Annotated in this window: 54 protein-coding genes and 1 pseudogene (1 of these 55 running past the window's edge); 29 read left to right on the top strand and 26 right to left on the bottom strand. The window is 63.1% G+C overall.

Annotation, left to right across the window (positions count from 1 at the left end):
- Both ACS5Q1_RS09635 and ACS5Q1_RS09630 read left to right on the top strand, forming a co-directional pair.
- A protein-coding gene (locus ACS5Q1_RS09635) for a pyridoxamine 5'-phosphate oxidase family protein (RefSeq protein ID WP_473097941.1) crosses the window boundary here: on the top strand, positions 1–319 show its 3' portion. It extends 296 nt beyond the left edge of the window; 319 of the gene's 615 nt are visible here — the last part of the coding sequence; its start codon lies off the left edge, out of view; it ends in the stop codon at positions 317–319.
- An 81-nt stretch (positions 320–400) separates the two neighbouring features.
- Complete coding sequence (locus ACS5Q1_RS09630; protein ID WP_473097940.1) at positions 401–751, top strand: RidA family protein; 351 nt, start codon at positions 401–403, stop codon at positions 749–751.
- 78 nt (positions 752–829) lie between these two features.
- On the opposite strand, the gene ACS5Q1_RS09625 is transcribed toward ACS5Q1_RS09630, so the two are convergent.
- The 3 genes from ACS5Q1_RS09625 to hslV form a co-directional block, all read right to left on the bottom strand.
- Positions 830–1,297: a BA14K family protein gene (locus ACS5Q1_RS09625; RefSeq protein ID WP_473097973.1), complete on the bottom strand. Its 468-nt coding sequence runs from the start codon at positions 1,295–1,297 to the stop codon at positions 830–832.
- A 409-nt stretch (positions 1,298–1,706) separates the two neighbouring features.
- Entirely contained in the window at positions 1,707–3,020 is a 1,314-nt protein-coding gene (hslU, locus tag ACS5Q1_RS09620; protein ID WP_473097939.1) for an ATP-dependent protease ATPase subunit HslU, read from the bottom strand.
- Between the two features lie 137 nt (positions 3,021–3,157).
- On the bottom strand, positions 3,158–3,688 hold the full coding sequence (gene hslV, locus ACS5Q1_RS09615; protein ID WP_473097970.1) for an ATP-dependent protease subunit HslV: 531 nt from the start codon (positions 3,686–3,688) through the stop codon (positions 3,158–3,160).
- Between the two features lie 182 nt (positions 3,689–3,870).
- Between hslV and hisB the strand changes: the two genes are divergently transcribed.
- From hisB to coaA, 9 genes are all read left to right on the top strand, one after another.
- On the top strand, positions 3,871–4,458 hold the full coding sequence (gene hisB / locus ACS5Q1_RS09610; protein ID WP_473097969.1) for an imidazoleglycerol-phosphate dehydratase HisB: 588 nt from the start codon (positions 3,871–3,873) through the stop codon (positions 4,456–4,458).
- A 73-nt stretch (positions 4,459–4,531) separates the two neighbouring features.
- Positions 4,532–5,023, top strand: coding sequence for a DUF2628 domain-containing protein (locus ACS5Q1_RS09605; protein WP_473097938.1), 492 nt, complete (start codon positions 4,532–4,534; stop codon positions 5,021–5,023).
- The gene (hisH, locus tag ACS5Q1_RS09600) at positions 5,020–5,670 is read left to right on the top strand and encodes an imidazole glycerol phosphate synthase subunit HisH (protein WP_473097937.1); all 651 of its coding nucleotides are present in this window, start codon (positions 5,020–5,022) and stop codon (positions 5,668–5,670) included. Before ACS5Q1_RS09605 ends, hisH begins: the two co-directional genes overlap by 4 nt.
- Entirely contained in the window at positions 5,658–6,401 is a 744-nt protein-coding gene (gene hisA, locus ACS5Q1_RS09595) for a 1-(5-phosphoribosyl)-5-[(5-phosphoribosylamino)methylideneamino]imidazole-4-carboxamide isomerase (protein ID WP_473097936.1), read from the top strand. Before hisH ends, hisA begins: the two co-directional genes overlap by 13 nt.
- A gap of 111 nt (positions 6,402–6,512) precedes the next feature.
- Positions 6,513–6,974 carry a hypothetical protein gene (locus ACS5Q1_RS09590; RefSeq protein WP_473097935.1) on the top strand — a complete coding sequence of 154 codons (462 nt, stop codon included), beginning with the start codon at positions 6,513–6,515 and terminating at the stop codon, positions 6,972–6,974.
- Between the two features lie 111 nt (positions 6,975–7,085).
- Positions 7,086–9,479 (top strand): cadherin repeat domain-containing protein, encoded by a 2,394-nt coding sequence (locus tag ACS5Q1_RS09585; protein WP_473097934.1) that lies wholly within the window; start codon positions 7,086–7,088, stop codon positions 9,477–9,479.
- A gap of 100 nt (positions 9,480–9,579) precedes the next feature.
- Positions 9,580–10,374, top strand: coding sequence for an imidazole glycerol phosphate synthase subunit HisF (hisF, locus tag ACS5Q1_RS09580; RefSeq protein ID WP_473097933.1), 795 nt, complete (start codon positions 9,580–9,582; stop codon positions 10,372–10,374).
- A 15-nt stretch (positions 10,375–10,389) separates the two neighbouring features.
- A complete protein-coding gene (locus ACS5Q1_RS09575; RefSeq protein WP_203441853.1) occupies positions 10,390–10,710 on the top strand; it encodes a phosphoribosyl-ATP diphosphatase in 321 nt (106 codons plus the stop codon).
- 23 nt (positions 10,711–10,733) lie between these two features.
- Complete coding sequence (gene coaA / locus ACS5Q1_RS09570) at positions 10,734–11,711, top strand: type I pantothenate kinase (protein ID WP_203441854.1); 978 nt, start codon at positions 10,734–10,736, stop codon at positions 11,709–11,711.
- A 30-nt stretch (positions 11,712–11,741) separates the two neighbouring features.
- Here the strand turns inward: coaA and ACS5Q1_RS09565 are convergent, their stop codons facing one another.
- Positions 11,742–12,704 (bottom strand): DUF2279 domain-containing protein, encoded by a 963-nt coding sequence (locus ACS5Q1_RS09565; protein WP_473097932.1) that lies wholly within the window; start codon positions 12,702–12,704, stop codon positions 11,742–11,744.
- A gap of 278 nt (positions 12,705–12,982) precedes the next feature.
- Between ACS5Q1_RS09565 and ACS5Q1_RS09560 the strand changes: the two genes are divergently transcribed.
- A complete protein-coding gene (locus ACS5Q1_RS09560; RefSeq protein ID WP_473097931.1) occupies positions 12,983–13,504 on the top strand; it encodes a YidH family protein in 522 nt (173 codons plus the stop codon).
- Positions 13,505–13,586: 82 nt separating this feature from the next.
- A complete protein-coding gene (locus tag ACS5Q1_RS09555) occupies positions 13,587–14,282 on the top strand; it encodes a gamma-glutamylcyclotransferase (RefSeq protein ID WP_473097930.1) in 696 nt (231 codons plus the stop codon).
- 42 nt (positions 14,283–14,324) lie between these two features.
- Here the strand turns inward: ACS5Q1_RS09555 and ACS5Q1_RS09550 are convergent, their stop codons facing one another.
- From ACS5Q1_RS09550 to ACS5Q1_RS09530, 5 genes are all read right to left on the bottom strand, one after another.
- The gene (locus tag ACS5Q1_RS09550; protein ID WP_203441858.1) at positions 14,325–15,326 is read right to left on the bottom strand and encodes an adenosine kinase; all 1,002 of its coding nucleotides are present in this window, start codon (positions 15,324–15,326) and stop codon (positions 14,325–14,327) included.
- Positions 15,327–15,507: 181 nt separating this feature from the next.
- Complete coding sequence (locus tag ACS5Q1_RS09545; RefSeq protein ID WP_473097929.1) at positions 15,508–15,915, bottom strand: helix-turn-helix domain-containing protein; 408 nt, start codon at positions 15,913–15,915, stop codon at positions 15,508–15,510.
- A 4-nt stretch (positions 15,916–15,919) separates the two neighbouring features.
- Complete coding sequence (locus tag ACS5Q1_RS09540; RefSeq protein ID WP_473097928.1) at positions 15,920–16,489, bottom strand: Smr/MutS family protein; 570 nt, start codon at positions 16,487–16,489, stop codon at positions 15,920–15,922.
- A complete protein-coding gene (gene mltA, locus ACS5Q1_RS09535) occupies positions 16,486–17,601 on the bottom strand; it encodes a murein transglycosylase A (protein ID WP_473097927.1) in 1,116 nt (371 codons plus the stop codon). Before mltA ends, ACS5Q1_RS09540 begins: the two co-directional genes overlap by 4 nt.
- 50 nt (positions 17,602–17,651) lie before the next feature.
- Positions 17,652–18,374, bottom strand: a complete 723-nt coding sequence (locus tag ACS5Q1_RS09530; protein ID WP_473097968.1) for a Tim44/TimA family putative adaptor protein — start codon at positions 18,372–18,374, stop codon at positions 17,652–17,654.
- Positions 18,375–18,653: 279 nt separating this feature from the next.
- On the opposite strand from ACS5Q1_RS09530, the gene secB reads away from it, so the two are divergent.
- Together secB and ACS5Q1_RS09520 are read left to right on the top strand one after the other, a co-directional pair.
- On the top strand, positions 18,654–19,133 hold the full coding sequence (gene secB, locus ACS5Q1_RS09525) for a protein-export chaperone SecB (RefSeq protein WP_473097926.1): 480 nt from the start codon (positions 18,654–18,656) through the stop codon (positions 19,131–19,133).
- A 263-nt stretch (positions 19,134–19,396) separates the two neighbouring features.
- Positions 19,397–22,870 (top strand): autotransporter outer membrane beta-barrel domain-containing protein, encoded by a 3,474-nt coding sequence (locus ACS5Q1_RS09520; RefSeq protein WP_473097925.1) that lies wholly within the window; start codon positions 19,397–19,399, stop codon positions 22,868–22,870.
- A gap of 27 nt (positions 22,871–22,897) precedes the next feature.
- Here ACS5Q1_RS09520 and dnaQ read toward each other — a convergent pair whose 3' ends face one another.
- The 5 genes from dnaQ to ACS5Q1_RS09495 are packed head-to-tail and all read right to left on the bottom strand — an operon-like array spanning position 22,898 to position 26,555.
- Positions 22,898–23,620, bottom strand: coding sequence for a DNA polymerase III subunit epsilon (dnaQ, locus tag ACS5Q1_RS09515; protein ID WP_473097924.1), 723 nt, complete (start codon positions 23,618–23,620; stop codon positions 22,898–22,900).
- Between the two features lie 6 nt (positions 23,621–23,626).
- Positions 23,627–24,244 (bottom strand): dephospho-CoA kinase, encoded by a 618-nt coding sequence (gene coaE, locus ACS5Q1_RS09510; RefSeq protein WP_473097923.1) that lies wholly within the window; start codon positions 24,242–24,244, stop codon positions 23,627–23,629.
- Positions 24,241–25,089, bottom strand: coding sequence for a shikimate dehydrogenase (locus ACS5Q1_RS09505; protein WP_473097922.1), 849 nt, complete (start codon positions 25,087–25,089; stop codon positions 24,241–24,243). Before ACS5Q1_RS09505 ends, coaE begins: the two co-directional genes overlap by 4 nt.
- A gap of 13 nt (positions 25,090–25,102) precedes the next feature.
- Complete coding sequence (locus ACS5Q1_RS09500; RefSeq protein WP_473097921.1) at positions 25,103–25,720, bottom strand: Maf family protein; 618 nt, start codon at positions 25,718–25,720, stop codon at positions 25,103–25,105.
- Between the two features lie 4 nt (positions 25,721–25,724).
- Entirely contained in the window at positions 25,725–26,555 is an 831-nt protein-coding gene (locus tag ACS5Q1_RS09495; protein ID WP_203441868.1) for a pyruvate, water dikinase regulatory protein, read from the bottom strand.
- Positions 26,556–26,934: 379 nt separating this feature from the next.
- Between ACS5Q1_RS09495 and hemE the strand changes: the two genes are divergently transcribed.
- From hemE to rho, 3 genes are all read left to right on the top strand, one after another.
- Positions 26,935–27,972 (top strand): uroporphyrinogen decarboxylase, encoded by a 1,038-nt coding sequence (gene hemE / locus ACS5Q1_RS09490; RefSeq protein ID WP_473097920.1) that lies wholly within the window; start codon positions 26,935–26,937, stop codon positions 27,970–27,972.
- Between the two features lies 1 nt (position 27,973).
- Positions 27,974–28,399, top strand: a complete 426-nt coding sequence (gene hemJ / locus ACS5Q1_RS09485) for a protoporphyrinogen oxidase HemJ (RefSeq protein ID WP_473097919.1) — start codon at positions 27,974–27,976, stop codon at positions 28,397–28,399.
- A gap of 463 nt (positions 28,400–28,862) precedes the next feature.
- Positions 28,863–30,128 (top strand): transcription termination factor Rho, encoded by a 1,266-nt coding sequence (gene rho, locus ACS5Q1_RS09480; RefSeq protein WP_036354999.1) that lies wholly within the window; start codon positions 28,863–28,865, stop codon positions 30,126–30,128.
- A 207-nt stretch (positions 30,129–30,335) separates the two neighbouring features.
- Here rho and ACS5Q1_RS09475 read toward each other — a convergent pair whose 3' ends face one another.
- Positions 30,336–31,256: a DMT family transporter gene (locus tag ACS5Q1_RS09475; RefSeq protein WP_473097918.1), complete on the bottom strand. Its 921-nt coding sequence runs from the start codon at positions 31,254–31,256 to the stop codon at positions 30,336–30,338.
- A 101-nt stretch (positions 31,257–31,357) separates the two neighbouring features.
- On the opposite strand from ACS5Q1_RS09475, the gene ACS5Q1_RS09470 reads away from it, so the two are divergent.
- Positions 31,358–31,885, top strand: a complete 528-nt coding sequence (locus ACS5Q1_RS09470) for an Lrp/AsnC family transcriptional regulator (protein WP_473097917.1) — start codon at positions 31,358–31,360, stop codon at positions 31,883–31,885.
- A gap of 164 nt (positions 31,886–32,049) precedes the next feature.
- Here ACS5Q1_RS09470 and ACS5Q1_RS09465 read toward each other — a convergent pair whose 3' ends face one another.
- Positions 32,050–34,068: a thioredoxin domain-containing protein gene (locus ACS5Q1_RS09465; protein WP_473097916.1), complete on the bottom strand. Its 2,019-nt coding sequence runs from the start codon at positions 34,066–34,068 to the stop codon at positions 32,050–32,052.
- A gap of 117 nt (positions 34,069–34,185) precedes the next feature.
- Here ACS5Q1_RS09465 and mnmE point away from each other — a divergent pair, with 117 nt between their 5' ends.
- From mnmE to ACS5Q1_RS09440, 5 genes are all read left to right on the top strand, one after another.
- The gene (mnmE, locus tag ACS5Q1_RS09460; RefSeq protein ID WP_473097915.1) at positions 34,186–35,496 is read left to right on the top strand and encodes a tRNA uridine-5-carboxymethylaminomethyl(34) synthesis GTPase MnmE; all 1,311 of its coding nucleotides are present in this window, start codon (positions 34,186–34,188) and stop codon (positions 35,494–35,496) included.
- 317 nt (positions 35,497–35,813) lie between these two features.
- Entirely contained in the window at positions 35,814–37,697 is a 1,884-nt protein-coding gene (mnmG, locus tag ACS5Q1_RS09455; protein ID WP_473097914.1) for a tRNA uridine-5-carboxymethylaminomethyl(34) synthesis enzyme MnmG, read from the top strand.
- Positions 37,698–37,708: 11 nt separating this feature from the next.
- Positions 37,709–38,323: a 16S rRNA (guanine(527)-N(7))-methyltransferase RsmG gene (gene rsmG, locus ACS5Q1_RS09450; protein ID WP_473097967.1), complete on the top strand. Its 615-nt coding sequence runs from the start codon at positions 37,709–37,711 to the stop codon at positions 38,321–38,323.
- Positions 38,320–39,159, top strand: coding sequence for a ParA family protein (locus tag ACS5Q1_RS09445; protein WP_203441876.1), 840 nt, complete (start codon positions 38,320–38,322; stop codon positions 39,157–39,159). Before rsmG ends, ACS5Q1_RS09445 begins: the two co-directional genes overlap by 4 nt.
- 19 nt (positions 39,160–39,178) lie before the next feature.
- The gene (locus tag ACS5Q1_RS09440) at positions 39,179–40,060 is read left to right on the top strand and encodes a ParB/RepB/Spo0J family partition protein (protein WP_473097913.1); all 882 of its coding nucleotides are present in this window, start codon (positions 39,179–39,181) and stop codon (positions 40,058–40,060) included.
- A 298-nt stretch (positions 40,061–40,358) separates the two neighbouring features.
- Here ACS5Q1_RS09440 and holA read toward each other — a convergent pair whose 3' ends face one another.
- From holA to leuS, 3 genes are read right to left on the bottom strand one after another with little or no spacing between them, the layout of a single operon-like run.
- Positions 40,359–41,378, bottom strand: coding sequence for a DNA polymerase III subunit delta (gene holA / locus ACS5Q1_RS09435; RefSeq protein ID WP_473097912.1), 1,020 nt, complete (start codon positions 41,376–41,378; stop codon positions 40,359–40,361).
- Positions 41,379–41,382: 4 nt separating this feature from the next.
- Positions 41,383–41,919, bottom strand: a complete 537-nt coding sequence (gene lptE, locus ACS5Q1_RS09430) for an LPS assembly lipoprotein LptE (protein ID WP_473097911.1) — start codon at positions 41,917–41,919, stop codon at positions 41,383–41,385.
- Positions 41,906–44,527, bottom strand: coding sequence for a leucine--tRNA ligase (gene leuS / locus ACS5Q1_RS09425; RefSeq protein WP_473097910.1), 2,622 nt, complete (start codon positions 44,525–44,527; stop codon positions 41,906–41,908). The genes lptE and leuS overlap by 14 nt, the downstream gene beginning before the upstream one ends.
- 256 nt (positions 44,528–44,783) lie before the next feature.
- Between leuS and ACS5Q1_RS09420 the strand changes: the two genes are divergently transcribed.
- Positions 44,784–45,461 (top strand): YggS family pyridoxal phosphate-dependent enzyme, encoded by a 678-nt coding sequence (locus ACS5Q1_RS09420; protein ID WP_473097909.1) that lies wholly within the window; start codon positions 44,784–44,786, stop codon positions 45,459–45,461.
- 4 nt (positions 45,462–45,465) lie between these two features.
- On the opposite strand, the gene ACS5Q1_RS09415 is transcribed toward ACS5Q1_RS09420, so the two are convergent.
- Positions 45,466–45,966: a hypothetical protein gene (locus ACS5Q1_RS09415; RefSeq protein WP_473097908.1), complete on the bottom strand. Its 501-nt coding sequence runs from the start codon at positions 45,964–45,966 to the stop codon at positions 45,466–45,468.
- Between the two features lie 230 nt (positions 45,967–46,196).
- Positions 46,197–47,192, bottom strand: a complete 996-nt coding sequence (locus ACS5Q1_RS09410; RefSeq protein ID WP_473097907.1) for an aldo/keto reductase — start codon at positions 47,190–47,192, stop codon at positions 46,197–46,199.
- A gap of 117 nt (positions 47,193–47,309) precedes the next feature.
- Here ACS5Q1_RS09410 and ACS5Q1_RS09405 point away from each other — a divergent pair, with 117 nt between their 5' ends.
- A complete protein-coding gene (locus ACS5Q1_RS09405; RefSeq protein WP_473097906.1) occupies positions 47,310–48,197 on the top strand; it encodes a LysR family transcriptional regulator in 888 nt (295 codons plus the stop codon).
- A 330-nt stretch (positions 48,198–48,527) separates the two neighbouring features.
- Positions 48,528–50,042, top strand: a complete 1,515-nt coding sequence (locus ACS5Q1_RS09400) for an ABC-F family ATP-binding cassette domain-containing protein (protein ID WP_473097905.1) — start codon at positions 48,528–48,530, stop codon at positions 50,040–50,042.
- 154 nt (positions 50,043–50,196) lie between these two features.
- On the opposite strand, the gene ACS5Q1_RS09395 is transcribed toward ACS5Q1_RS09400, so the two are convergent.
- Both ACS5Q1_RS09395 and ACS5Q1_RS09390 read right to left on the bottom strand, forming a co-directional pair.
- A complete protein-coding gene (locus tag ACS5Q1_RS09395) occupies positions 50,197–51,054 on the bottom strand; it encodes an ATP-grasp domain-containing protein (RefSeq protein WP_473097904.1) in 858 nt (285 codons plus the stop codon).
- Positions 51,054–51,587, bottom strand: coding sequence for a L,D-transpeptidase family protein (locus ACS5Q1_RS09390; protein ID WP_473097903.1), 534 nt, complete (start codon positions 51,585–51,587; stop codon positions 51,054–51,056). Before ACS5Q1_RS09390 ends, ACS5Q1_RS09395 begins: the two co-directional genes overlap by 1 nt.
- Before the next feature lie 236 nt (positions 51,588–51,823).
- Between ACS5Q1_RS09390 and ACS5Q1_RS09385 the strand changes: the two genes are divergently transcribed.
- Positions 51,824–52,510: a response regulator transcription factor gene (locus tag ACS5Q1_RS09385; RefSeq protein WP_203441888.1), complete on the top strand. Its 687-nt coding sequence runs from the start codon at positions 51,824–51,826 to the stop codon at positions 52,508–52,510.
- Positions 52,511–52,516: 6 nt separating this feature from the next.
- Positions 52,517–53,023 carry a cyclic nucleotide-binding domain-containing protein gene (locus ACS5Q1_RS09380; RefSeq protein ID WP_473097902.1) on the top strand — a complete coding sequence of 169 codons (507 nt, stop codon included), beginning with the start codon at positions 52,517–52,519 and terminating at the stop codon, positions 53,021–53,023.
- A 294-nt stretch (positions 53,024–53,317) separates the two neighbouring features.
- Here ACS5Q1_RS09380 and xth read toward each other — a convergent pair whose 3' ends face one another.
- The 3 genes and pseudogenes from xth to ACS5Q1_RS09365 form a co-directional block, all read right to left on the bottom strand.
- Entirely contained in the window at positions 53,318–54,133 is an 816-nt protein-coding gene (gene xth / locus ACS5Q1_RS09375) for an exodeoxyribonuclease III (RefSeq protein WP_473097901.1), read from the bottom strand.
- A gap of 77 nt (positions 54,134–54,210) precedes the next feature.
- Positions 54,211–55,137, bottom strand: coding sequence for an outer-membrane lipoprotein carrier protein LolA (locus ACS5Q1_RS09370; protein WP_473097900.1), 927 nt, complete (start codon positions 55,135–55,137; stop codon positions 54,211–54,213).
- A gap of 101 nt (positions 55,138–55,238) precedes the next feature.
- Positions 55,239–55,802: pseudogene (locus ACS5Q1_RS09365) on the bottom strand (DNA translocase FtsK); the annotation flags it as partial.
- Positions 55,803–55,874 lie beyond the last annotated feature (72 nt).

Genomic DNA, 55,874 nt, shown 5'->3' with positions numbered 1-55,874 from the left:
GCTGTTCCTGATTCCCGGCATCGGCGAGACTCTGCGCGTCAACGGTCGAGCGGTGATTTCGGTCGATCCTTCTCTGCTCGAAAGCTTCGCCATCGACGGCAAGGCGCCGAAATCCGTCATCGCCGTCACGGTCGAGGCCGTCTATTTCCAATGTGCCCGCGCGATCATGCGCTCGGAGTTATGGAACCCGAGAAAGCACGTGGCGCGCGGCTCATTACCGAGCGCGGGCCAGATCCTCGCGGCCCTGTCGAACAACGAGGTGGGCGGCGAAGCTTATGACGAGGAACTGCCGGAAAGGCAGCGTACAACCCTTTATTGACGCAGGATGCGCTTGACCTGAAGTCCCCTGCCCCCGAAAAGGCAGATCCCACTTGTTCTGGATAAGGCACAAGGACATTCCATGACGATCCAACGCATCAAGCCCGGCCCGCGCATGAGCGGCGCCGTCGTTCACGGCAACACGGTCTATCTCGCCGGCCAGGTCGCCAATCAGAGCGCCGGGCAAAGCGTCACCGAGCAGACGAAGGAAATCCTCTCGATCATCGACGGCCTGCTGACGGAGGCCGGCACCGACAAGTCGAAGCTCCTGATGGTCAATATCTGGCTCACCGACATGGGCACGTTCCAGGAAATGAACGCGGTGTGGGATGCCTGGGTTTCCGCCGGCAACACCCCGGCCCGTGCCACCGTCGAGGCGAAGCTTGCAGCGCCCGCCTTCAAGGTCGAGATCGCCGTCATCGCGGCCAAGTAAGCTTTGCTGCCAAGTTAAGTTTTTCAGCAAAAAGAAGCGGGCCGTACGGCCCGCTTCTTCATTCACCCTTCGATTTCGTTATGGGCAGGGATGGCGCCGGCCATCGTAGCCGAGATAGGTGCCCGAGGCCGGGTCATAGGACCGGTAGCGCTGAGCGCAATAGGCATTGCCGCCATAGACCGGCGCAGCCTGCGACTGGGCAATGGCGCCGCCGATGATGGCGCCAGTCGCAAGGCCGATAGCGCCTGCTGCGGCAGCTGAGCCGTAATCACGGCGGTAGTAACGTGGGCCGTAATAGCCATAACGGGAGCCATAGTAGCCGCGGCGCGCACCGTAGTAACGGCGGTCCACATAGCGCGGGCCACCACCGCGATAAGCACGCCGAACGGCGCGTCCACGATAGTAATCCTGCACGTACGCAGTCTTCACGTTGCCGTTCTGCACCGCGGCGACGAGTTCATTCATTGGTGTGGTCTGAGCCTCGGCGGCAAAAGCCGGAACGGCGAGGCCAAAGGTGCCGAGCGCAGCCGTGGCCGCGACAGCCATGAAGAATTTACGCATGGGACAACTCCTCCAATCTCGGGAGGCGAACGCAAAAAACCTCGGGTCGTTCCCCTTTTGAGGAATTTCGGTCTATCTCTCGCGGGAACGTGAGGATCGAGAGGCGGTTTCGTGCACTTGGGGGTGCCTCGCCTCTTCGAGACGGTCGCGGCGTAACCTCCTAGCGCATCGTGCGGAAAAGTGGACCCGGTTTTCCGCGCCGAACGATGCGCTCTTCAAAGAGTGGAGCATCGGATTGAATCCCAAAAGTGGGTCCACTTTTGGGTCCGATGCTCTAGGTAAGAGCTTGAAGAAGGGCCGAATTGTAGGCCAGCCTCTCAGGATGAGGATTGTGAGGCCGAAAACGACAATGGCCGGATCAAGCCCGGCCATGACGATTGCGTAATTCTTCGGCTCACAGAATGAACCGGCTCAGATCCGTGTTCTTCGCCAGCGTCTCCACCTCGCCGCGCACGTAAGCCGCGTTGATGGTCACCGTTTCACCCGAGCGGTCGGGGGCCGTGAAGGAGACGTCGTCGAGCACGCGCTCCAGCACCGTCTGCAGACGGCGGGCGCCGATATTCTCGACCGAGTTGTTCACATCGACGGCCACCTGAGCGAGCGCATCGATGGCATCGTCGGTGAAGACGAGATTCACGCCCTCGGTATGCATCAACGCAACCGATTGCTTGATCAGGCTCGCTTCCGTCTCGGTGAGGATGCGCTTGAAATCCTCCACCGTCAGCGGTGCGAGCTCGACACGAATCGGCAGACGACCCTGCAGCTCGGGCAGCAGATCCGACGGCTTCGAGACATGGAACGCGCCGGAGGCGATGAAGAGGATATGGTCGGTCTTCACCGGCCCGTATTTCGTCGACACCGTCGTGCCTTCGATCAGCGGCAGCAGATCGCGCTGCACGCCCTCGCGGGAGACATCGGCACCGGTGCGGCCTTCGCGGCCGGCGATCTTGTCGATCTCGTCGAGGAACACGATGCCGTTATTCTCCACCTGACGCAGCGCTTCCTGCACGATGGCGTCCTGGTCGATCAGCTTGTCGGCTTCTTCCGTCACCAGCGGCTCATAGGCTTCGCGCACGGTGGTGCGGCGGGTTTTCGAGCGACCACCGCCGAACGCCTTGCCGAACATGTCGGAAAGATTGATCGCACCGACCGACGCGCCGGGCATGCCGGGGATCTCGAACATCGGCATCCCCTGCCCTCCACCCGATTGCAGCTCGACCTCGATCTCCTTCTCGTCGAGCTCGTTGGCGCGCAGCTTGCGGCGGAAGGCATCGCGGGTGGCGGCGCTGGCAGTGGAACCAACGAGCGCATCGAGCACACGCTCTTCCGCCGACACATGCGCCTTCGCCTGGACCTGGCGGCGGCGTTCGTCCTTCACGAGACCGATGCCGATCTCGACGAGGTCACGGACGATCTGCTCCACGTCACGGCCGACATAGCCGACCTCCGTAAACTTCGTCGCTTCCACCTTGATGAAAGGCGCGCCCGCGAGCTTGGCGAGGCGACGCGAGATCTCTGTCTTGCCGCAGCCCGTGGGGCCGATCATGAGAATGTTCTTCGGCGCCACCTCTTCGCGCAGCCCACCTTCGAGCTGCTGCCGGCGCCAGCGGTTGCGCAGAGCAATGGCGACCGCACGCTTGGCGTCGTTCTGGCCAACGATGTAGCGGTCGAGTTCGGAAACGATTTCGCGGGGAGAAAACGTGGTCATCACTTCATCTTCCGGTGTCATCCCCGGCCGAGGCAGCGAAGGCTGCTGGAGGGGAGGATCCACAATCAAGGCTTTCTTCCATGTCCAGATCCCCTTCCCGGCCGCGTTGCGGCCGCCAGGGATGACACGAACGGGTTTTACGCGGCTTCCAATGTTTCGATGACGATGTTCGCATTGGTATAGACGCAGATCTCGGCGGCGATAGCGAGAGACCGGCGCACGATGGCTTCCGCATCCATGTCGGAATCGGCGAGCGCCCGCGCGGCAGCAAGCGCATAATTGCCGCCGGAGCCGATGGCCATGATGCCGTTTTCCGGCTCCAGCACGTCGCCAGCGCCGGAGAGCAGCAGACCCACATCCTTGTCGGCGACGAGCATCATCGCTTCCAGGCGCCGCAGGTAGCGGTCGGTACGCCAGTCCTTGGTGAGCTCGACGCAGGCGCGGGTGAGCTGGCCCGGATATTGTTCGAGCTTGGCCTCGAGCCGCTCGAACAGAGTGAAGGCATCGGCCGTGGAGCCGGCAAAGCCGCCGATCACACCCCCCTTGGCGAGGCGGCGGACTTTTTTCGCATTGCCCTTCACGACGGTCTGGCCAAGGCTGACCTGCCCATCACCGCCGATGACGACGCGGCCGCCTTTGCGGACCATAAGGATCGTGGTGGCATGCATGCGGGGGGTGGCGTCTTCAGACACGAGGGTCAAACTCCGGAGGGCGGGATCTAATCAGCATCGGCCACACGGCCGTTTCAAGGCCTGACTTAATCACTGATCGGGCAAAAGCAACGCGGGTGGCATTTCTGCGCAGGTCTTGCTAGAAGGCCTCGTCTCTTGTTCCGCAAAGGATTTTGATGATGCGCTCCGCGAGCGTTAGCCGTCGCACCGCCGAGACCGATGTCGCCGTGTCGATTGCCCTCGATGGAATCGGCAAGGCCGAGATCTCCACGGGGGTCGGCTTCCTCGACCATATGCTCGAACTGTTTGCCCGACACGGTCACTTCGACCTGACCGTGAAGGTGACCGGCGACCTGCATGTGGATCAGCATCATACGACCGAGGACACCGGGATCGCGCTCGGTCAGGCCATCCTGCAGGCGCTTGGCGATAAAAAGGGCATCTCGCGCTATGCCGACATCCATCTGCCGATGGACGAGACCTTGACGCGCGTGGCGCTCGACATATCGGGCCGCCCCTTCCTCGTGTTCCGGACCACCTTCCCGACGGAGAAGATCGGCGTTTTCGACACCGAACTGGTACGTGAATTCTATCAGGCGTTCGCCATCAACGCAGGCCTGACACTCCATGTGGAGACGCTCTACGGCGAGAACAGCCACCATATCGCCGAGAGCTGCTTCAAAGGCTTGGCACGGGCCTTGCGTCAGGCCGTGGCACTGGACCCAAGGGAAGAGGGCCGCGTTCCCTCCACCAAGGGTACACTCTAAATCCTTTTAAGATCCCTTGTCCGGCGGGCACGCCAGCGTCACCTCACCGGACGAGGCCTGAGGAAACGTCGCCATGACCACCTTTACTCTGCACCTCGCGCGCGATGCGCGGCCGGGTGATCCGACAGCTCTGGACGAGTCGGAGCTCGTGAAGGATGCCTTTTCCTGGGGCGCCTTCTTCTTCACCTTCCTGTGGTTCTTCTACCACCGGCTCTGGCTTGCCGGGATCGGCGTGCTGATCCTCGTCTTCGCCTTCGGCGGCCTCATGGCCCTGCTCGACGTGCATCCGCTTGCCAGCACCGTCGCGCAGCTTCTGCTGCAGGCCCTGATCGGGCTCGAGGCCAATAGCCTGAGGCGCTGGACCCTGGCGCGCCGCGGCCTGCCCATGGTCGATGCGGTCACAGCAGAAGACCGGGACGAAGCGGAAACCAAGGCCTTCGCCCGCTGGCTCGAGGCCAGGCCGACCTCCCTGCCCCGCAGCCCGGCCTCCACATCCATCCTGTCCACTCCTCGGAGGTCCGAACCGGTGATCGGCCTCTTTCCCGATGCGGAGCGTCCCCGGTGAGCGTCGCCATCATCGATTACGGGTCCGGCAACCTGCACTCCGCCGCCAAGGCTTTCGAGCGGGCCGCGCGCGAGGCGGAGCTCGATCTCACCATTACGGTTTCTTCCGATCCAACCCTCGTCGCCAAGGCCGACCGGATCGTACTGCCGGGCGTCGGCGCCTTCGCCGATTGCCGCCGCGGGCTCGATGCCGTACCGGGTATGGTGGAAGCGCTGCAACGGCGCGTCCATGAGGACAAGCGCCCCTTCCTCGGCATCTGCGTCGGCATGCAGCTCATGGCGACGCGCGGGCTTGAGCACACGACGAGCTACGGCCTCGACTGGATCCATGGTGACGTGAAGGCGATTACGCCGAGCGATCACTCTCTCAAGATCCCGCATATGGGCTGGAACACGCTGCAACAGGTGAAGCCGCACGCGATCCTCGACGGCATTCCGACCGGACCGGTCGGTCTGCACGCCTATTTCGTGCATTCCTATGCGCTCTCGCCCGCCGATCCGAACGACGTGGTCGCCACCGCCGATTACGGCGGCCCGGTCACGGCCATCGTCGGACGGGACAATCTCGTCGGCACGCAATTTCACCCCGAAAAGAGCCAGGCTCTCGGCCTCAAGCTCATCGCCAATTTTCTAAGGTGGCGCCCGTGATCCTTTATCCTGCCATCGATCTCAAAGAGGGCCGCTGCGTCCGCCTCATTCAAGGCGACATGGACCAGGCGACCGTGTTCAACGACGATCCCGCCGATCAGGCTGCCACCTTCGTGGCCCAGGGCTTCGAGTGGCTGCACGTGGTCGACCTCGACGGCGCCTTTGCCGGCAAGCCGATGAATGCTTCCGCCGTCGAAAACATCCTCAAGCGGGTGACGATCCCGGTGCAGCTCGGCGGCGGCATCCGCGACATGAAGACGGTTGAAGGCTGGCTCGGAAAGGGCGTCTCCCGCGTCATTATCGGCACAGCCGCCGTGCGCGACCCCGCCTTCGTGCGCGAGGCCGCGCGCCTCCATCCGGGCAAGATCGCGGTCGGCATCGACGCCAAGGACGGGCTCGTCGCCGTGGAAGGCTGGGCCCAGACCTCGACCCTGTCAGCGGAGGAACTCGGCCGCCGCTTCGAGGATGCGGGCGTCGCCGCCATCATCTACACCGACATCGCCCGTGACGGCATTCTCAAAGGCCTCAACTTCCCGATGACCTTGGGGCTCGCCCGCGCCGTCTCGATCCCCGTCATTGCCTCCGGCGGCCTTGCCTCCATGGCCGATATCGAGCGGCTGACCCAGCCCGATTGCTCCGTCCTCAACGGCGCCATCTCCGGTCGTGCGCTTTATGACGGGCGGATCGATCCGAGCGAAGCGCTGGCGCTACTGAAGGCGGTGTGCGCTTGAATTCAAATCCTATGGATTTCTCAAGCTCACGTCGAACGGCCAGGCTTCTTCCCTAACGACGCCAGTATAGGTTATAAAACCTCGAGATAAAGTTACATCTCGGGGGCTTCCATGGCGTTTACGGTGATTCAGGGCGGCGAGATCCGCGTCAACACGACGACGGATAACACCCAGATCGAGCAGAGCATCGCCGCTCTTAGCGACGGCGGCTGGATCGTCACCTGGCGCGACAGCGCCAAAGAAGGCTTCGGCAACGGCCGCGGCATCTACCAGCAGCGCTACGCGGCCAATGGCGAGAAGGTCGGGGAAGAGACCCACGTCAACACCACGGTCGCCGGAGACCAGGAAGCCCCTCAGGTGACCGCGCTGCCCAACGGCGGCTGGGTCATCACCTGGATGTCGGATCACGATCTCGACGGTAACTACCAAATCCATCAGCAGCGTTATGCTTCTAACGGCGCTAAGGCTGGCGGCGAGATCCTTGTCGGCGGCGACACGCTCCCCGGATCTCAGGAGTACCCGTTCGTCACCGCCCTGGAGGGCGAGAATGAGGGCGGCTGGATCGTCAGCTAGCTGTCGGGGACCCTGTCGGACAACACGATTTACCAGCAACGCTATGATTCCGACGGCAATCCCACCGAGGATCCCGACGCAATCTTAACTGGCTCGGGCCTCAGGAAATCGGTGAGCACCGCGGCTCTGCCCAATGGCGGCTGGATCACCATGTGGGCAGGCGGCGGCCCGATGGGCGGCGGGGCCGTTCAGTATCTCTTCAACGCGAACGGCACCGCGAACGGAAAACCCGTCACCATCCATAGTGACCCGGCGCCGTTTCTCCCGGGTCCCAGCGTCACGGTTCTCGTAGATGGCGGCTGGGTCGTGACTTGGTCGGCCTTAGACAGCGGAGGAGCGACTTCGACCGTCAAGCAGCAGCGATTCCTGCCAAACGGAACGGCGGCGACACCCATTGAACGCGTCAACACCACCGAGGCGGGCGTCCATGTGAACGGGCAGGCCAAGGCCCTGCCGGATGGCGGCTGGATCGTGACCTGGGCGGGCGACGGCAGGGATGGCTCCAACACTGCCATCCTGCAGCAGCGCTACGACGTGAACGGCAGCAAGGTCGGCGGCGAGACCATCGTCAACACGACAACGGACGGACGGCAGTTCTCCCCCGTCATCACGGTGCTGAAGGACGGCTCATGGGTCACCGCGTGGTGGTCCTCCTCGCTCGATCAGGAGGGAGCGGGCGCCGACATCTACCAGCAGCGCGCCTCCGGCGAATTCCTGACGGTCGCCGTCGACAAGGCGACAGGGACGGATGGCGACGAAACATTGTACGTTGCGTCCGGCACCCTCAATGCCGGCGATGAGCTCAACGCCCAGGGAGGCGAAGATACATTGCGAATGGAGGAGGCCGGCCCTCTCGACCTCACGGCTCCAGCCATCTTCGCCGGGTTTGAAATCGTTCAGGGATCAGTCGGCAACGATACCATCATCGTCAGCGCCAATCAGCTTTCTGAGCTGACGGCCATCTATGGTAGTGACGGCCTCGATACGCTCCGACTGACGACATCCGGTACCCACGACTTAATCGTCAGCCAATGGTTCGAGACCGTCGAAGGCTCGGACGGCGACGATACCTTCATCGCCGGTGATGCCCAGATTGCTGACCTTCTGACCATCGACGGGAAGGGCGGCACGAATGTTCTGCGCCTCGTGGGTGACGACGCATTCGATTTGGCCGCCCTGACGATCGCGAATTTCTCGGACATCGTTCTGACGAATGCATCGGGCACAACAGTCACGGTTGCCGACAAGGCGACGGCGCTTCTCCTGAAGGCTGAGGCCGGCAGCAACGACCGCGTCGACCTCAATACCGACGATGTTTTCTCGCTGGCTCAGCGAAGACAATTGTTCCGCCAGGGGATCGAAACCATCACCGATGCCGAAGGCACGTATACCAACGCGGCGCCGACCAAGATCGCGCTCGGAGGCGCGCGCGTCAGTGAGCTCTCGGCACCGGGAACGCAACCGGGCCTGCTCTCAGCCGAGGATGCGGACGCGGAGGAGGAATTCACCTTCGAGCTTCTCGACGATGCCGGCGGGCGCTTCATGCTGTCCGGGGATACGATCCTGGTGAAGAACAGCCTGGCTCTCGATTTCGAGCAGGCCTCATCCCACCGGATCAAAGTGCGCGTCACCGACGCGGGCGGACAGACCCTGGAGCAGGAGATCGCGATCACGCTCATCGACGTAAATCCCGAAACCGTGACGGGAACGGCCGCGGCGGACAGGTTCGTTGGCGGGGAGAGTAGCGACAGGCTGAGCGGAGGCCTCGGCAACGACACCCTGATCGGTGCCGGTGGCGACGACGGCCTGGAGGGCGGCGAGGGCGTCGATCATCTCTCTGGCGATCTCGGCAACGACATGCTTTCCGGCGGTGCGGGAGCCGACACCCTGAGCGGCGGCGGCGGGAACGACACCTATCTGGTGGAGACCGGCGATGTGATCGTCGAAGCCGCCGGCGGTGGAGCGGACACGGTTCTCACCGATGCAAGCTTCAGCCTTGCTGCCTTCTCCGAGGTCGAGATCCTGATGGCCCGTGAGATCGGCGCCGGTACGGCGCTCAATCTGACCGGCAACGCGAGGGCCAACACGCTGGTCGGCAACGCGGGCAAGAACCAGCTCAACGGTGGAACGGACAACGACACGCTGACGGGCGGCGCCGGCAAGGACGAGTTCGTCTTCGCTGCCAAAGTCGACAAGAAGTCGTGGAAGGCCAATCTCGATAAGCTCGCCGATTATGCGGTGAAGGACGATTCCATCCTGCTCGACAAGGCCATCTTCAAGAAGCTCGGCAAGGGCACGCCGCAGAAGCCGGTCAAGCTGAACAAGGACTTCTTCGTCGTCGGCTCGAAGGCGAAGGACAAGAACGACTACCTGATCTTCGATCCGAAGAAGAAAGTCCTGCTCTACGATGCCGACGGCTCCGGCAAGGGTGCGGCCTATCAGATCGCCACCTTCGACAAGAAGCTCAAGCTCGCCATGAATGCGGCGGAATTCCTCGTGATCTGACAGGCGCCTTTTTCCGTCATGGATGACCATTTTTCCGTCATAGGTGACAGCGCGCGAGAAATTTGGCATCTGACCGGCATTGTTCTTGGGAACGCAGCCGATGCTCAAAGTCCGCCTCATCCCCTGTCTCGACGTCAAGGATGGCCGTGTCGTGAAGGGCGTGCAATTCGTCGATCTCGTCGATGCCGGCGATCCGGTCGAGGCGGCCAAGGCCTATGATGCGGCCGGCGCCGACGAATTGTGCTTCCTCGACATCACGGCAAGCCACGAGGCGAGGGGGATCCTGCTCGACGTAGTGCAGCGCACGGCGGAAGCCTGCTTCATGCCGCTGACCGTCGGCGGCGGCGTGCGCAGCGTCGAGGACATCCGCAAGCTCCTGCTCGCCGGTGCCGACAAGGTCTCGATCAACACCGCCGCGGTCAAGAACCCGGATTTCGTGCGCGAGGCGGCGGAAAAGTTCGGCAACCAATGCATCGTCGTCGCCATCGACGCGAAAAAGGTTTCGGGGACAAGCGAAGAGCCGCGCTGGGAGATCTTCACCCATGGCGGACGCAACGCCACCGGCATCGATGCCATCGCCTTTGCCAAGCAAGTGGCGGAACTCGGGGCAGGGGAGCTGCTGGTCACCTCCATGGACCGGGACGGCACCAAGGGCGGCTATGACCTCGCGCTCGTGCGCGCCATTGCCGACGCAGTCTCCGTGCCCGTCATCGCCTCTGGCGGCGTCGGCAATCTCGACCACTTGGTCGATGGTGTCGAGAAAGGCCATGCCAGCGCGGTCCTCGCCGCCTCGATTTTCCACTTCGGCACCCACACGATTTCGGAAGCCAAGGGCTATATGGCTGACAAGGGTCTGAAGATGCGGCTGGACGAGCCGGCGAAGAACGCCGCCTGAGCAGAAGGACAGACTATGACCTCCTTCACCCTCAACGACCTCGCCCGCATCGTCGCCGAGCGCGCGGCTGCGCCAGCCACGGAATCCTATACGGCCAAGCTGATCGCCGGTGGGCCGGCGAAAGCGGCCAAGAAGCTGGGGGAGGAGGCGGTGGAGGCCGCCATCGCGGCCGTCGAAGGTGACCGGCAAAACCTCACGGCCGAGGCGGCGGATGTGCTGTATCATCTTTTGGTCGTGTTGCAGGGCGCAAACATTCCGCTAAGTGACGTCATGGCCGAACTGGAGCGCCGCACGGCGCAGTCGGGTCTTGCGGAGAAGGCCGCACGCAAGACTTAAAACATGGAAAAGAGGTGGTTCGCATGGACCAGCCCAACCTGATTTCCGCCGATGAGGACGATGACGGCCTCTCGCCCTATCGCACCTTCTCCCGCGACGAATGGGCCAAGCTGCGCGCCGATGCGCCGATGACGCTGGCCGCCGACGAGGTGCTGCAGCTGCAATCCCTCAACGATCCGATCTCCCTCGATGAGGTCGCGGCGATCTACCTGCCGCTCTCGCGCCTGCTTTCGCTCTACGTTGCGGCAACCCAGGGGCTGTTCAAGGCGACCCAGCGCTTCCTTCTCGCCGAGCAGCAGGAGAAGGTGCCCTACATCATCGGCGTGGCGGGCTCTGTCGCAGTCGGCAAATCCACCACCGCCCGCGTGCTGAAAGCTCTTCTCGCCCGCTGGCCGAACACGCCGAAGGTCGATCTCGTCACCACCGACGGGTTCCTGCTGCCCAATGCGGAGCTGACCCGGCTTGGCCTCATGGAGCGCAAGGGCTTTCCCGAGAGCTACGATACCGGAAAGCTGCTGCATTTCCTCGCCGACATCAAAGCCGGCAAACGCAACGTGAAGGCGCCGCTTTATTCCCACCTCGTCTATGACGTGGTGCCCGGCGAGGAAACCGTGGTCGACCGGCCGGACATTTTGATTGTCGAAGGCCTCAACGTGCTCCAGCCGGCGCGCATGCCGAAGGACGGAACCGCCATCCCCTTCGTGTCCGATTTCTTCGACTTCTCGGTCTATATCGACGCGGACGAGGAAGATCTGCACCGCTGGTATGTGAGTCGATTCCTGCGCCTGCGCCACACGGCCTTCCGTGATCCGCTGTCCTATTTCCGGCGCTATGCGGAACTGCCCGAGGCGGAGGCGATCAACATCGCCGATGGCTTGTGGAATCGCATCAACCTGGTGAACCTGCAGGAAAACATCGTGCCGACCCGTCAGCGCGCGAGCCTGATCCTGAAAAAGGGCCCGAGCCACCGGATCGAGACGGTGGCGCTGAGACGACTCTAGGGCATCGGACCCAAAGGTCCGCACGATGCGCTAGTCCTGAAACGTCGTTCCCACGCGGCGCACCGTCGAGAAGCGGCTCTTGGCATAAACGGACGTATAGGGCACCTGAACGTATTCCAAGGTCTTGCGGGCAGCCCAGCCCGGCAGCGTGGCCCTGTACCGAGCGAAATTCGGATTGGGTCCCGTTCCGAAGAGCACCTCGTTGAGGTTCAGCCCCACCCCGACATAGAAGGAGCGCTCGATCGGATAGCCGAGCTCGCGCTCCTTCTCCTCGAAACCACGCGCATCGAAGCCGACGTGCAGTTCTGCGTAGCGGAAGGGAGTATCTTTAAGCGTTTCGAACCCGCTGCCTTTCAGCGCCATGATGTAGCGCTGGCGCTCGTACGGGGGGAGAATACCGTTCTCCCCCGTGATGCCGGGCCGCTCGTAGCTTGCGGGCGTGTACATGAACCGCCAGTCCAGCTTCTCACTCAGCCCGGGAACGGAGTTCCGGACGATCGAGAAGAGCGCACCAACGCCGTTCGCCACGATATCCTCGCGCGAGAAGCGATGCCGACCCGTGAACCCGTCCATGGTTTCGGCGAGCCCCATGATGCCGAATGCGACGAGTGCGGCTGTGATCGGGGCTCCTATGGGATTCGACGCATTGGCCCGGATCCTATCCGTCAGGAGGTCGGCGATGACGTAGGTCGAGAACGAATGGCCGATCTTGTCCATGCCGCCGTGGCGGGTGTTCTTGGCGAACCATCCTTCCTCGATGGTCTGAAACCCGGAAGTGTTGCCCCAATCCCAGTCCTTGAAGCCGACAATGGCAAATCCTGCTCCAACGAGGGCCAGCTCCCATCGGATCGCATGCAGATGATCGCCCAGTTGGCTGACTGAATAGAATGTCGGAGGGATTGGCGTCGGCTCGAGGCTTGCCTTCGTAGCCGGCATAGCCGTGGTGGCCGCGACCGCAGGCGTTCTCGTATGGTGCCCCTTCGCTCGGGCCACAGAGCGGGACTCCGATGTTCCGCTCGGTTGCGCCAGGGATATCTCAGGGCGCAAAACGGCGCCCAGGATTGCAAAGCAAGCGATAAAGGCGACCACCCGCATTGGCCAATCCTCTTCCAATGCCCCCTGGGAGGATCTTTCTATGGCAAGTGGCGGAACGCAACCCCTCGGCGAACGCTAGGTCCCGCCGGGCCAAGAAGTTGGCGACAAAGGTAAACGGAAAAGCGCCAACCATTCCGTAACCGTGGGCGTTGTGCCTCCAGATGAACGGAGGCCCCATGACATCGCAGCCGGTCGACGAAAAGCTCAAGCGCAGCGCCGAGCACGCCAAGGAGGCGGCGGCTCAGACCCAGGAGGCCGCCGAGCAGACGCAGGAAGCGGCCGAACATACGCAGGCTGCCGCCACAACCACCGCCGTCGCCAGCGTGCAGATGAAGGACAGCGCCGACCGGCGCACGGAACTGGCCGCCAACCGTACGGTCTTTGCCGCCGAGCGCACCTATGCCGCCTGGGTACGCACCGGTCTGGCGTCGCTGGCCTCCGGCATCGGCGCGAAGAAGCTTTTGGAAGGTGTGGTGCCAGACTGGATGATCATCTCCACCGGCTCAATCCTTGTGTTTTTCAGCGCTTTCTGCTTCGCCTCTGCGGTCTGGCGCCAGATTTTTACGGGCGCACAGCCGCCGCAGCCCGACGTACAGCGGATCCCGCCGTTCCTGCTCGTGATCTTCAACGGCTTCCTGGTACTCGTCGCGCTCGCTGCCCTGCTCAGCATCTGGTTCGGGCGCACGGGATGGGATTGAGGACGGTCTCTGCCTCTTTGGGCGGAGTCCGTTCTGCGGTAATCTTTGCCGCTTGAAGCCTTGCGGTAAAACGGTCGATCCGATGAAAGCCCGGCAGATGGCGCTCACGCGCGACCTTGTGACGCTCGTTCATCGTGTCCTGGACGATCCCGGCCCCGAACCCGGTCTCGTCTATCACACCGAGGACGATTACGACGCGATCGTCCAAGCCACGCTGTCGTCGCATCCTGCCGGCGATGATGCCTGGCTCTTCGTCTATGGCTCCCTGATCTGGAAACCGGAAGTGGATCATGTGGAGGCGCGGCGGGGCACGGCCCATGGATGGCACCGATCCTTCTGTTTCAGGATCACCCGCTTTCGCGCGACGAAGGATCGACCCGGCCTCATGATGGCGCTCGACCGAGGGGGGCAATGCCAGGGACTTCTCTACCGGCTCCCGGGCGCATCGTTGCAAGCCCAATTGGGAAAATTATTTCGCCGCGAGTTCACCGCGAAGCCGCCCAACAGCATGCCGCGTTGGATCAGAGTTACGACCGAAGACGGCCCTGTAACGGCCCTTACCTTCGTCATGAACCGCAAGGCACCGGCTTATGTCGGACGCCTTGCATCCGAGGAGGTGGCCGATGTGCTTGCCAGAGCCTGCGGACATTGGGGTTCAGGCGCTGAATATCTCCACAACACGGTCATGCATCTGGAAGAGCACGGCATCCACGACAGCAACCTCTGGCGATTGCAGAAGCTCGTAGCGGCAAAGATCGACGAGATGGCGGACAGGTGATGCCACGATCCTAAGGCCGTGGCATCATTCTGGGGATTTCCCTCAGGCGAACAATCCTTCCTGCTGCGCCAGCTCACGCAGGTTCGTCTGCGGGCGGGCGCCGAGGTGGCTGATGATTTCGGCAGCGGCGAGGCCGCCGAGGCGGGCGCAATCGGTGAGGTCGAGGTTTTTCACCAGGCCGGCGAGGAAGCCGGAGGCGAAGAGGTCGCCGGCGCCGGTGGTATCGACCACGCGCTCGACGGGGAAGGCCGGCACGGCCTTTGTCTCGCCGCGGCTCACGATCAGGGCGCCTTCCGCCGAGCGGGTGATGGCGCCGAGCACGTTCTCCTCACGCAACGCAGCAAGTGCGGTGTTCGCGTCGGACGTGCCGTAGAGACTCTGCAATTCGTGGATGTTGGCGAAAAGGATGTCGAGGCTGCCGTCGCGCATGAGTCCCAAGAACTCGTCGCGGTAGCGGTCGACGCAGAAGGCGTCGGAAAGGGTGAGCGCGACCTTGTTGCCGGCCTCGTGGGCGATCTTCACCGCCTTGCGGAAGGCTTCCTTGGCGGCCGGGGGGTCCCAGAGATAGCCTTCGAGATAGACGATGCTCGAGGCACGCACCGTCTCCGGGTTCACGTCGTCGGGGGTGAGGTTCTGGCAGGCGCCGAGATAGGTGTTCATGGTGCGCTCGCCGTCCGGCGTCACCAGGATGAAGCTGCGCGCGGTGGCGGGGCCGTCCTCGGCAAGAGCCACATCGTAATGCACGTCGATGGCCTTGAGGTCGTGGGCGAAGAGCTTGCCCGTCTCGTCGTTCTTCACCTTGCCGATGAAGCCGGCCTTGACGCCGAAGGAAGCGGCACCCGCCGCCGTGTTGGCGCCGGAGCCGCCCGACACGATGATTGCCGGGCCCATGTCGCCGTAGAGCTCCTCGGCGCGGGCTTCGTCGATGAGCTGCATGGCGCCCTTGTGGACCTTCTTCTGCAGGAGGAAGGCCTCATCGGTATGGGCGAGCACGTCAACGATGGCGTTGCCGAGGGTGAGAACGTCGATGCGGGTCTGGGACATTAGGCAACCGGGATTATGAAAAGACGGGGCGCTTTCGCATCCACCGCCCCTGCGGTCAAGTCCAGCGCATCGTGCGGAAAAGTGGATCCGGTTTTCCGCGCTCAACGATGCACCGCTGAGAGATGAGCATCGAATAGATCCTAAAAGTGGATTCCACTTTTAGGTCCGATGCTTAGTCATTTCAGACCGCGTCCTGCACCGCCTGGATCGGCACGGGCGCGCGGCGATCCCTGTTCTGTACATTGTCGAGAATGGCAAGCATATCCTCGAGTTCGGCCTTGGAAAGGTTGCGGATCTCGCGGGCGAGGCGATTGGCGAGCAGGGTCGCCTTCGGATCGCCACCGGCCGTGTCGATCTTCACCTTGGGATCGGAGAGGTCGGCGAGGCGGGTCAGCTCATCGGCCTCGTCCCAGATGATGTGAAAATACTGCAGCACTCCCTGGATCAGCGCCCAGGTCGGTTTACCGCGCTCACCGCGCTCCAGCGCAGAGAGATAGGCACTCGACACACCGAGATGTGCGGCCATGTCCTTCAACATCCGCCTGCGCTCCTGGCGCAGCTGCCGCACCCGTTCACCGAAAGGAGTCATGGATCTATCCCGCACCCCGCCGGCGGCGGAGCCTGACATAGAGTGCACCGGATCCGCCATGCTGAGGAGAGGCTTCCTCGAAGCCGATCACGAGCGAGCGAAGGTCGGGCAGGCGCAGCCAATGGGGAACCATGCGCTTCAAGACGCCACGCTCCTCGAACATCCCGCTGCTGATGGCTGCGCCGCCCTTGCCGGTGATGATCAGAACGAGCCCGTAGCCGGAGCCCTGTGCCCGGCGAAGGAAGCTCAGAAGAGCGAAATGGGCCTCTTCCTGTCGCATCCCGTGCAGGTCGATGACGCTGTCCACATCCTTGCGGCCGCGCCGGAGGGCCTGAAGCGTCTTGCGCTCCACGGGAGAAAGCGGTGGCAGGGCCGGTTTCGCCTGGGGTGGGAGCGGGGGCAGAACAGGAGCGAGGGCCACGATCTGCGGGGCAGGAGTTGTCGCGCGCTTCGCCTCGGGTTCCGGTTCGGGCGGCAGGAGCTTTCCCGTCATGGGCTTTACGTGCCTGGCCACATGCGACCAGAGCCGCTTCTCCTCGGGGCTGAGCTGGCGGGTGCGGCTTTTCTTGGTCATGAACGGGGTTTGGGCTGCAGAACCACAAAGCGGACCGAGTGGCGCAGCAGGCCTGCGCGCCGCCCCGCCTCCTCGCCGCTGCCGAAGAAGAAATCGCCACGCGCCGGGCCGACGATGGCCGAGCCCGTGTCCTGCGCGATCATCAGCCGCTGCAGGGGTTCGGTCTTGTCGAGCGTCAGTGGCAATTGCCCGTCGAGCCAGACGGGCAGGCCGTAAGCCCAAAGCGACCGGTCGACCGCGAGGCTCCGGCCGGGCACGAGCGGGGTACCGGCGCCGCCTATAGGTCCGTCCTCGGGGGCAAGCTCGCCCGCCTCGCGGAAAAAGATATAGGATTGGTTCTGCCGCATCAGGGCCTTGGCCGGCTCGGGATTGTCTTCGAGCCACCCCATGAGCTTTGCCAGTGTCATGGTCTCCAAATCCATCTCGCCCTGCTGCACCAGCAGGCGGCCGATGGAGGTATAAGGCCGTCCGTTGCGGCCGGCATAGGCCACTCGCATGACCGAGCCATCGTTCAGGCGGATGCGGGCCGAGCCCTGCACATGGATGATGAAGGCTTCGCCTGGCCCGCGGAGATAAACGATGGGTTTGGCGAGCCGGCCTAAGGCCCCTTCCTCGATGGCGGCGCGATCCGGATAGGGCTCGTAACCATCCTTGGTCCGCCGGGCGGCCTGTAGGCCCCCGTCGAGGCCGGGGAGGGTTTCGCCCTGCGGAATAGTGACGAGGTCGCCAGGGCGGTCGAGCAGGGGGACGCGATAAATGGCGTCCGGCGTGCGCGAGCCCTGGAACTCAGGCTCGTAATAACCGGTGAGAAAGCCGTTTCCGGAGAGCGGGGCCACGCTGACGGGCTGAAAATGAGTCTCGAAAAAGCGTTTGGCCTCGGCCTTGCCAAGACCGGGTATCTTCAGGGCCTCGCGACAGACGGCCAGGAGGTCCTCCTGAGGCGCCTGGGCCGGGCGCAGCTCGGCGGCGTTTACCTCGAGCGCCCGGCAGGAGCGCAGGAAGGCCCGAAAGGCGGCAGCGTGATCGTCCGCCTCCCAGCCGGCCAGATCCGTGAAGGGCAGGGGCTCAAGGCGCGCCTGATCCTCGAGCGCCGATCCGGCGGCAGCGGACATGCTCAGCGTCCAGACGAGGGAGCAAGCGAGGAGGGCCCGCCCGACATGCCTCATTGCCCCGCTTCGGTCGCCACGAGCTGCCAGTTGGGATCGCGGCTGCCGAGCGTGCGGGCGAAGGTCCACACGTCAGTGACGTCAGCCACGGTCTCGGGGCTGCCATCGACCACGTTGCCGGAGGCGTCGCGGGTGACCGTAATCAGCTTGGAGAGGAAGCGCACCACGATCTGGGCCGTCTTGCCCTGGAGCTCGGCCCCGGCCATCTCGGCCTTGTCGATGGATACGAAGGTGGTCTCGACCGTCTCGCTCCGGCGCTCACGCTCGGTGATCGCCCGCTCGAAGCCTTCGTAGACGTCGCGGGAGAGAAGATCCTTCAGGGTCTTGCGGTCCCCTTGCGCGAAGGCGGAGACGATCATCTCGTAGGCGGCCTTGGCGCCTTCCAGAAACTCGGTCGGATTGAAATTCGGCTCAAGGCGGGCAATCCCGTCGAGGGCCTGGGACATGGGCGTGCCGGGCTCGGCGATGCCTTTCCAGCGCTCGGCAGACTGAACCTCGGCGGCGGGGCGGGTGCCATTGGCGCCAGGCAGGCGCACCACATTGTGATCCGGCTCGGCCGGCGCATTGCCGGGACGAAGGGGCGCATCGCGGCGCGACATCGGGTCGAAGGGCGGCTGCTCGTTGCCGGTCTTCTGCCCCAGGACGGAGCGAAGACGCCAGATCACGAAAACGGCGAGTACGATAAAGATAAGGGTCGTGATGTCGAAGGAATCCTGCATCGTCGATCCGTTGTGAGCCTGCCCGCGCCCGGTTGCCGCCGGGCGTTGTGTCAAGGAGGCGAAGGTGTCATCCTTCGCATATGGGGTCTTGAGGTCGTAACATCCACCTCTGCGCCCGACAAGCGAATGCATGGGCTCAAATCTCGCTTCGCGCAAATCTTGCCTCAGCTCTGAGAAGCTGATAGCGCGAAGGCCCATGGCCCGAAGCGAGCCGGCGCTTTGCTTGACGACGTATCCCGTCCGGGCCCCACGAGACACCCCTTAGGGAGCAAGAAACCCATGGCCGAGAATCCGGCAAACAACGGAGCGCCCGCGCTCAACGCCCTTGCGCAGTACTGCAAGGATTTCTCCTTCGAGAACCCCAACGCCCCCCGCTCCCTGCAGCAGCAATCGGAAGGCCCGCAGATCAACCTGCAGGTCAACGTGAATGCCAAGCAGCTGGCCGAGGCCGATTTCGAGGTTGACCTGACCCTCGAAGGCGATGCCAAGATCGGCGGCAAGGATGTGCTGTTCGCCTTCGAGCTGACCTATTCTGGCGTGTTCCGCATCCAGAACATCCCGCAGGAGCAGCTGCATCCGGTGGTAATGATCGAGTGCCCGCGCCTGCTCTTCCCCTTCGCCCGCCAGATGGTGGCCGATGCGGTGCGCAACGGCGGCTTCCCGCCCCTCTATATCGACCCGATTGACTTCGTCGCCCTCTACCGCCAGCGCGCTGCCGAGGTGCAGGGCCAGCAGGGCAACGGCCAGACGCTGTCGTAAGCGCTCGGACGCGTTTCAAATATTTTCGGATCGGGCGAGGCGGCCTCCGCTTCGCCCGATTTGTTTTTGGAGACGCTCTCCCGGCTGCGAGAGCGCAGTCTTGCTCTCCAAGCAAACATGTTGCGGTAATAATACACCCTTGCAAAACCTTCGCTGTTTGCCCCAAAGGCAAGTCCCCTGAGAAGCAATTCCTTGTATGAGGGGAAAGGCGTCGGGGTGCTTCGCACCGCCCCGCATGAATCTGTCCGGCTGGGGAGGCTGGCATGCTGTTCGCTCGGGACCATCGAAGCGAGAGGCCCATCAATTTTCACAAGCGGTTGCTGTTGACCGGAACAGCTTTGGCAGCCCTGCTGCCTTTGCCGCCTGCCGTTCATGCTGATGAAATCATCGATAATGGCGCAGTGGTCACCATTCCCGGCACCCATCCGTCGCCGTGGGATGCTGGAGGGGTCCTCACTGTTGGCGACACAAGCACCGGCACTTTGGTCATCGTGAACGGTGGTGTGGTCAGAAGTGTCGACGGCGTGATCGGCGCGACCTTTGGCTCCTCCGGGACGGTAACCGTGAGAGACAACGGCTCCCAATGGATCACCACCCGTCTCTATCTCGGTACAGGGGGCACGGGCACGTTATCCATCGAGAACGGCGGCAGCGTCACCAGTACCGGTGTCGCGCTCGGCTCCCACGTAGACACTTCATCCGGCAGCATGACGGTGACAGGAGCCGGCTCGCGCCTCAGGTCCAACGCCCTTCTCAGTGTCGGCGATTCTGGCACCGGCGTGTTGACCATCGAGAATGGCGGCACCGTCAATGTCATCAACAACAATAGCTATATCGGTTTTGTCGCCGGCTCATCGGGTACGGTGACGGTGAGAGGCCCTGGCTCGCAATGGAGCACTGAGGGCAACCTGTCTGTTGGCAATCACGGCACCGGCACGCTCACCATTGAGGATGGTGGCAGCGTCCACAGCGGCACAAGCCTGATTGGTGACAATACCGGCTCATCGGGTACGGTGACGGTGAGCGGGGCAGGCTCCAGATGGACCACCGATAACATTCTATATGTCGGCGGTAACGGCACCGGCACTCTGACCATTGCGAATGGCGGTGCTGTCAGTTCCGATGTGACGACATTGGGATTCAATGTGGGTGGGCAAGGCACACTGACCCTAAACGGGACAAACATATCGCGCGGGATCCTGACAACCGGGCAAGTGATCAAAGACCGGGGTGACGGCACGCTGACGTTTAATGGAGGCATTCTGCGTGCCACCCGCGATGAGAGCAGCTTTGTTTCCGGCTTTGCACCTGGAAACGTCGTCATCAATGGTGGCGGAGCGTTTCTCGACAGCAATGGCCACACTATCGGAATCGCGAATGTCTTAAGCGGGTCAGGTTCTCTGACGAAGACCGGTATCGGCACGCTGACGCTTTCGGGCGCGAACACTTATTCCGGCGGCACAACGATCAACGACGGCACCATCGAGATCCGGAACGCCGCTGCGCTTGGAACGGGAGACATCTTCCTGGCAGGCGGTCACCTGCGCTCCAACGTCGCCGGCACGGCGACGCTCTCGAACCCCATCATCATCAGAGCGGGCGATCCTGTCAGAACGATCTCGGCCGCGACGGGCCAGACGCTCAACATCAATTTCAGTTTCGTCGGCAACAGTGCAACCCTGAGATTCGGCACCGCATCGGATACCGGAACGGTGAGCGGCGGCGGCACGGTGAGCGGCGGCTACGGGATCTATTGGATCGAAGTGGTCGGCGGCACGCTGAGGGCGGGTTCTCGGGCGCTCAGCACGCTTCTCAGTGGCGGCGCGCAGGCGCTGACCATCCACGAGAACGCCACCGTCGATATGACGACTTACGATTCCACCTTCTTCGACCTGCGCGGGCGGGGCACGCTGACCGGCAACGGCGCGACCTTCACGATCAGCGAAGGCATCTTCGACGGCAATATCAGCGGCAATACCACCCTGAAGAAGGTCACCCCCGTTACGCTCACGTTGAACGGCAGGAACACACTCACGGGACCGACACAGGTTCTGAACGGTCTCCTGGTGGTGAACGGATCTCTGGCTTCGTCTCCGGTCTCGGTGAGCGTTGACGCCCATGGCAAGGGCACGCTTGGCGGCACCGGCACCGTCGGCAGCCTGTCGGTGCTGTCGAGCGGCACGGTGGCGCCGGGCAATTCCATCGGCACACTGAACGTGAACGGCAACGTGTCCTTTGCGTCCGGCTCGTTCTATGCGCTCAAGATCGACAAGGCCGGACGGTCCGACAGGATCGCCGCCACCGGCGCGGCGACGCTCTCGGGTGGCACCGTGCGGATCCTGCCCGATCAGGGCGCCGGCTATGTGGGGGACAGTCCCTATCTCATCCTGACGGCGCGAAACGGCGTGACGGGGAAATTCGCCGGCACGAGCGGCGGCCCCTTCGCCTTCGTCACACCCACCCTCGGTTATAGCAACGACACGGTGACCCTCATCCTCGTCCGCAAGACGGATCCAACGGACCCGACCGATCCGACAAACCCGGACGAGCCAACCCCCACGGCCTTCCACTCCGTCGCCCAGACCATCAACCAATACCGCACCGCCGATGCGGTCGAGGCGCTGAGCGCGGGCGACACCCTCTATCGCACGGTGCTGGGATCGAGCGTCGGCGCGGCGCGCCAGGCCTTCGATGCGCTCTCCGGTGAGGCGCATGCCTCGGCCATGAGCGTGGCTTACGAGGACAGCCGGCTGGTGCGCGAGGCGATCCTCACCCGCCTGCGCCAGCCGGCAGTCTCGAACCTGCCGACACTCGCGCAGGGCTCCTACAACGCCGCCTATGCCGCCGATCTGCCGGGCGCGGGACCACAAACAATCGCCGTGCCGAGGCTCAGCCTCGATCCGCGCCGCCTCGCCCTCTGGGGCGAAGGTTTCGGGTCCTGGGGCAAGGCGGATTCGAACGGCAACGCGGCCTCTCTCGACACGTCCACCGGCGGATTCATTCTCGGCGCCGATGCCTCGCTCGATCCGACTTGGCGCCTGGGCCTCGCCGGCGGCTTTACGCGCACGACTTTCGATATCGATGGGCGCCTGTCCTCAGGCACCAACGAAAGCGTCTTCGGGGCGCTCTACGGGTCTGGGTCCTGGGGTGCTTTCCGCCTGAGGCTCGGCGCGGCTTATGCCTGGCATGATGTCGATATCCAGCGTCGGGTACAGTTCCCCGGCTTCACCGACTCGACCAGCGCGTCCTATAACGGCTGGTCAGCCCAAGCCTTCGCCGAACTTGGCTATCGTGTCGATCTCGCAGGCGTCCAGCTGGAGCCGTTCATCGGCGCCTCCGTGCTGCGGCTGCATACGGATGCCTTCCAGGAGGAGGGCAGGGTGGCCGCACTCACCGGCCTCGGACAAGATCAGGATCTCGCCACCACCACACTGGGCCTGCGGGCTCAGGCGCGTCTGAGCGCCGATGTTCCGCTGACAATCCGCGGTATGCTCGGCTGGCGCCATGCCTTCGGCGATGTCAAGCCTGAAGCGCTTCTCGCCTTTGCGGGTAGCGCTTCAGCCTTTGTGGTGGCGGGCGTTCCGGTGGATCGAAACGCTCTCGCGGTGGAGGCCGGTCTCGACTGGCAGGCCTCGGATGCCCTGAGCCTTGGTGTGGCCTATTCCGGCCAGATCGGCGAGCGCGCGCAGGACCATTCCCTCAAAGGCAATCTCGTCTGGCGCTTTGCTACGCACTGAGACGGCAGATCGCCCCGAGACCGGTATCTACGACGCCTCGGGAGTGGTCTCGCCGAGATATTCGCGCCAGAGAGCATTCTCACCGAGGGACTTGATGAACGCCTCGTGCGCCGCACGCTCGGTGTCGGTCAGGCGCGAGATCAGGGTGCGCGGACGGGCCTCTCGTGCCGCAATCTCGCCCTGCGCCGCCGCGCGGCTTCGTGCGGCAGGCTTCATCGCGAGGTCGAAGCCGACCTGCCGGCCGCCGATCAGCTCGATATAGACCTCGGCAAGGATCTCGGCGTCGAGCAACGCCCCGTGCTTGGTGCGCTTGGAATTGTCGATCCCATAACGGCTGCAGAGCGCATCGAGGTTGTTCGCCGCACCCGGATGCTTGCGCCGGGCCATCGAGAGCGTGTCGACCACATCGGGAAGGCTGAATGGCCTGTGCCCGGTGCGGGCGAATTCCGCATTCAGAAAGCCGATGTCGAAGGCGGCATTGTGGATCACGAGCCGCGCATTGCGGACGAACTCGGCAAACTCGTCCGCGATCGCCGCGAAGACGGGCTTGTCCTTGAGAAACTCATCGGAGAGCCCGTGGACCGCGAATGCGCCAGGCGAGACCGGGCATTCCGGGTTGATATAAACGTGATAGCTCTTGCCGGTCGGGATGTGGTTGAGAAGCTCGACACAGCCGATTTCGATCACCCGGTCGCCATTCGCATGATTGGTGCCGGTAGTTTCGGTATCGAGAACGATTTCACGCAACATCGTTGACTAACTCTTCATCAAAAAGGGATGACGCCGTCCCGGCCGGCCGGCGAGACAGGTGAGAACAGACCGCACCTGCGCCTCCGCCGAGTCGAAACCGCGGCTGGTATCAACCAGAAAATGGGCGCGCCGACGCTTGTCCTCGTCCCTCATCTGCTTGGCCAGGATGGCACGAAATTTTTCTTCCGTCATGCCGGGACGGGCGAGCACGCGGTCGCGCTGAACGGAGGCTGGCGCGGTGACAACAAGAACCGCATCGCAGCGCGTCTCGCCGCCGGTCTCGAACAGGAGGGGAATGTCGAGCACGGCTACCGGCGACAAGGCAGAGACCTTTTTAAGAAAACTCTCCTCCTCCTCGCGCACCAGCGGATGCACGATGGCCTCCAGCTGCTTCATACGCTCGGGATTGTCGAGGACTGCTGCTCCGAGCTTTGCCCGGTCGACGGCATCGTCGCTGACCGTGCCGGGAAAGGCTTTTTCGATCAACGGCGCGGCACGGCCGCGATAGAGCTTGTGCACGGCAGCGTCGGCATCATGAACCGGCACACCGAGCTTGCGAAACAGATCGGCGGTGGCCGATTTTCCCATGCCGATGGAGCCGGTGAGGCCGAGCACGAAGGTCATCTTTTTCCCTCGATATCGGCGAGGATCAGCGCCCGCAATTCAGGCGTCACCTCGGGCGTCACGCCGAACCAGCGTTTGAACCCAGGCACTGCCTGATGAAGCAGCATGCCGAGACCATCGACTGTTCTTAAACCCTGCGCCGTCGCCGCAGCCAGGAGGGGGGTCTCGAGCGGAACATAGACGATGTCCGCCACGGCGGCATCACGCGGCGCCTTGGACAAATCGAGGGCGAGCGGTGGCTGGCCCGCCATGCCGAGCGACGTCGTGTTGACGATGAGCTGGGCATGCGGGATCACCCGCGGAAGAGCCTCCCAGGCCGAGGTCTCCAAGCCGACGGAACTGCCGGGCCTGAGATCCCGGACCAGGTCCTCGGCCTTCGACAGGGTACGGTTCGCCACGAAGATGCGCTTGCAAGGCCGGTTCTGGAGACCCGCCACCACGGCACGGGCGGCTCCGCCGGCTCCAAGCACGAGAACCGTCTCCACATCCTGTTCCCAGCCTGTCCCCAGGGTCGCATCGAGATGGGCCATGAAACCGGTGACATCCGTGTTGTCGCCCCAGAGCACGCCATCCTCGATCCAGAGGGTGTTGACGGCGCCCACCCTCTCCGCCTGCGCTGTGCGACGCTCGACGCCGAGGAAAGCCATCTCCTTGTGGGGGATCGTGACGTTGCCGCCGGCGAAGCCCTGCGACCGAAAGCTCTTCAAGAAACCCCCGAAGTTAACAGGCGCGACATCGATGCGCTCATAGGAGCCGTCGAGCCCGTATTGCTGCAGCCAATACCCATGGATCAGCGGCGAGCGGGAATGCTTGATCGGATGGCCGACGACGAAGGCCTTCGTCATGAAGTCAAAATCCTTAAAGGGCAAGGCAGCCGAGACGGCGCAAGGCGGCGAGAAGCGGAAGCAGGGGAAGGCCCAAAATCGTCGAGTGATCCCCTTCGACCGTCTCGAAGAGATGAACGCCGAACCCTTCGAGCTGGTAAACGCCAACGCTTTTGAGCACATCCGGACCGGCGAGGTCGAGATAGAGATCGATGACCTCATCCGTCAGAGGCCGCATGGTCAGATAGGCGCTCGCCACGAAATCCTCGACCACCCGCCCGCCGATGGCGAGAGTTCCTGCGGAATGGAGAGCATGCTGACGCCCCGCCACGCGCTTGAGCTGCGCATGTGCGGCAGCTCGGTCTACCGACTTGTGAAAAATTTCTCCTTCGCATTCGAGCACCTGATCAGCCCCCAGCACGACCCGCTCAGGATGACGGCGACTCACCGCAAGTGCCTTTTCCGCAGCAAGGCGTGCGGCAAGCGCTGGCGGATCGAGTTTTTCCGCTGCGGCCGCCTCTTCAACGGCGCGCTCGTCGATACCCGCATTCTGCGTCTCGACAGGAAGGCCCGCACTCACGAGCAGCGTAAGACGTGTCGCGCTTGTCGAGGCGAGAAGCAGCTTTTCGGAATGGGTCCAGAGTGCGGGCATGAATCTATTCCGCGATGAAACGCAGCCGATGGTCGCGATAGAGATCGATGATCGCCGCTGCGGTCTCCTCGATGGAGCGGCGGGTCACGTCGATCACTGGCCAGCCGTTGCGGGCGAAGAGCCGCCGTGACGCTGCGAGTTCCTCCGCCACCGCGTCGCGATCCACATAAGACGTGTCGTCATCGGCGTTGAGACTGAGGAGGCGGTTCTGCCGGATTTGCACGATGCGTTCCGGCGTTGCTACGAGCCCGACGATGAGGGCTTTTTTAGCCGATTCCAGAACCGGTGGTGGCGGCACGCCGGGCACGAGAGGAATATTCGCCGTTTTCAGGCCGCGATTGGCGAGATAGACCGCCGTCGGTGTCTTCGAGGTTCGGCTCACGCCGACGAGGATCACATCCGCTTCATCGAGATCATGCGGCAGATGCCCGTCGTCATGGAGAAGTGTGAAGTTCATCGCATCGATGCGCTTGAAATATTCTGCGTTCAGCATGTGCTGCGCACCGGGGCGCGCGGTCGAATGCGTACCGAGATAGGAGGAGAGCAGGGCGTGCACCGGCTCGAGCACGGAGAGATGCGGCGAGCCGGTGGCGCGGCAGACCTCTTCGAGCCGATGAGCCAGATCCTGCTCGACCAGGGTGTAGAGCACGATGCCGGGCGCGGTCTCGATCTCGCTGATCACGCGCTCGAGCTGCGTGTTGGAGCGCACGAGCGGATAGACATGCTCGATGGCGGCGACGCCCTCATATTGCGCTACCACCGCGCGGGCGACGGTGATCAGCGTTTCGCCAGTCGAATCCGAGACGAGATGGAGATGGAAATAGCTGCGTCCCACGGCGGATGCTCTCTATGGAGAGGAGTCGATCAGTGTGGATAAAACGACCCGGTCCCGAGGTCCAGCGGAGGGGCCTGTGGGATTCGTCTCGAGCCATCAACAGGGCTCATCGTTGTGCGACTCTGAAACTGTCCAATTGGGAGAATCCGGTACGAATCACCCCCAAATTTTCGATTCAGATTTGGTTAATCTTCGTTAACGGGCTGTTAAGGTTTAACAATTCGGAAAGGATTGTGGCACGTCCGCCCCAACCGTTAATGACCCGTTAACAGCGCAGCCCGTGTGGAACGTCTGTGGACGGGGTTGCGGCTTTGCGATTCACGGCCCAAGAGAAACATCAGATTCTTTGATTCAAAGATTATATTTTAAGAGAGGGCCTGTGAGCGAGCGTCCCACCAAAGCGATCCTCCGCGTGCTGAACGGCGAGCCGGTCTGGCCGCTGCCGATCTGGATCATGCGTCAGGCCGGCCGTTATCTGCCGGAATATCGAGCCACCCGAAGCCAAGCGGGCTCCTTTCTCGATCTCTGCTACACGCCGAGGCTTGCCGAGGAGGTAACGCTTCAGCCGATCCGCCGCTTCGGCTTCGACGCCTCTATCCTGTTCTCCGACATCCTGGTCATCCCCCATGCGCTGGGCCAGGACGTGCGCTTCGTCGAGAATGAAGGACCGAAGCTCGATCCGGTGACTTCCGAGAAAGATTTTTCGAGACTCGCCGAGGAGCTGCCGCTGGAGCGGCTCGATCCGGTCTTCGAGACCCTCGACCGCCTGAGCAAGAGCCTGCCGAAGGAAACGACGCTCCTCGGCTTCTGCGGCGCGCCCTGGACGGTGGCGAGCTACATGATCGCCGGCAAGGGGACGCCCGATCAGGCACCGGCGCGGCTGACCGCCTATCGCGATCCGGCTTTCATGGATGCGCTGATCGACAGGCTGGTCCAGGCCTCCACCGCCTATCTCATCCGCCAGATCGATGCAGGCGCGGAGGCGGTCCAGATCTTCGAGAGTTTCGGCTCGGCCCTGCCACCCGCGCTTTTCGACCGGCTGTCGCTCAGCCCGATCCGCCGGATGGTGGAGGGCTTGAAGGCGGCGCGGCCGCAGGCAAAGGCCATCGTGTTCGTGCGCGGCGGTGGTGCCAACCTTCATCGCTTCGCTGCAGCCGGGATTGGCGACGCGCTGGCCCTCGACTGGACTCTCGATCCAGCCGTGGTGCTGCCGACCCTGCCGGACACGGTCGCAACCCAGGGCAATCTCGATCCACTCGCGCTGATTGCCGGGGGCGAGGCGCTGACCAAAGGTGTCGATCATATCCTCAATGCGGTGCGCGGACGGCCGCATATCTTCAATCTCGGGCACGGCATCCTGCCGGAGACACCGATCGAACACATGGAACAGATGATCGCTCGCGTGCGGGGGGCATGAGATGTTGTATCTTTGGATCAAGGCGGCCCACGTGATCGCCATCATCGCGTGGATGGCGGGCATGCTCTATCTGCCGCGTCTCTTCGTCTATCATTGCGATGTGCCAAAAGGCTCGATCCAGTCCGAGACCTTCAAGATCATGGAGCGGCGTCTGCTCAAGGCGATCATCAACCCGGCCATGAGCCTGGCCTGGATCCTGGGCTTGATCCTAATCTGGCAAGGCGGCTGGTACACTTCCGGCTGGCTGCACGCGAAGGTGCTCCTGGTGCTGATCCTGTCCGGCATCCACGGTTTCCTGTCGAAGACCGTGAAAGTCTTTGCCGCCGACGCGAATGTGCGCCCGGCGAAGTTCTACCGGATGATCAACGAGGTCCCGACGATCCTCATGATCGGCATCGTGATCCTGGTGATCGTGAAGCCGTTCTGATTTTTTGTTCAACACAGCTGTCATCCCGGTCGGTGCAGCCGATCCGGGATCGCAGGACGAGTATGACGTGATCTTCCCTCCCCCTTGCGGGGAGGGACAGGGGTGGTCTGACTGGGTTGAGCGATCAGTCCAGCCGGATACTGTAGTAGCCATTAATCCAGCTGGAAAAAAGCAGCGCTCCGACTTTTCGACCCCCACCCTCAATCCCTCCCCGCAAGGAGGGAGGGAAGAGACGTCCTGCCCGCCCCGGTGCTCGCGACGTCGTGTTTTAAACCCTCTTGAGCCTTGGCCCGAATAAGGCTAAAAGGGAATCCTCTTCCTCTAAAGACAGGTTGCGCTGCACGGGCCCGACAGGGCTCTCTCAAGTCACCCTTCGTGAACTGAGCGGCCCTGTCCAACGTTTCCCCGACCTTCCCGCGTACAGCTCCATCTGCCCGCGATTTTACCCCGAGAGTGTTCCCCGATGAGGGAAATCAAACTTCAAGACCTGAAATCCAAATCCGCCACCGAACTGATCACCTTCGCCGAAGAGCTCGAGGTCGAGAACGCGAGCACCATGCGCAAGCAGGAGCTGATGTTCGCCATCCTCAAGCAGCTGGCGGCGCGCGAGGTGGAAATTATCGGCGCCGGCGTCGTCGAGGTGCTGCAGGACGGCTTCGGCTTCCTGCGTTCCGCCGATTCGAACTACCTGCCCGGCCCCGACGACATCTATGTCTCGCCCTCGCAGATCCGGAAATTCGGCCTGCGCACCGGCGACACGGTGGACGGCCCGATCCGTGGCCCGAAAGAGGGCGAGCGCTATTTCGCGCTGCTCAAGGTCAACACGATCAATTTCGAGGATCCCGAGAAGATCCGGCACAAGGTTCACTTCGACAACCTGACGCCGCTCTTCCCGCACGAGCGCTTCAATCTCGAGATCGCCGATCCGACCAGAAAAGATTTCTCGCCGCGCATCATCGACATCGTCTCGCCCATCGGTAAGGGCCAGCGCGCGCTCATCGTCGCGCCGCCGCGCACCGGTAAGACCGTGCTGATGCAGAACGTCGCGCAGTCGATCACCACCAACCATCCCGAGTGCTACCTCATCGTGCTGCTCATCGACGAGCGTCCGGAGGAAGTGACCGACATGCAGCGCTCGGTGAAGGGCGAGGTCGTGGCCTCCACCTTCGACGAGCCGGCGACGCGCCACGTGCAGGTCGCCGAGATGGTGATCGAGAAGGCGAAGCGTCTCGTGGAACATGGCCGCGACGTGGTCATCCTGCTCGATTCGATCACGCGTCTGGGCCGCGCCTACAACACGGTGGTGCCGTCTTCAGGAAAAGTGCTCACCGGCGGTGTCGACGCCAACGCCCTGCAGCGTCCGAAGCGCTTCTTCGGTGCGGCGCGCAACATCGAGGAAGGCGGTTCGCTCACCATCATCGCGACGGCGCTGATCGATACCGGCTCGCGCATGGACGAAGTGATCTTTGAAGAGTTCAAGGGCACTGGTAACTCGGAAATCATTCTGGATCGCAAGGTCGCCGACAAGCGCACCTTCCCGGCCATCGACATCACCCGCTCCGGCACCCGTAAGGAAGAACTGCTGGTGCCGAGCGACACGCTCAAGAAGATGTACGTGCTGCGCCGCATCCTCAACCCGATGGGCACGGTCGACGCCATCGAGTTCCTGCTCGACAAGCTGCGTCAGACCAAGTCGAACCAGGAATTCTTCGACTCGATGAACACCTAAGGCGGAACGTCCGCCTACGGAATTTTGGCCCCATCCTCCGGTGCCGCTTTGCGGCCAGGAGGGTGGGGCCTTTGTTTTGTGTTTTACAACACGCCCATCAGCCACAGCACGATCAGGGTCAACACGGCGGAGACCAGGAGCGAACCTGCGCAGCCGAGCCGGTTCGAGAAGAACAAGAACATCGCCGCTCCCTTATGCTGTCGCGGGTCATCCTTTGCTTGCGGAACCGAAGACGCCGCTTGCCAGCACAACGCCGAACGTCGCCAATGTTATCCCGATGAGAGCGACGGTATCCGGGATCTCGCCGAGAACGGGAATAGCGATCAAAGCTGCCAGCACGATCGACAATGGCGAGACGGCTGCAGCGCGCGAGGCGCCAAGGCGGTCGATGGCGATGCCGTAAAGCACGATGCCGGCGACGCCCGACAGAAATCCCTGCAGGACGGCCTGCAGGATCACAGATCCAGCAAGTCCATCATCGAGCGCATGAACGAGAGATGGAGCGCCGAGGGGCAGGAGGATGAGGAATGACCACAACCCGATGAGCGCGGCGGCCTGAAGGGCCGACAATCCGCTGCGGCGATAGGCATGGGTGTAGATCCCCCATAAACAGGCGCCGGCGAGCAGCAGCACATGCCCGCGCCAAGTGCCGTTGCCGGCATAGAGCAATCCATAGCCGCCGATACAGACGACGCCGATGAGGATGAGCGCGAAGCCGGCGACGCGGATACGTCCGAGTCGCTCGCCAAAGACGAGCCACCCGATCAGCGCCACGAAGAGCGGCATGGTGCCGGGCAGAAGCGGGCCGATCTCCGCTGCCGGAGCGAACTGCATGCCGAGCGCGACAATGAGAAAGAACGGAGCACCGGAGCCGAGAAGCCCGAGGCCTTTCAAGAAACCGAGATTCTTCGGGAACAGACCGATCCGCCAGCTGATCGGGAGCAGCAGGAGGGCGGGAACTCCGAAGCGCAACAGACCGACGGCGGCCGGCGGTAAATCATGCGTCACCGCATGACGGGTGGCGACCGCCCAGACGGCCCAGATCGTGACGGTGGCGAAGGCGGCGAGCCAGCCGATCAGGGCAGGGCGAGTTTGAGCCTGGGGCGAGGCAAGGGCAAGATCGGACATGGGAAACCTCCATGCCTAAGAGCATAGGCTTTCAGGGCAGGGCATGTCCTTGCGAAGTTTGACTTGATGCTTGCCTATTCTTGGCAGAAAATTGCTCAGAAATGGGTTTTCACGCATCCATGCCCTATATCAATCTCGACGCCATCGATCTGCGGATTCTGAACGCCCTTCAGAGCGACGGGCGGCTGACCAATCAGGAACTGGCCGATCAGGTTGGCCTCTCGCCCTCTCCTTGTCTCCGGCGGGTCCGACGCCTGGAGCGTGATGGCTTCATCCGCACCTACCGAGCCGTGCTCGACCGGGACTCCGTCGGCTTGGGTCTTACCGTCTTCGTCGAGATCAAGGTGGAAAAACATTCCCGCGACAATGCACAGGCGCTCCAGCAGGCGCTCGCCGCGATGCCCGAGGTGGTGGCCTGCCACATGGTCTCCGGCACAGCCGATTTCATCGCCGAGATCGTGGTGACCAATCTCAAAGCCTACGAGAAGCTGTTGACGGAAAAGATCCTGATCCTGCCGATGATCGGCGACATCCGCTCCAACTTCGCCCTCACGCGCGTGAAATCCGACGCGGCTCTGCCGCTGACACATCTCAAGCGGGAGGTTGAGGAGCGGAAGCCTGATTGCTGAGGGCTCCTCGCAACGATTCTGCCCATGCCGGAGTCAGGCTGGACATTCACCTCTTTCGGCATCACCGGCCTTGTGCCGGTGATCTCAAATCATTGAAGCGCCGAGCTTCACCGCATCGGGACAGGCCCGGCCATGATGGGAGGGTTGTGTCTATGGAGGGCTGATTAGCCCTTGCCTCGGATCTCAAGCATCTCCTCCACCCGCGCTTTCAACCCTTCCGCATCCGTGACCGGGAGGGAGCATCGCATGCCGGCACAGATGAGGGCCTGGGCCTCGGTGTGCGAAGAGGCAAGAGCCTTGGCCGGATGGTTGACGTCGAGCGCTTCGCCCATGCGAAGCTGCCGGACGCTGCGGTCGGGGTAGGGGATTTTGAGCGCGGTCTTAAACAAAGCGGCGGCCTTGTTGCCCGTGACGAGGATGCTCAGGCCGCGCAGGTGCAGGTCGAGGGCGTTGAGGATCGAGGTGTGGCCGAGCGGCGCCGAGCGTGCGGCGCCCACGAGCCGGCTCAGGATGTCGGAGGCGCACCGGAGATCGTGTTCTGTTTCCGTGATCTGCGCCAGGCGAACGAGCGCCTCGGCGAAAATGCCATTGGCGTTGGGCACGGCATCGTCCTGCGTCGGCTGTGGTCGAACGACCAAGGGGTCCGCGCCCTGAGCGGTCATGGCGAGGGAGCCTGTTTCCTCGACCCAATATTCGGCGAGCAGCACATCGCGCCAAGTCTGCGCATCCTGGAGGTAAACGGGTTCGGAAGTCATCTCGAAGAGAGCCAGTGCCGCCCGCATCATGGCGGCATGGTCGAGGGCGAAGCCGGGGAAGATCAGCGCGCCGCCGCGCCAGGAATGGCCGAGCCGGCCGTCGCGGCTCATTGATTCCGCCACGAAACGATAGGCTTGGGCCGCTAGCGTCATCCAGTCCGGCCGGTCGAGAAGGGAAGAGGCCCGTACGAGGCTGGAGATCATCAGCCCGTTCCAGTCCGCCAGCACCTTGTCGTCGAGGCCGGGCCTGACCCGTGAGGCTCGCCGCTCCAGAAGTTTTCCGCGCATGATCGCGAGCCGCTCCTCGGCAGCAGGCGGCGCCTCGCCGGAGATGAGCCGGTTCGGGATGTTGCGGCCCTCGAAGTTTCCGTTCTCGGTGATGTCATAGGCCTTGGCGAAGAAGGCGGCATCTTCCTCGCTTAAGGTCTCGCGGATCTCCGTGAGACTCCAGACATAGAAGCGGCCTTCTTCACCTTCTGAATCCGCATCGAGGCTCGAGGCGAAGGCGCCCTTGGGCGTGTTCATCTCCCGTTGAAGCCAGGTGACGATTCCTTCGGCCGCATCGCGGAAGAGGGCGCGGCCGGTCTCCACAAAGGCCAGCGCATAGAGTTCCAGGAGCTGCGCATTATCGTAGAGCATCTTTTCGAAGTGCGGCACGAGCCAGCGGTCGTCGACGGAATAGCGGGCAAAGCCGCCGCCGAGATGATCGTGGATGCCGCCGAGTGCCATCTGCTCCAAGGTGAGAAGGAAGCGCCTCTTCGCCTCGTCATCTCCGGTGCGGCGGGCATAGCGAAAAAGATATTCGAGGATCGGCGGGTTGGGGAATTTCGGAGCGCCCTGGAGGCCGCCATTTTCCGTGTCGATCAGTTCGGTGAGCCTGAGGCCCATGCGGTCGAGATCGTCGCGGCCGAGCGGGCCGCCATCGCTCCCGTCGGTCCTGGCGAGGTGCTGCTTGATCGCATCCCGGTTCTTGAGGATGCGCTCAGGCTCGGCGTGGTAAAGACGGCTGATCTCCCGCAGCACGCCGACGAAGCCCGGCCGGCCGAAGCGCGGCTCCTTCGGGAAATAAGTGCCGCCCCAGAACGGCTCACCGTCCGGCGTCAGGAACATAGTGAGCGGCCAGCCGCCGGGCTCGCCCAGCAGGTGGAGCGCGCTCATATAGACATGGTCCACATCCGGCCGCTCTTCCCGGTCGACCTTGATGTTGATGAAGAGCTCGTTCATGACCACGGCCACGTCCGGATCTTCGAAGCTCTCATGGGCCATCACATGGCACCAGTGACAGGCAGCATAGCCGATGGAGATCAGGATCGGCTTGCCCTGCCGCTTGGCCTCGGCCAAAGCCTCGGGACCCCATTCCCACCAATGGACAGGATTGTCCCTGTGCTGCAGAAGGTAGGGGGAGCTGGCCTCTTTCAGGCGATTCATGGGTTCTGCTCCGGCTTCGGGCTCAATCGATTCGGATCAGAACCGATCCTGACCACGCCTCATGTTTTTAAGACTTCATCAACCTTAAATCCTCTTACCTGTACGAGGTTCACCTTCATGCGTTCGGACGACACCATCTTCGCCACTGCCTCCGGTCACGGCCGCGCCGCCGTCTGCCTAATCCGGATCAGTGGGAAGGAGAGCCGCACCATTCTGGAACGGATGGCGGGAAGGGTGCCCGAACCCCGGCGCGCGGTCGTGTGGACATTAAAGGACCCTAGCACCGGCGAACCGCTCGATCAGGCTCTGGTCCTGTGGATGCCGGGGCCGGGGAGTTTCACCGGCGAGGATCAAGCCGAACTCCAGATCCATGGCGGACTGGCGACCCGGGCCGCCGTGCTGCGCGCTCTTGCTTCCATTGACAATTGCCGTGCGGCGGAGGCCGGTGAGTTCACCCGCCGCGCCTTTCTCAACGGGCGGATGGACTTGAGCCAAGTCGAAGGCCTTGCCGACATCATCGATGCCGAGACGGAGGCGCAGCGTCGCCAAGCCATGCTTCAGCTCGGCGGGCGTCTGGGCAATGCCGCCGAGGGTTGGCGCGAGAACGTGCTGCAGGTTCTGGCGCTGCTGGAAGCGAGCCTCGATTTCTCCGACGAGAGTGATGTGCCGGAGGATCTGGAAGCGGAGATTTGTGAGATGATCGATCGGGTGCGGGGCGAGATCGGTCGCGCCACGGCGAACCGCAGCGGCGAGCGCCTGCGCGAGGGGCTCACCGTCGTGCTGGCGGGACCTCCCAATGCGGGCAAGTCGACCCTGCTGAACGCGCTCGCTCAGCGGGACGTCGCCATCGTCTCGCCGATTGCCGGCACGACCCGCGATGTGATTGAGGTCCATTGTGATCTCGGCGGGCTGCCTGTGATCATTGTCGATACGGCGGGCCTCAGAGAGAGCGGTGACCTGATCGAGCAGGAGGGCGTATCCCGTGCCCGCGCCCGCGTGGAAAATGCCGACCTCGTGCTCTGGCTGGTTCCGCCGGAAGGCGGAGAAAGTGAGCCACCTAGGGCCAGGTGCCTTCTGCGCGTGGGCACGAAATCCGATTTGAATCGGATCCGACACGATTGCGACCTCATGATTGCGGCCGCCACAGGTGAGGGGCTGCCGGAACTCATCGCACGTCTGGAGCGGGAGGCCGCGGCGCTGATGGGGCAGGGCGATGCCATCGTTACCCGTGAGCGTCACCGCAAGGCTCTAGAGCGCGCCTATGCCGCTTTGGAGCGGGCCCGCGCCATGCTGGTCAGCCACGGTCCGCTCGAATTGGCGGCGGAAGAGGCGCGGTTGGCCGCCCGCGCCGTCGGCGAGATCACGGGCCGGGTGGATGTCGAGGATGTGCTCGACCGCCTGTTTTCCAGCTTCTGCATTGGCAAGTGATCCGTCATCAGTAACCCTGACTCGAATCTGTGAGAGTCGATTTTCGGCTGTTCACGAATCGGTGGAACAATGCTGAATCGGATGCGCACATCCTGTGAACAGGATGTGCAGAACCGAGGTCCGGTCCAAAATGTTTCACGTGAAACATTTTGCCCTTTTGACCTCCGTGGCGCCGGGACTTAGATCCAAGCGCATCGTGCGAAAAAGTGTTTTCGGTTTTCCGCGCCAAGCGATGCGCTCGGCAGGAAAAGGAGCATCGGATCGATCCCAAAAGTGCATTCCACTTTTGGGTCCGATGCTCTGACATGGAGAATTTCATGAGTCAGGTGTTCGATGTGATCGTCGTGGGCGGCGGCCATGCGGGGTCCGAGGCGGCCGCCGCGTCGGCGCGCACGGGCGCACGCACGGCCCTCGTCACCCACAAGCTATCGACCATCGGCGCCATGTCCTGCAACCCGGCCATCGGCGGTCTCGGCAAGGGCCACCTCGTGCGCGAGATCGACGCCCTCGACGGCGTCATGGGTCGTATCGCCGACCGGGCCGGCATCCAGTTCCGCCTGCTCAACCGTCGCAAGGGACCGGCGGTCCGAGGACCGCGCACCCAGGCCGATCGCAAGCTCTATGCCCGCGCCATGCAGGCTGAGCTGCAGCAGACGCCGAACCTGACCATCGTGGAAGGGGAGGCGGACGATCTCGTTGTGCAGGACGGTCGCGTCACTGGCCTGCTGCTGACCGACGGCCGTGTTCTCACAGCCGGAGCCGTTGTCATCACTACCGGTACTTTCCTCTCTGGACTGATCCATATCGGTGAGAAGAAGATCCCTGCTGGCCGCATGGGTGAGCGTCCCTCCCTCGGCCTGCCGAAGACCTTCGAGCGGCTCGGCTTCACTCTCGGTCGTCTGAAGACTGGCACTCCGCCGCGCCTCGACGGCCGTACCGTCGACTGGGCGGGCGTCGACAAGCAGGCAGCGGACGATGAGCCGGTGCCGTTTTCTCTTCTCACCACCAGGATCGAAAACCCGCAGATCGAGTGCGGAATCACCCGCACGACCGCCAAGGTGCATGAGCTGATTCGGGACAACCTGCACCGCTCGGCCATGTATTCCGGCGAGATCCAGGGCAGGGGGCCGCGCTATTGTCCCTCCATCGAAGACAAGGTCGTGCGGTTCGGCGATCGCGACGGCCATCAGATCTTTCTGGAGCCAGAGGGTCTCGACGACATCACAGTCTATCCCAATGGGATCTCGACCTCCCTGCCCGAGGATGTGCAGCTTGCTTTCCTGACGCACATTCCGGGTCTGGAGAGAGCCCGGATGCTCCAGCCGGCCTATGCCATCGAGTACGATTATGTCGATCCGCGCAACCTGACGGCCGCGCTCGAAACCAAGGCGGTTCAGGGTCTTTTCCTCGCAGGCCAGATCAACGGCACCACGGGCTATGAGGAAGCAGCGGCTCAGGGGCTCGTCGCCGGCTTGAATGCCGCGCGTCGGGCATCCGGTCAGGACGGCATCGTGTTCGACCGGGCCGAATCCTATATCGGCGTGCTTGTCGACGACCTGATCACCCGCGGGGTGAGCGAGCCCTATCGCATGTTCACCTCACGCTCTGAGTATCGCCTGAGCCTGCGCATCGACAATGTGGATGAGCGCCTGACCGGCAAGGGTCTGGAGATCGGTTGCGTCGGATCCGAGCGCGAGGCGCATTTCCGGCGCTCGCAGGACGAGATCCGCGAGACACGACAGCGGCTGCAAGCCCTCTCCCTGACGCCGCAGGAGGCGTCCCGCCATGGTTTCGAGCTGAACCAGGACGGAATCCGTCGGTCCGCGTATCAGCTTCTGTCCTATCCGAGCATCGGCTGGAGCGACCTATCGCGCGTCTGGCCCGGCCTAGCTTCCGTGAGCGGCACCGTGCAGGAACGGCTGGAGACCGACGCGACCTATGCGGTCTATCTAGACCGGCAGCAGGCCGATATCGCCGCCTATCGTCGGGATGAGGGTGTGGTGCTAGAGGAGAGCATCGACTTCCAGGGGCTGCCCGGACTGTCGAACGAGATCAAGGCCAAGCTCGATCTGATCCGTCCCAAGACTCTCGGGCAAGCGGCCCGGATCGAGGGAATCACGCCGGCCGCTCTGACGCTGTTGGCCGCCCATGCCCGCAAGGCACCGGGTCGAAGTGATCATGCGGTTGAGACGCTATCGTGACGAAATCCGCCATGATCACCGCCTCGGACCTCAATGTTTCACGTGAAACATTCGAGAAGCTTGAGCTTCTAGAACGCGAGCTTCGCCGCTGGCAGGCGATCAAAAACCTCGTCGGACCGGCCACTCTTGACCAGATCTGGGAGCGCCATATCGTCGATTCACTCCAGCTTCTCGATCTCGCGCCTGAGGCCAAGACCTGGCTCGACCTCGGCGCCGGCGCCGGATTCCCCGGTCTGGTCCTCGCCATTGCGGGGGCGGAAAGGGGGCTCAAAGTCCACCTCGTCGAGAGCAATTCGCGCAAATGCGCGTTCCTTCGCCACATTGCCCGGCTAGCCAGCACCTCCATCACTGTGCATGAAGCGCGGCTGGAAACTGTGGTGCCCGGCTTCGTCGGCAAGGCCGATGTGGTCTCGGCCCGCGCCTTGGCGTCATTAAGCATGCTGCTGGATTGGACGGCACCCTTGTTGAAAGCGGGGACAATGGGCCTGTTTCCCAAGGGTCGCGACGTCGAGACCGAATTGACCGAGGCTCGGAAAAAGTGGACATTCGAGGCAGAGATCCTGCCAAGCCTGACCGATTCTGAGGCCCGGATTCTTCGCATAACCTCCATCGAGAGCCATTCATGATGACCGACCGCAACGGACCCGAAGCAGGTGCGCATGGTGTGAAGCCGCGCGTTCTCGTGCTCGCCAACCAGAAGGGGGGCGTCGGCAAGACGACGACGGCGATCAATCTCGGCACGGCGCTCGCTGCCATCGGCGAGAAGGTGCTGATTATCGATCTCGACCCGCAGGGCAATGCCTCGACCGGTCTCGGCATTGACCGCAAGAGCCGCAAGGTCTCGACCTATCATGTCCTCGCCGGTGAAGCGTCGCTGGCTGAGAGCATCACCGAAACCGTCGTGCCCGGATTGGCGGTCGCGCCCTCGACTCTCGATCTGCTCGGCGTTGAGTTGGAGATCGCGAATGAGCGGAATCGGTCGCATCGACTCCGCTCGGCGATTCAGAGCCTTTCGGCCTCCGAGGTAAGTGAACCTTTTACCTATGTTTTGATCGATTGCCCGCCATCGCTCAATCTTTTGACCATCAATGCCTTGGTGGCCGCTGACGCGGTTCTAGTCCCCCTTCAATGCGAATTTTTTGCTCTGGAAGGTCTTAGTCAGCTTCTCAAGACGGTCGAACAGGTCCGCTCGGCCCTCAATTCGGATCTGTCGATCCATGGCGTCGTGCTGACCATGTTCGACCCGCGCAACAACCTCTCGGGGCAGGTGGTGGCCGATGTGCGCGAGTTCATGGGCAGCAAAGTTTACGAGACCATGATCCCGCGCAACGTCCGCGTGTCCGAGGCGCCGTCGCACGGCAAGCCGGTGCTGCTCTACGATCTGAAATGCGCCGGTTCGCAGGCCTATCTCCGTTTAGCATCCGAAGTCATTCAGCGTGAACGTGCCCTGCGCGCCGCGTAACGAGAGTTGAGAACAAGTCATGGCGAAGGAAATGAAATCGCTGGGCCGGGGTTTGGCCGCATTGATCGGCGAGGTCGGTGACGAAATCGGCACCATGCAGCAGGGCAGCAAGGGCGGGCAGAAAAAGGTGCCCGTCGAGTTCCTGCGCCCGAACCCGCGCAACCCACGAAAGGCTTTCGAGGATTCGGAGCTTCAGGAGCTGACACAGTCCATCAAGGACCGCGGCATCATCCAGCCCATCGTCGTCCGGCCCCTGCCGAACAAGGCCGATTCATACGAGATCGTTGCCGGCGAGCGCCGTTGGCGCGCGGCACAGAAAGCGGGTCTCCATGAAGTGCCGGTGGTCATCGTCAATATCGATGACAAGACCTCGCTCGAATACGCCATTCTCGAAAACGTCCAGCGCGCCGACCTCAACCCTATCGAGGAGGCGGATGGTTATGCACGTCTGATGGCCGAATTCTCCTACACGCAGGAGAACCTCTCCAAGATCATCGGCAAGAGCCGTAGCCACATCGCCAATATGATGCGCCTGACGGATCTGCCTACGCCGGTCAAATCCCTCCTGGTCGACCGCAAGCTCACTGCCGGACACGGCCGCGCGCTGCTGGCCGTGCAGGACCCGGTTGCTGTCGCTAAGCGCGTCCTGAACGAGGGACTGAGCGTGCGCCAGGTCGAGGAGATCGCCCAGGGCGACAATGGACAGCCGAAGCTCGAAACCAAGTCGATCAAGCCCGGTAAGGCCGAGAAGGACCCGGACACCCGCGCCCTCGAAAAGGCACTGCAGGACGTGCTCGGTCTTACCGTCAGCATTGACCATAAAGGCCAGGGCGGCGAATTGCGCATCAAATACAAGTCCCTGGAGCAGCTCGACGGGTTGTGCCGGCGACTGAATCCGTAAGAAGCGCGATTAGGCAAGTCACATTCCTCGTCATCGCCGGTCTCATGCCGGTGATCTCATTTCTATGAGGCGCGATATTCTTCAAATCGGGATGGCCAGCACAAAGTCGGCCATGACGTGATGGGCGTCATCCCTGACGGCCCGCAGGGCCGGGAAGGGGATCCAGTCCTGCGCTCAGTGTTATGGATTCCCTTCTCCTGCGATGGCTTCGCCATCTCCGGCCGGGAATGACACGCCCGTCCCGTAAGCGCGTGTCCATATCGAGATGGCCGGTACAAGCCCAGGCATCACATAAAGGCTACCGCCGTGCCGCGCGCGCGATGTCGAGCAAGGTCTTCGCCGCAATCGTATCGTCGAGATCAGACAGGCGGCGGGTCTGCAGAAGGTTCGCCTGCAGGAGCGTGATGGCGTTCTTGAGACTGTCGCTGGTCCAGCGTTGGAGATGACGCTCGACCAGGGGTTTGCGCCGGAAATGCAGGCTACGAATGGATTCCATCACGGCCGGGATTGGGCGGCCTTCCTCTACGGAAAGGCGTGCAGTCAGCAGCATCAAGGCATGACGGAGTGCGGCGCCGAGCAGCACGGACGCATTCACGCCTTCGGCTGCGAGACGCCTGGAGCCGGTCTCGAGGCCCGTGCCTTCGCCGCCAAAGGCGGCATCGACCACCGCATCCATGGCGAGGCTCGACACGTCGCTCATGATCGCGTCCACATCGGCAACGGTGATCTCACGCTGGCCGTGGGCGTAGAGCATGAGCTTGGCAAGTTCGCCGCGGGTGGCAAGACGGTCGCCGCCGAGGCTTGCGATCAGAGCAGTTCTGGCCTCGCGTTGAATCGAAAAGCCGTTGGCCTTCAAGGTTTCGTCGACGACGGTGCCGAGATCGCGGCCCGTATCCGCGTAGCAGGGCAGGGCGAGCGCCTTCTGCGAGCGCTCGCAGAGTGTCCGCAACGGCGAGGATTTTTGCAGATCACCGCCCTCAATGACGATCACCGTATCCTGCAACTCACCTTTCAGGACCGCATCGACGGCGGGTGCGATATTGCGCGAGGTCGATTTCACCCAGATCGCGCGCTTCGCCCCGAACAGACCCATCGTCCCGGCTTCATCCGCGAGGCGGGCGGGATCGGCGGCGATGTCGTCGCCGTCGATGCGAATGAGCTGGAAGGGGTCTGACGCATCGTCCACCGAGCGTTCGGCGACCATACGCGCCCGCTCGTTGATCAGGCCCATATCGGGCCCATAGAACAGAAACACGCCGATGCGCGGATCGGGGCGCCGCAGCGCCCCATCCACGTCACCCGCTTTGACGGCGACCATCGACTCAGCTTTGAGTTGCGAGCGTCGCCGACAACCGGGTCTTCACCTGCTGCGCCAAATCCTTGGCGAGCCTGATCTCCGCATCCCGCGCCGCCCGAATGTTGGCGAACCGCTGTGGGAAACGGTCGAAGCTGGTCGACGACGTCGCAACCCCTTGCGTCACAAGGGTTTTTCCGTCCAGGCTCGTCAGGGTGTAGGTCAGCGTTCCGCCGACGATGACGGAGCTGGCCGTGCCGGTCTCGCTGTCGACGACCGGGCTCGACTGGCTCTCGCGCATGGACATCTTCAGGTTGTATTTCTTCGGCGTATCCGACCCCGACCCATTGAGGGCATAGATCATCTCGCTGCGCAGGTAATGCCCCGTATTCGCGAGCGCCGGCGGCCACTCGATCTCCGGCACGTCGATGGAGGCCAGCACCGTCTGAAGCGACTGGCCCGAGGCGGTCGGCCCATGGAGCGGCCGGAAGCAGGCGGACAGGCCGAGAGACAGGCCTGCCACGAGAGCGACGTGGGCGAGAGCCTTGAACTTAAGCGACGACATTCACGATCCTTTGGGGAACCACGATGATCTTGCGGGCGGGCTTCCCTTCCATAGCCTTTTGCACGGCGTCTAGCGAGAGCACAGCCGCCTCGACAGTAGCCTGATCCGCATCGCGAGCAACCGTCACGTCGGCGCGCTTCTTGCCGTTGACCTGCACCGGCAGGGTGATCGTGTTCTCGACGAGAAGCGAACGGTCGACAACGGGCCAGGCCGTGTCGGAGACGAGACCCGGCTGGCCCAGCGACTCCCAGCATTCCTCGGCCAGGTGCGGCATCATCGGCGCCAGCAGCTGCACGAAGATGCGTCCGGCCTCGGCAAAGGCCGAATTCACGCCCGGCTCGTCGCTCGCCTTGGCCTGGTTCGCCAGATCCTGCAGGGAATTGGCCAGTTCGTAGAGATGGGCGACGCAGCGGTTGAAGCGCAGGCGCTCCACATCCTCTTCCACGCTGGCGAGCGCCTTGTGTGCCGCCTTGCGCACTGCGAGCGCAATCGGACCATCACCAGAAACGCCGTCGGCGTTGCCGATGCGCTCTGCAATCTCGCCGACGAGGCGCCACACGCGCTGCACGAAACGGCCTGCGCCCTGCACGCCTTCCTCTGTCCAGATCACGTCACGCTCCGGCGGCGAATCTGACAGCATGAACCAACGGGCCGTGTCAGCGCCGTAGGACGCGATGATCTCGTCCGGATCGACCGTGTTCTTCTTCGACTTCGACATCTTCTCGATCGAGCCGATCTCGATCGGTGCGTCGGTCTCCACATGGAAGGCCTTGCGCGTGTTGCTTACCGTCTCGAAGCGCACGTCGGAGGGCAACACCCAGCCGCCGCTCGCATCCTTATAGGTCTCGTGCACCACCATGCCCTGCGTGAACAGACCCGCGAAGGGCTCGTCGAGGCCGGCATGGCCGGTCTTCTTCATCGCGCGGGTGAAGAAGCGCGAATAGAGCAGGTGCAGGATCGCGTGCTCGATGCCGCCGATATACTGATCGACCGGCAGCCAGGCATCGACGGTCGCGCGGTCCACCGGCTTGTCGGTCAGGGTCGGGTCCGTGAAGCGCGCGAAATACCAGGATGAATCCACGAAGGTGTCCATGGTGTCCGTCTCGCGCCGGGCTTTTCCGCCGCATTGCGGGCAGTCGACATGCTTCCAGGTCGGGTGACGGTCGAGCGGATTGCCCGGTACGTCGAAGGACACGTCCTCCGGCAGCACCACCGGAAGCTGATCCTTCGGCACCGGAACCACGCCGCAGGCATCACAATGGATGACCGGGATCGGGCAGCCCCAGTAGCGCTGGCGCGAGATGCCCCAGTCGCGCAGACGGAAATTCACCTTGCGCTCGCCGACCGCCCGGTTGCCGCGGACCTCGCTCTCCAGGCGGCGGGCGACCTCCTCCTTCGCTTCTTCGATGGTCATGCCGTCGAGGAAGCGGGAATTGATCATCCGGCCTTCGCCATCATAGGCCACGTCCGTGACCACGAAGCTGGCCGGGTCCACGTCCGGCGGGCAAACGACGGGGGTGTTGCCCAGGCCGTACTTGTTGACGAAATCCAGGTCGCGCTGGTCATGGGCCGGGCAGCCGAAGATGGCGCCGGTGCCGTATTCCATCAGGATGAAGTTCGCCACATAGACCGGCAGCGTCCAGTTCGGGTCGAACGGATGCACCGCGCGGATGCCTGTATCGAATCCGAGCTTTTCGGCCTTGTCGATGGCCTCCTGCGCTGTGCCCATGCGCTTGGCTTCTTCGATGAAAGCGGCGAGCTCCGGGTTCTTCTCGGCTGCAGCCTTCGCCAGCGGATGATCGGGCGCAACCGCCATGAACTTGGCGCCGAACAGGGTGTCGGGCCGCGTGGTGTAGATCTGCAGCTCGGTCTCGCCGTTCGGCACGGTCTCAGGCTTCAGGGCGAAGCGCACCAGCAGGCCTTCCGAGCGGCCGATCCAGTTGCGCTGCATCAGGCGCACCTTCTCCGGCCAGCGGTCGAGCGTATCGAGCCTGTCGTCCAGATCCTGCGTGAAATCGGTGATCTTCAAGAACCACTGGGTCAGCTCGCGCTGCTCGACCAGAGCGCCTGAGCGCCAGCCGCGCCCGTCGATCACCTGCTCGTTGGCGAGCACGGTATGATCGACCGGATCCCAGTTCACCTTGGCGGTCTTACGGTCGACGAGCCCGGCTTCCAGGAAGTCCAGGAACATGCGCTGCTGATGCTTGTAATAGCTCGGATCGCAGGTTGCGATCTCGCGACTCCAGTCGATGGCGAGACCCATGGACTGCAGCTGGGCGCGCATAGTGGCGATATTGGCATAGGTCCATTCCTTCGGATGGACCTTGTTCTGCATGGCGGCGTTCTCGGCCGGCATGCCAAAGGCGTCCCAGCCCATCGGATGAAGCACGTTGAAGCCGCGGGCGCGCTTGTAGCGGGCCACCACGTCGCCCATGGTGTAGTTGCGCACGTGGCCCATATGGATGCGCCCCGACGGATAGGGGAACATCTCGAGCACGTAATATTTCGGACGCGGGTCGTCGTTGTTCGTCTTGAACAGGTCGCGGTCGTTCCAGACCTTCCGCCATTTCAGCTCGGCTTCCTTGGCGTTGTAGCGCTCAGGCCTCATTTTTCTTAAGCCATCCGTCGTTTAGCGATTCAAGCGGCTTGCGCCGCAGCATTGGCGCGGACTAGGACACAGCTCTCCCGCGCGGTCAACGGTTTCGCGTCGCGGAGGCGGTCAAGTTTCGACGCATGTGTCGTCCCCGGCGGCCCGAAGGGCTGGGAAGGGGATCTATTGCGGTGTGCCTGACCGTGGACCCCCTTCCCCTACGATGGCCTTCGCCATCTCCGGCCGGGGATGACAGGAGCAGGAGAGGACGTCCATGAGCGAGAACAGCGCGGTCGAAGGCTTGGAACAGGTACGGGCGAGCATCCGTCGCGCGGCCTCCGATTACGGTCGCGACCCGTCGTCCATCACCCTCGTGGCGGTCTCAAAGACCTTTCCGTCCGAAGCGATCGAGCCGGTGCTCGCCGCGGGCCAGCGGGTCTTCGGTGAGAACTATGTGCAGGAGGCCAAGGCCAAGTGGCCCGCCTTGCGCGAGCGTTATGACGGCGTGGAGCTGCACATGATCGGCCCGCTTCAGTCCAACAAGGCCAAGGAGGCGGTAGAGCTCTTCGACGTGATTCATACGCTCGACCGACCGTCGCTGGCTGAAGCGCTGGCAAAGGAAATCGCCAAGCAGGGCCGGAGGCCGCGTCTGCTCGTTCAGGTCAACACCGGCGAGGAGCCCCAGAAGGGCGGCGTGATCCCGACCGAGATCGATGCTTTCCTCGACGCCTGCCGCAACAAATATGGCCTGAGTGTCGAAGGTTTGATGTGCATCCCGCCGGCGGAGGACCCACCGTCGCCGCATTTCGCCCTGCTCAGCACCATCGCGAAGCGCCGCGGACTGACATGGCTCTCCATGGGCATGAGCGCCGATTTCGATGCCGCGATCCAGCTCGGTGCCACCCATGTGCGGGTCGGCAGCGCGATCTTCGGGAGCCGGCCGAAGGCTTGAGCCATCAATCGACCATCAGGACAGTATCGAACTGCTTCTTTTTCCTGTCCCAGAAATGGAGGCTGGTCCGGCCATTTCCGATCCAGAGGATCCCGGGATTTTTGAGCATGACGCGACTTGGATAATGCGTGCAGTCGTGGAACTCACGAAAAGCATTGCCGCAGATCGTATCCCAGGGGCCCCGCTTGGCCAATCCAAGGCCGTCTGACGGCTCCATGCCATCTGGACTGATGACATGAACGCGACCGTTCAGGACCGCGATGAGGCCGCGGGCCCCGTCGATCTTTCGAATCGCGATTAGCGCCTTGTCCTTCTTTCCATCGCCATCGAAGTCGGCTTCGATCATCGCAGGGTCAATGGAATTGGCTGACGCATCCCCAACGCGAGCCTTCTCCTCTTCGGTCGTGAGCGCTCGCCAGAAACCGAAATCTTGCGACAGAGTGCTTGAGACGGGCAGCCAGGAGAGGCCGGCGCTCACGACGGCCAGGATCAGTCTGCGTTCCATGGATGTCCTCGCGATCGCTTCACCAAGGGAGTGCTCGCTATAACAGAACAAACGCCTTCCGGCGGTGAGATGACACACCATCAGCATGCCCACAGCCCAGAAGTGGAAGCTGGGATAGGAAATCTGCTGCCTCTTCGTCATGGCCGGGCTTGTCCCGGCCATCCCGATTGTGAAAAGCGCGGGGCCGCAATCCATCGCTATCATCGGCACAAGGCCGGTGATCCGCTCATTCACACCCGCTCGCTATCCAGCATCGCCATCTGTGCGGATGGATAGCGGTCGCCGGCCGCCGCTCCTTTAGGGACGATCTGCTCGATGGCGGCGAGGTCCTCCTTCGTGAACTTTACATCCAGCGCACCGAGAGCCTCCGTCAGCCGATCGCGCCGACGAGCGCCGACGAGGGGGACGATGTCCTCGCCCTGCGCCGCCACCCAGGCGATGGCGATCTGCGCGACGCTGACGCCCCTGGCCTCGGCCAGGCGCCGGAGGCCTTCGACCAGCGTGAGATTCTTCTCCACATTGCCGTCCTGGAAGCGCGGGCTGTGACTGCGGAAATCGCCCTGACCTTGACCGCCCTTCTGCCAATGGCCGCTGATCAGGCCGCGGGAGAGAACGCCATAGGCGGTGATGCCGATGCCGAGGTCGCGACAGGTGGACAGGATGCTGTCCTCGATGCCGCGTGAGATCAGGGAATATTCGATTTGCAGGTCGCAGATCGGGTGCACGCTGGCAGCGCGGCGAATGGTGTCGGCGCCGACCTCTGAGAGGCCGATGTGGCGCACATAGCCAGCCTTCACCAGATCGGCGATAGCCCCGATCGTGTCCTCGATCGGGACGTCGGGATCGAGTCGCGAAGGGCGGTAGATGTCGATGTGATCGACCCGCAGACGCTGCAGGGTATAGGCGAGAAAACTCTTGATGGCTTTCGGCCGGGCATCGTAGCCGAGCCAGTTCCCGGCCGGATCGCGCAGGGCGCCGAATTTGACGCTGATGAGGGCCTGATCGCGGTTGCAGCCCTGGAGCGCCCCGCCGATCAGCATCTCGTTATGGCCCATGCCGTAGAAATCGCCTGTATCGAGCAAGGTGATGCCGGCCTCCAGCGCCGCATGGATGGTGGCGATGCTCTCCGCCCGGTCCGAGGGTCCATACATGCCTGACATGCCCATGCAGCCGAGACCGAGGGCGGATACGGAAGGGCCGGATTTTCCTAAACGGCGCTGTTGCATCTGATGATCTCCTGAAAATGTCGGCCAGCGTATTCGCTGGCATCAATGGATCATGCCCGCTTCCGGTTCGTGCGATAATCCGGCATAACCGGAACAGGCTGTTTGGATTTTCGAACAATGAGCGATGTCGATCTGGCTGATCTCGAAGCCTTCGCGGCGGTGGCGCGGGCGCGGAGCTTCCGCAGCGTGGCCCGCCTGCGCGGGGTTTCGGCCTCGTCTCTGAGTGAGGCCCTGCGCCGGCTGGAGACGCGGCTCGGGGTGCGGCTTCTGAACCGAACGACGCGCAGCGTCACGCCGACAGAAGCGGGCGAGCGGCTGTTGGAGCGTTTAGGGCCCTCCCTGAGCGAGGTCGCGGCCGCGCTCGATGCGGTCAACGGCTTTCGTGATTCGCCGACCGGGACCTTGCGCCTCAACGTACCCACCGCCGTGGCGCGGCTGGTGCTGCCGCCGATCATTGGGCCGTTCCTCGCCGCTCATCCAAGCATCGTCCTCGAGGTGACCACCGAGGACAGCTTCGTCGACGTTCTGGCGGCCGGGTTCGATGCCGGCATCCGCTACGACGAGCGGCTCGAGAAGGACATGATCGCCGTGCCCATCGGCCCGCGCGTGCAGCGCTTTGTGGTCGCCGGAGCGCCCGCTTATTTCGCTGTTCACGGCCGGCCCACGCACCCGAAGGACATCCTCAATCACACCTGTATCCGCCACCGCTTCGCCAGTGGAATCATGCACCCCTGGGAGTTCGAGCGCGACGGCGAGATCGTGAAGATCACGCCCAATGCCCGCGTGATCGCCAACAGCATCGATCTCGAGATCGCGGCAGCTGTTCAGGGACTTGGGCTGATCGCCACCTTTGAGGGATTCGTCGAACCGCATGTGAAGAGCGGCGCCCTGGTACCGGTGCTGGAAGACTGGCTGCAGCCATTTTCCGGACCCTTCCTCTATTATGCGAGCCGTCGGCACATGCCGGCGCCCCTGCGGGCCTTTGTCGATTTCATCAAGCGCTGACCGGATCCGCCCATCGGCGACATTGCATCCACGGCATTTTCCGGTTAAGCCTCACGCTCCGATCTCATTCGAACCAGGGAGGGCTGCATGTTGGAAGCGATGCATCAACGCAAGTTCGGCCCCTGGCATGCCCTGCAGCAGCTTGTTGCAGGGCCGACCACCGAGCGGATCTGACAATCTTCTGATTGTCCTCACCTCATTCTGGTCAGCTCTGAACGGCTCAACGCGCTCGTAGCTCCGCAAGGATCCGGCGCGTCCGACACGTTCCAGACTTTTCGCGCTTGTGATGGCTTGAGAGCCCGAGCGCGCCGCACCAGTGAGATTTACCCCATGGCTTCCTTGAGCCTTCGCAATGTCACCGTCATTGCCCATACACCCCTGTTCCAGAACCTGAACCTCGTCATCGGCGAGGGCGATCGCCTCGGGCTCGTTGCCGCGAACGGCGCCGGAAAATCGACGCTTCTGAAATGTCTCGCGGGTCTCATCGAGCCGACGCACGGCGACATCGTCCGCTCGCGCGGATTGCGCGTCGCGCTCGTGAAGCAGGACGTTCCCGACAGCCTGCTCGGCCTGTCCTTGCATGATGTCCTGCTCAACGTCCTACCGCCGGATGAGCGGGAAAATCAGGCATGGCGCGTCGACATGGTGCTTGATGAGTTCGAGACACCCGTTGATCTGCGCACTCTTCCGATGCACGCACTCAGCGGCGGCTGGCAGCGGCTGGCGCTGATCGCCCGCGCCTGGATCACCGAGCCCGATCTGCTGCTGCTCGATGAGCCCACGAACCATCTCGATCTCGAAAAGCTGTTCAAGCTGGAAGCCTGGATCAATGCGGCGGGCTATAGGGCGCCGATCGTGGTGGCGAGCCACGACCGCGACTTTCTCGATGCCTGCACGACGAAAACGCTGTTCCTGCGGCCGGAGGAATCGATCTCCTTCGCGCACCCCTATCGCCGCGCCCGCGAACTGCTTGACGCACACGATTCAATTGCACAGACGCAGCGCGACAAGACCCTGCGCGAGGTGAAGCGTCTGCGCCAGAGCGCGCAGGAATTGCGCAATGTCGGCATCAATAGCGGCAGCGACGCAGCGCAGTTGAAATCGGCGCAGATCAGACGGCGAGCCGATGCGCTGGAGCAGTGCGCGCGCGCCGTGCACAAGGAGCGGCCGGGCGAGATCAGGCTCGGCAATCGCGGCACGCATGCGCGCGTGCTCGCGACGCTTGAAAATGTCACCGTGCAGGCGCCGGACGAGCGCAAGCTCTTCGCGATTCCAAAGCTCGATGTGGCGCAGGGCGACCGGATCGTGGTGCTCGGTCGCAACGGTGCGGGCAAGTCGCAGCTCGTCCGCCTACTGCACAAGGCGATGCATGAGCCCGATGGTTTAGCCGGCATCCGCGTGAGTCCGAGCCTCGCCCTCGGCTATGTGGATCAGGATATGCAGCAATTGCCCGGGAAGGACACGGCGCACGATTTCATCCTGTCGCGCTTCCGCCTCGGCGATCAGCGCAGCCGCGCGGTATTGGCGGAAGCGGGCTTTTCCATCGAGAAGCAGAAGCTGCCCATCGCGAAATTGTCGCCCGGTCAGAAGGCGCGGCTCGGGCTTCTGGCGTTGCGCCTGTCCGAGCCGAATTTCTATCTCATGGACGAGCCCACCAACCACGTGGACATTCCAGGCCGCGAGCAATTGGAATCGGAAATCCTCGATGCGGAAGCTACCTGTATCGTCGTGTCCCACGACCGCAGCTTCGTCAAAACCATCGGCACACGCTTCCTGCTCATCGAGAAGGGCAGGCTGCGCGAGATCGACGGGCCGGAGATGTTTTATGAGACAGTGGTCGGTTGAGCAGTATTGGCAAACCACAACGCGTCATGCCCGGCCTCGTGCCGGGCATCCACGTCTTCTTCCTGGCATAATCCTCATCCTGAGGAGGTGAGAGAGTTTGTGATGAAGACGTGGATGGCCGGGACAAGCCCGGCCATGACGGCGGTTCCTTGCTCTATGATCCAAGCTGCCGTAGGAGCGCCCGCGCCAACACATCAGCGCCCCCTGAAGAAAATTCGAGATAGAGATAAGGATCGATCAACTCCAACTCCGTCAGTATGAAGCCATCGGGACGAACGAGTCCGTCGACACGAGCGTAAAGCGGCACCTGCGCGAGATGGCCGAGGTAGTCCTGCGCGGCATCGATCACGTCTTGGCTCACGTCCACGCGCTCATAGGTCGTGCCAAACTGCTGGTTGGCCCGCCATTCGCCGGCTTTGAGCACGCGACGGACGGCATGGGAGAACGCGCCTTCGATGAAGGTCAGGGTCGTCTCGCCAAGCGCCCCGATATCCTCCTGATACTCCTGCAGCAGCGACTCACCGGTTATCCCTTTGAGAGACCATTCGGCGCGCTTGTCCCAATCCAATTTGCGAACGCCGTGTCCGCTCTGGCCCGACACCGGCTTGAGAACGGCGATGCGCCAGCCTTTCTCCTCCATCCGCTGCTCGATGGCCTCGCGGCTGACCTCGGACAGGTGAAAGGTATTGAGGACGGCAAGACCTGCTTTCGCCATCTCCAGAAGATAAGTCTTGCGGAAATTCCAGCGCAGGAGCTTGGGAGGATTGATGAGCCGCGTACCCCTGGCTTCGAGCGCGTCGATCCAGCTGAGGAACCGCTCGGGATTGTCGTAATAATCCCAGCAGCATAGGGGCAGAACGGCATCGGCCGCCGCGAAGGTTTCCAGCGGCGTCGTCTTCCAGGGCAGATAGGAGGCCTCGGCACCGCTGGACCGCAGGGCACCAAGCAAAGCCTCAAGGTTCGGCGTCGGATGCGGGTACTCCGAGCAGGTAGCGATCAGGATGGCCGTCATCAGCCGACGATCTCGATCCGCGTGTCCGGCCCGATCCGCTCCAAGAGTCGGCGGATCACGCGCCTGTCGACAGCGACGCAGCCCTCCGTCGGCAGGAAACCGGGACGGGCGAGGTGCAGGAAGATGGCGCTGCCGCGGCCCTTGACGATGGGGCCGCGGTTCCAGGCAATGTCGAGCACCACGTCATAGAGATGATCGTCGCGCCACATCTTTTCGTGGCTGGTGGGACTGGGCAGGGGGATGAGGCGGTTGTAGCGGCGGTCCCTCACGTCGTCGGACCAGCCGTCGGTGGGACGGATCGGCCTTAAGCGCAGGCCGGTCCGGGGGCGCGGGCCGTGATCGGGACGGTAAAAAGCCTGCAGAATCTTGAAGCGCCCGACCGGCGAGGCGCCGTCACCCTCGCGCTTGGCTCGGGCCGTCCCGCAGCGTCCGAGCGCGCAAGGAAGGACGAGATTGCCGGCCTCGAGCCGCCCGCGCCGGTGGTCGAGCGGGGAGCGGAAGACGCGGATGACATTGACGTGAGACAATTTCATAGGCAGTGGAAGGGCCTTGAACGCCCCCTTGTTGTCAAGCTGGGAATGATTACTCTTATGCGTCAAGCATGATCTAAAAGCTCAAGGTTCGCGCCGGCTCACGCTAGGCTGCGATTTTTCGATCGGGATCATGTGCGGCGACAAGGGAGCGAACGAACCGGCTCAAGGCTGACGTGTTTTCGCTTTTTGAAAGCCGTGCTGACGCCTTTACGATTCATCGTGTTGAAAGGTTTGAGATGTCGAATGCCAGCCGCCTCCTCGTCGTCGATGACGATCAGGACCTGCGCGACACCCTAGCCGAACAGCTCGGATTCTATGACGAGTTTCAGGTCGCAACCGCCGAGACGGCCACGGGCGCCATCGAGGCGGTGAAGGGGGACCGGGTCGATCTCGCCATCATGGATGTGGGCCTGCCCGACATGGATGGGCGCGAGGCAGTCAAGGTTATGCGCCAGAACGGCTTCCGCAGCCCGATCATCATGCTCACCGCCCAAGGATCTGACACGGATACGGTGATGGGCCTGGAAGCCGGCGCCAACGATTATGTGGTCAAACCCTTCAAGTTCGCCGTGCTGCTTGCCCGCATCCGGGCGCAGCTGCGCCAATACGAGGCGAGCGAGGATGCGGTGTTCCAGATCGGGCCCTATATCTTCCGCCCGGGCTCGAAGCTGTTGACCACCGAGAAGGGCTCCAAGCTCAAGCTGACGGAGAAGGAGACGGCGATCCTGCGCTATCTCTACCGCGCCGGTCAGGCGGTTGTCGGGCGCGACACGCTGCTCACCGAGGTCTGGGGCTACAATTCCAATGTCACCACCCACACCCTTGAGACGCATATCTATCGCCTGCGCCAGAAGATCGAATCCGATCCATCGAATGCCAGCATCCTGGTCACCGAGCCCGGCGGCTACAAGCTGATTCCCTAAAACCCCATGGCGCTCGACGATGATATCGCAGTTTTAAGCCAGGCTCCGCTGTTCAACCTGCTGGAGCGGGATGCCCTGCGCCTCGTCGCCTTCGCGTCGGAGAACCGGACCTATCGCGAAGGGGATGTGCTGTTCAAAAAAGGGGATCGCTCGGACGGCGGCTACGTGGTGAGCCGCGGCGCCATCGCGCTCGATGCCAGCGATGACGGTTCGCCCGAAGCTTTCCTGGCCGGTCCAGGCTCTCTCATCGGGCAGGCGGCCCTGTTCGCCCGCATCGAACGTCGCGCCACTGCCACCGCCCGCGAGCCCTCGGCGATCATCCGCGTGACGCCGAGCCTCATGCGCCGGGTGCTGGAGGAATTCCCGGACGCTGCGGCGGCCATCCAGGAGGCCATGGCCGAGGAGCTGAACCGCCTCACGGAAGGCCTGGAGCGGGTGCGCCAGCAGCTCATCGCCATCGACGGGGAGAGTGGCCCGGCGGCGCTGCCGGACGAGGACGAGAATCGGGGTTAGACCTGAGTGTCATCCCGGACGAAGCGCAGCGAAGATCCGGGATTGCAAGACGAGGATGGCGCGACCAAACCCTCTCCCCCCTTGTGGGGGAGAGTTAGAGAGGGGTGGGGGAGAGTTAGAGAGGGGGTGTGAGCGATAGCCTATCCGTGTATGGCGCCAGCACCCCCCTCCCTAGCCCTCCCCCACTAGCCCTCCCCCACAAGGGGGAGGGAAACAACGCCTCATCTCAAACGATCCCGGATCGGCTGCGCCGTCCGGGATGACGGCTTTTTCCGAACGAGTCTCTGCCGCTGCTTACAGCTCCAGCACCGCCGTCACGGGAGCATGGTCGGAGGGACGGTCCCAGCCGCGGGTTTCGCGGGTGACGTCGATGGAGCGTAAGCTGTCCTTCATGCCCTTCGACAGCCAGATGTGATCGAGCCGGCGGCCCTTGTCGGCGGCGGCCCAGTCGGGCGACCGGTAGCTCCACCAGGAATAGATCTTTTCAGGTTCGGGGCGCAGGATGCGCATGGCGTCGATCCATTCCGCCTCCTGGCGCAGTTCCTCCAGCATTTCAGTCTCGACAGGCGTATGGCTCACCACATCGAGGAGCTGCTTGTGGCTCCAGACGTCGTGTTCGAGCGGCGCCACGTTGAGATCGCCCACGAGAATGGCCGGTGCGGAGGTGGGTTTCGCCTTGCCGCCCCATGAGCGCATCTCGGCCATGAAATCGAGCTTGTGCTTGAATTTCTCGTTCAGTCCCGGATCGGGAATGTCGCCGCCGGCGGGGACATAAAAGTTATGGATCGTCAGGCCCGCGGCCGCCTTGGCCTCCCGGCTCAAGGTGACGGTGATGTGGCGCGCATCCTGCCGGCCGCACATCTCCATCACGCTGTTCTCGGAGAACGGATAGCGGGACAGGATGGCGACGCCGTTATAGCCCTTCTGGCCCATATGGACGACGAAGGGATAGCCGAAGGCCTGCAGCTCCTTCAGGGGCAGCTTGTCGTTCGGGCATTTGGTCTCCTGCAGGCACAGGATGTCGGGGCGGCGCTCCTTCAGGAAGCGGCCCACCTGATCGAGGCGCAGGCGAACGGAATTGATGTTCCAGGTCGAGACGGTCAGTTGCACGGGAAGAGCCCTTCGAAAGACCCTATCCGGCTACGACAGATTTGGGCTGGAGGGAAGCGTGGCAGAACGCGTGGCGCCTATTTGTTCCCGCCCACGATGGCTTCGTACTGGATCTTGAACAGATCCTGGTCGATCCGGCGGCCGCGCTCGATCTTGTTGAGGGCGACTATCGTCTGGAAGCCCTGCGCATCGATGATGCGCCACTGATTCAGGCTCTCCACCAGGGGATCGAAAGTGAGGGTGATGCGAGAGGTGCCGCCCAGCGTCGACGAATCCTCCAGATTGATGCGGACCGAATCGCCGTCGTTGGTGATGCCGGTGATCCGGATATCCTGGCCGAGATTGACCTGCTCGCGCAGCAGGAATTTCAGCGGCGTCTGAGAAATTGAATAAAGATCCTGGGTCGCGAGCTTGCGGTCGCGCACGGCGACGGATCGTCCATCGGCGATCACCTGGAGAGTGGCGGGCGGGTCGTATTCGAACCGCACCTTGCCGGGGCGCTGGAGATAGAGCGTGCCGCCCTGTCGGCGTCCGTCACCCCCCACCTGCGTAAAATCGGCCACGAGGGTGGTCAGATGTGTGAAATAGGCATTGGCCCGCTCCACCACCGTGCTGTTCGGCAGGGGCTGCCGCAGGGCCACAGGCTCCACAGCCGCGGTCACGATGGGCTGGGGCGTGATGGCGATGGGTTCCGGCGCGGTGGGCTTCTGGGGTTCCGCCATGATCGGGCGGCTCGGCGGAAGCGGTGCGGTCGCGGCCAGGACCTGCTCTCCATTGGCCGGCTGGGAAATGACCGGCCGGAACGGCTGAGCATCCGCTACCGGAGGCGTTGCGCGATGGAACGCGGCCGTCGGCAGGTGAGGGGGCGAAGGGCTGAAGCCCTGAGCGGTAACCGACCGGGCAGAGGGGAGGATCATCTCGATTGGCAGCGTCGTCTGTGCCATGGCCGGCAGGGGACCCGCGACAAGGGCCATCACCAGGCTGGCGAGAGGGACGGGACGCATCCGATCAAGTCTCCTTCGGAACATGATATTGACCGCTGCTTGGCCATTGCGCATGGCTCAAGAATGACGCAGGTCAGCGGCCAAGGTTCCAGCGCGGATCCTTAATCCTCTCCCATCCCCGGAGTTTCAAGCAGAATCTCGCGTTTTCCGGCGTGGTTGGCGGGCCCGACGATGCCCTCGTTCTCCATCCGCTCCATCAGCGAGGCGGCGCGGTTGTAGCCGATCTGCAGCCGGCGCTGGATGTAGCTCGTCGACGCCTTCTTGTCGCGTAAGACCACCGCCACCGCCTGATCGTAGAGATCGCCGCCCGGCGCCCCGAACTCGCCCTGGTCGAACACCGGCGTGTCCGCACCGGCACCACCGCCCTCGTCCTCCTCGGCCGTGACGGCCTCGAGGTACTGCGGCCGGCCCTGGCGCTTCAGATGCGCCACCACCTTCTCGACCTCCTCGTCGGAGCAGAACGGCCCGTGCACGCGCGTGATCCGCCCGCCGCCGGCCATGTACAGCATGTCGCCCTGGCCCAGAAGCTGCTCCGCCCCCATCTCGCCCAGGATCGTGCGGCTGTCGATCTTCGAGGTGACCTGGAACGAGATCCTTGTCGGGAAGTTCGCCTTGATCGTGCCGGTGATCACGTCGACCGACGGCCGCTGCGTCGCCAGGATGACACAGTAGGACCGCTGCGTCGCCGGCAGCCAGCTGCACTAGTGGCCGTGCTAGTTCCGCTTGAAGGGCTGTTC

The organism is Microvirga sp. GN3 (assembly GCF_055792825.1).
The sequence above is the reverse complement of the archived record's forward strand: the minus strand, read 5'-3'. Positions and strand labels throughout refer to the sequence as shown.

What these genes read in the sequence shown, in the direction of transcription:
- ACS5Q1_RS09630 (WP_473097940.1), top strand. Translation starts at nt 401, where the DNA reads ATGACGATCCAACGCATCAAGCCCGGCCCGCGCATGAGCGGCGCCGTC.
- ACS5Q1_RS09625 (WP_473097973.1), bottom strand. Translation starts at nt 1,297, where the DNA reads ATGGCTGTCGCGGCCACGGCTGCGCTCGGCACCTTTGGCCTCGCCGTT.
- hslU (WP_473097939.1), bottom strand. Translation starts at nt 3,020, where the DNA reads ATGACCACGTTTTCTCCCCGCGAAATCGTTTCCGAACTCGACCGCTAC.
- hslV (WP_473097970.1), bottom strand. Translation starts at nt 3,688, where the DNA reads ATGCATGCCACCACGATCCTTATGGTCCGCAAAGGCGGCCGCGTCGTC.
- hisB (WP_473097969.1), top strand. Translation starts at nt 3,871, where the DNA reads ATGCGCTCCGCGAGCGTTAGCCGTCGCACCGCCGAGACCGATGTCGCC.
- ACS5Q1_RS09605 (WP_473097938.1), top strand. Translation starts at nt 4,532, where the DNA reads ATGACCACCTTTACTCTGCACCTCGCGCGCGATGCGCGGCCGGGTGAT.
- ACS5Q1_RS09590 (WP_473097935.1), top strand. Translation starts at nt 6,513, where the DNA reads ATGGCGTTTACGGTGATTCAGGGCGGCGAGATCCGCGTCAACACGACG.
- hisF (WP_473097933.1), top strand. Translation starts at nt 9,580, where the DNA reads ATGCTCAAAGTCCGCCTCATCCCCTGTCTCGACGTCAAGGATGGCCGT.
- ACS5Q1_RS09575 (WP_203441853.1), top strand. Translation starts at nt 10,390, where the DNA reads ATGACCTCCTTCACCCTCAACGACCTCGCCCGCATCGTCGCCGAGCGC.
- coaA (WP_203441854.1), top strand. Translation starts at nt 10,734, where the DNA reads ATGGACCAGCCCAACCTGATTTCCGCCGATGAGGACGATGACGGCCTC.
- ACS5Q1_RS09560 (WP_473097931.1), top strand. Translation starts at nt 12,983, where the DNA reads ATGACATCGCAGCCGGTCGACGAAAAGCTCAAGCGCAGCGCCGAGCAC.
- ACS5Q1_RS09555 (WP_473097930.1), top strand. Translation starts at nt 13,587, where the DNA reads ATGAAAGCCCGGCAGATGGCGCTCACGCGCGACCTTGTGACGCTCGTT.
- ACS5Q1_RS09550 (WP_203441858.1), bottom strand. Translation starts at nt 15,326, where the DNA reads ATGTCCCAGACCCGCATCGACGTTCTCACCCTCGGCAACGCCATCGTT.
- ACS5Q1_RS09545 (WP_473097929.1), bottom strand. Translation starts at nt 15,915, where the DNA reads ATGACTCCTTTCGGTGAACGGGTGCGGCAGCTGCGCCAGGAGCGCAGG.
- ACS5Q1_RS09540 (WP_473097928.1), bottom strand. Translation starts at nt 16,489, where the DNA reads ATGACCAAGAAAAGCCGCACCCGCCAGCTCAGCCCCGAGGAGAAGCGG.
- mltA (WP_473097927.1), bottom strand. Translation starts at nt 17,601, where the DNA reads ATGTCCGCTGCCGCCGGATCGGCGCTCGAGGATCAGGCGCGCCTTGAG.
- ACS5Q1_RS09530 (WP_473097968.1), bottom strand. Translation starts at nt 18,374, where the DNA reads ATGCAGGATTCCTTCGACATCACGACCCTTATCTTTATCGTACTCGCC.
- secB (WP_473097926.1), top strand. Translation starts at nt 18,654, where the DNA reads ATGGCCGAGAATCCGGCAAACAACGGAGCGCCCGCGCTCAACGCCCTT.
- ACS5Q1_RS09520 (WP_473097925.1), top strand. Translation starts at nt 19,397, where the DNA reads ATGCTGTTCGCTCGGGACCATCGAAGCGAGAGGCCCATCAATTTTCAC.
- dnaQ (WP_473097924.1), bottom strand. Translation starts at nt 23,620, where the DNA reads ATGTTGCGTGAAATCGTTCTCGATACCGAAACTACCGGCACCAATCAT.
- coaE (WP_473097923.1), bottom strand. Translation starts at nt 24,244, where the DNA reads ATGACCTTCGTGCTCGGCCTCACCGGCTCCATCGGCATGGGAAAATCG.
- ACS5Q1_RS09505 (WP_473097922.1), bottom strand. Translation starts at nt 25,089, where the DNA reads ATGACGAAGGCCTTCGTCGTCGGCCATCCGATCAAGCATTCCCGCTCG.
- ACS5Q1_RS09500 (WP_473097921.1), bottom strand. Translation starts at nt 25,720, where the DNA reads ATGCCCGCACTCTGGACCCATTCCGAAAAGCTGCTTCTCGCCTCGACA.
- hemJ (WP_473097919.1), top strand. Translation starts at nt 27,974, where the DNA reads ATGTTGTATCTTTGGATCAAGGCGGCCCACGTGATCGCCATCATCGCG.
- rho (WP_036354999.1), top strand. Translation starts at nt 28,863, where the DNA reads ATGAGGGAAATCAAACTTCAAGACCTGAAATCCAAATCCGCCACCGAA.
- ACS5Q1_RS09475 (WP_473097918.1), bottom strand. Translation starts at nt 31,256, where the DNA reads ATGTCCGATCTTGCCCTTGCCTCGCCCCAGGCTCAAACTCGCCCTGCC.
- ACS5Q1_RS09470 (WP_473097917.1), top strand. Translation starts at nt 31,358, where the DNA reads ATGGGTTTTCACGCATCCATGCCCTATATCAATCTCGACGCCATCGAT.
- ACS5Q1_RS09465 (WP_473097916.1), bottom strand. Translation starts at nt 34,068, where the DNA reads ATGAATCGCCTGAAAGAGGCCAGCTCCCCCTACCTTCTGCAGCACAGG.
- mnmE (WP_473097915.1), top strand. Translation starts at nt 34,186, where the DNA reads ATGCGTTCGGACGACACCATCTTCGCCACTGCCTCCGGTCACGGCCGC.
- mnmG (WP_473097914.1), top strand. Translation starts at nt 35,814, where the DNA reads ATGAGTCAGGTGTTCGATGTGATCGTCGTGGGCGGCGGCCATGCGGGG.
- rsmG (WP_473097967.1), top strand. Translation starts at nt 37,709, where the DNA reads ATGATCACCGCCTCGGACCTCAATGTTTCACGTGAAACATTCGAGAAG.
- ACS5Q1_RS09445 (WP_203441876.1), top strand. Translation starts at nt 38,320, where the DNA reads ATGATGACCGACCGCAACGGACCCGAAGCAGGTGCGCATGGTGTGAAG.
- ACS5Q1_RS09440 (WP_473097913.1), top strand. Translation starts at nt 39,179, where the DNA reads ATGGCGAAGGAAATGAAATCGCTGGGCCGGGGTTTGGCCGCATTGATC.
- holA (WP_473097912.1), bottom strand. Translation starts at nt 41,378, where the DNA reads ATGGTCGCCGTCAAAGCGGGTGACGTGGATGGGGCGCTGCGGCGCCCC.
- lptE (WP_473097911.1), bottom strand. Translation starts at nt 41,919, where the DNA reads ATGTCGTCGCTTAAGTTCAAGGCTCTCGCCCACGTCGCTCTCGTGGCA.
- leuS (WP_473097910.1), bottom strand. Translation starts at nt 44,527, where the DNA reads ATGAGGCCTGAGCGCTACAACGCCAAGGAAGCCGAGCTGAAATGGCGG.
- ACS5Q1_RS09420 (WP_473097909.1), top strand. Translation starts at nt 44,784, where the DNA reads ATGAGCGAGAACAGCGCGGTCGAAGGCTTGGAACAGGTACGGGCGAGC.
- ACS5Q1_RS09415 (WP_473097908.1), bottom strand. Translation starts at nt 45,966, where the DNA reads ATGGAACGCAGACTGATCCTGGCCGTCGTGAGCGCCGGCCTCTCCTGG.
- ACS5Q1_RS09410 (WP_473097907.1), bottom strand. Translation starts at nt 47,192, where the DNA reads ATGCAACAGCGCCGTTTAGGAAAATCCGGCCCTTCCGTATCCGCCCTC.
- ACS5Q1_RS09405 (WP_473097906.1), top strand. Translation starts at nt 47,310, where the DNA reads ATGAGCGATGTCGATCTGGCTGATCTCGAAGCCTTCGCGGCGGTGGCG.
- ACS5Q1_RS09400 (WP_473097905.1), top strand. Translation starts at nt 48,528, where the DNA reads ATGGCTTCCTTGAGCCTTCGCAATGTCACCGTCATTGCCCATACACCC.
- ACS5Q1_RS09395 (WP_473097904.1), bottom strand. Translation starts at nt 51,054, where the DNA reads ATGACGGCCATCCTGATCGCTACCTGCTCGGAGTACCCGCATCCGACG.
- ACS5Q1_RS09390 (WP_473097903.1), bottom strand. Translation starts at nt 51,587, where the DNA reads ATGAAATTGTCTCACGTCAATGTCATCCGCGTCTTCCGCTCCCCGCTC.
- ACS5Q1_RS09385 (WP_203441888.1), top strand. Translation starts at nt 51,824, where the DNA reads ATGTCGAATGCCAGCCGCCTCCTCGTCGTCGATGACGATCAGGACCTG.
- ACS5Q1_RS09380 (WP_473097902.1), top strand. Translation starts at nt 52,517, where the DNA reads ATGGCGCTCGACGATGATATCGCAGTTTTAAGCCAGGCTCCGCTGTTC.
- ACS5Q1_RS09370 (WP_473097900.1), bottom strand. Translation starts at nt 55,137, where the DNA reads ATGCGTCCCGTCCCTCTCGCCAGCCTGGTGATGGCCCTTGTCGCGGGT.